The following is a 55964-nucleotide window of genomic DNA, read 5'->3' as shown; positions in this document are numbered from 1 at the left end:
ATCTCGGCGTTCATCTCGGCGTAGTTGTGGTATTTCGCGTCGGCACCGGGGAAGTCGTACAGCCGCGCTCCGGCCCGCTGCGGGGCGGTGCCCAGGGCCTGCACGTCGTAGCCCAGCCGGCGCAGCCTGCGTATCTGCTCGGCCCGGCCGGATATGACGACGGTCTCCTCGTCGGCCTCGTCGACGGTGACGCCGGTCGCCTGAAGGGCCGTACGCGTCACGGGAGTCGTGCCCCGATGGATCTCGTACTGCCGGATGTCGTCCCCGGAGGGTGCGGCCTTCCGGGTGCTGTCGGCGCTGGCGTGGCCGACGGTGGCCGAGACGGGTGCGGCGAGGGCGAGGGCCAGCAGCGTGCCGAGAGCGGCGGTACGTCTGCTGCCACGGGCGCGGGCGCCGCGGATGCGAAGTCGCATGAACGCTCCTTGGGGGTGGAGGTGGGGGTGTTCGCGTGCGACGTGCGGACGCGGACCCGCCGGGGCCTTCGGTGGGGCTCCCTGTGAGTCCGCTGTGCGGGTTGGCGCTCATGGTGCGGCGTTGGCATGATCAGGTCAAGCGAAAAGGGCGATGATGGCGTGAACCGTGCCGTGCCGCCCGAGCCGGGACGGACGCCGGGGCGGGTCGCATGCCGACCGGAAAGCGGGCTCGGCGGCGACCCGACTGCGGGCCCGATGGCGACACGAAGAGGCAGCGCGCCGCTTCGCGGGGGAAGCGGCGCGCTGCCGGGGAGGGGCGCCGTGGGCCGGGGCGGGGGTCAGCGCTCACCGGCCCACGGACGGGCGGGGGTCAGTGGTGGCGGCCGTGCCACTCGCCGTTGCGGTGGTCGCCGTGCCGTCCGCCGTCACGGTGGTCGTCACGCCATCCGCCGTCACGGTGGCCACGGTGGTCGCCGCGCCATCCGCCGTCGCGGTCGCCGCGATGGTCGGGGATGTACCCCCAGGAGGTGGCGTCGATGAAACGGCCGTTGTCGTTGCGCAGGGTCGCGGTGTCGTGGTCGCTGTCCCACACGGACCGGTTGCGGTCCTGGTAGACGTCGTTCTTCCGGTCGCGGCCCACGCCCGTGTGGACCCGCACGGTCTGGTGGGCCTCCAGCCGGTAGTGCCGGAAGATGTAGGTGTGGCCGTCCTCGTCCGAGAGCGTCCACCCGTCGAGGTTCACGACCCGGGGGCCGTCGTTGGCGACCTCCACCCACTCCCGGTTCAGGGCGGCGTTGGAATGGGTGTACCGGTCCGACGAGTGGTGCTGCACGTCGCTGATGACCACGGGCGGACGGTGCGCGTGGTGCATGCGGCCGTGGTCGTGGTCGGCGGCCGAGGCGGGCAGCGCCGCCACGCCCGCGGCGGCGGTCGCCACCACGGCGACGGCTGCTGCGCGGCGGACGGCTGCGGAAACGGAAACGGACACGAGGTCCCCCTTCGCGAGGGTCGTGCACACCCCGCCTGTCACCTGCGACGCGTGGGGGGCGGAGTGCGGTGTACGAGTGGCGACCGGTCGGCCGCACGCCCACACAGTGCGACCGCGGACAGGGCCGGCGCGGCGAGACGCGGGGGCTGTTACGGTTCACGCATATTTCTGTAACTCGCGGATGCATTGTCCATTTATGCCGCGAATGCGAAGCGCACGGGTGACGCCGGGCCCACCCCCGCCACAACACCGCGCCCGACACCCGGAAGTGAGTAACAGCCGACACCGCCCTCGGACCGCCGACGGCCCGCCACCCCGCCCGTCGTGATCCTGCCGCCCCACGAACTGCCCGGACCGGAGCGCGTATGACGCGAACTCGCCACGGCCCGGCTCGTTGATCACGCCGCGAGCGGTGCCACGGCGAAACTGGCCTCGTGGCCGAGCGGACTCGGATTTCCGGGGCGGCATTCGACGTACGGGCACGGCCCCGGGACAGTGCCGCGGTCTTCGTCCACTTCGTCGACTCATGCCTGGCCGACCCCCGGCGAAGCAGATGTGGAGGGACCTGATGACGGCGATCCAGTACTTCTGGCGACCCCCGCTCGCGGAACAGGTGCGCGAGAAGGGACGAGAACAGGGGCGGGCGCAGGCCAAGGCTGAAATGGTCCTCCGCATCCTCGATTGGCGCGGCGTACCGGTGCCGACGAGATCCGCGAGCGCGTCGAGGCACGCACGGACCTGAATCAGCTGGAGGTCTGGGCCCAGCGAGCCGTCCGTGCGGCCGAGGCGGAGGAGTTGTTCACCGAGAGGTGATCACGTGACCGTCGGGCAGCTCGTTTCTCGGTCCGTGTCGTTCTTCCGTGAGCTGCGTCTAGGGGGGCTCGGCCGAGTCAGGAAAAGTCCTCCTGAAGGATCCAGTACTCGGCTCCCTCGCTGCTCGCCGCGCATACGCTGTGGCCACTCATGCTTCGGGCGATGAACGTGAGGTCACCGCCTGGGGATTTCATGGAGAGGATGTTGGTCGTATCGGTCAGCCTCACATGCAGCCATCCGTACTCCAAGTTTCCGGCTACGAGGAACGAAGCGTCGTCGGCGATTACTCCCGCCTGTCGCGCGTGCGCAAGCCACGCTTCGTTCAACCGCTCGGTGAAGTCGGGAGAGTGCCGTGGGACCTTGCTGACGGGTGTTGCCGAGATGTGCACCACCCGCCGAAACGCCTGCCTCACAGTCGGGCCCGGCCCTGAGAATCGTCCGAGCACCTCAAAGCCAGCGACTTCGAAGCGAAGCTGGATGTTGTCGATCACTGATTCCTTTCGTTTATTCTTCGAGAAATAAGTGCTGGTCGGTGGGTGGGGCTGCAATGGCGGTGATTGGCAGATCCGTGCCACGGAGTTTATGCACCACCACTTGTCATCACCGGAACGGAATGTTGAGCCAGGGGCTGCCGGGATCGGACGTCAGGATGCGATGGGCCTCGACCATGTCCTGGTACCAGTCGCCGAACTCCTCCTCGTCGAAGTGCAGGCTGCGGCCGAGGATGTAACCGGCGGAGAAGTCCTGCCAGGACTTGTAGGACAGGGAGGCGGCCCGGCCGGCCCGGACCACGGCGGACTCGGCCTCCTTGAGCGTGCCGAGTCGGGCCCCGAGTCCCCACCGGGCCATCTTCGAGGCGCGGCCGAGGTCCCAGGCATCCACGGACGAGACGTACCGGCCCTCGTCGAGTATCCCGTCGGCCCGCATCCGGGCCTCATAGCGGGTGATGCGTCCGATGAGCCGCTGCACGCCATCGACATGGGCTTCGATCTCGGACTCGGGCCGGGGATCGGTCTTGGTGACACCGTCCGCGCTGACCGCGACCGAGCCCTCGGACCTCGCACGGATGACGTTGGCGGCGGCCTGACGCCAGTACCCGGTGTCGACGTGTCCAGCGAAATCACGGGCGATGGTGCGTCGCAGACCGAGGGCGAAGTCCCAGACGGAGCTGTGCTGCTCGCAGGCCAGGAGGTCGCGCAGGTAGTGCTGCCACTGATCGCGAGTGGTGATGCCCCACCACTCCTGGAGCCGCTTCCGCTCACCTGGGTATCCCATGCCGTGCCAGGCCATGGCGTTCCAGAACGACCCGTTGTTGACGCACAGGAGCGCGCCGCAGGCGAGGCCGTGGGCGACGGAGCCGTGCAGGGGGCCGCCGATACGGAGGGCGCGCAGCCGCATCGAATCTTTCCGGGCGGGGGCCTGCTGACCGTACTGCGCCCAGGTCGCGGACTGCGGAGGCGCCGAGGGCAGGAACGCCTCGCAGGGGCTCCCCGGATTGACGACGATCACCGGTGGATCACTCGGCTCCCACACCTTGGCGAACCACTCCAGGCGGTTCCAGTCGAACACCCGGTGGGGCTCGGGCGCGGGCAGCATCCCCTCGGTGCACACGGCCCAGACCCGCCCGCCGGCGACCCGGGGGTCGTACCCGAAGACGGGATACGTGGCACTGGGCGTGGCATCCGCGCCGTTCTTCTTTATCTCGAAGAACAGCCTGCTTTGAGCGAGCACCCCGAAGTACGCCGCCCAGTCCCCACGCCCCTTCGCCTCGAACAACGCCTGCTCGACATATGAGGGCGGGGCCCAGGCGGACGGCGGAGGAGGAGGGAAACCGGCAGGCGGTGGCCCGAATGACATGAAGAGTCCCCCTCTTGTGTTTCAGGGATCCTGGCCGCCGTCAGGCCGGCTCGTTGGTGTAAGCCGACAGCTGCGAGACGAAGGCGACTTCTGCGGTGGCGTGGAGACGGGTCTGGGGTGACGTCGCGATGATGACGATGCCGTCCTCCTGATACAGGGAGACGTCGGCAACGACGTTGGTTCCGAAGCCGTCCAGGGTGACGGATCTGAGACCGCTGAGCGAAATTTCTCTGCACGGTACTAAATTCCTGGGCTCCCCATTTCCTTGGAGGCCGGGGGGATAGTGCGGGAGGTCGAAGCGGAGTCTGAGTGTCGGCCCGTCAATGACACGTCGACTCGGGCTCCTGTCACTGTAAGGCTAGTACTCACAATGTTGCGCAGTTCCTACAACTTAATCAGACTTGCTGCATCTTTCTTTGAGTGTTAGGTCGAGTGGGTTGGGGTCCTTTAGGTGTACAGCAGCCTGTCCTGTACGGAGAATTGCGGGGCTACTTGGATTTCCATCGCGCCAACGCATTCGCCCGTGTCGAAATGGATTGTGATATGCGCTGTTGGTGGGGCGGACGAGGTGGTCAAACGAATCGCGCCCTCGCGATAGACATCCAGCAGATTGCGCTTATCGTCGCGTGTCCAGCGCACTCTGACCGACCTGGAAAGGGTGTCGTACGACAGGGTCAGCGAGTCACCATCACTACTTTGCCAGGTCAGTAGGCGTGCGCCACTCTCGTCTGTTTCTGGCCATTCGCCGATAGTGTCGAAAATTTCCTGGTCCTCCGGGGTTGCAAATTCCCTGTACATGCTTGCCTCTGATCTGGAAAATTCAGCCTGGTTCGGTGCGGGGTGGTCATTTCGACGGACTGCTATGGATGCTCACGTTCGGCCCGCTGCCGCGGAAAATCACAGTAGACAGCCTGTGCTTACCGTCAGAGAGTACTTGCCATGTGCTCTCTACCTCCAGAGCGCCTCGCGGCCCGTACAGCACCGATCTTGAGACGCCGAACTCGCCGCTTCCGCCGTCCCATTCGTTGGTGAATGTGCGCTCGAAGGGTTGGCGTGACGCGTTTTTGAGGTGGTCCGTCACGTACTGGCGCATCTCGGAGGTGTCACTGATGCCGATGCGATGGAGTTGCAGCTCATTCTGGAGCGCGCGAGGGGAGTTGTGTGAGTCCGGTTTGATGTCCTTATTGAAGAGATAGTGAAGTTTTCGTGGATCGACTTCCGCATTGCTCTGGCTCGGAGTGCATCCCGCGAGTCCTAACGGATCCATCCAAGTGCAAGGGTTGTGTACGTAGCTGGCCGGGTTTGGTGCGGGCGTGAGCCCTAGGGGGTCGGGGGAGGAATAGCGGGCCGATTCTGGGTCGTAATAGCGGAAGTAGTTGTAGTGGAGGCCGGTTTCCGGGTCGTAGTACTGGCCTGGGAAGCGTAGGGGTGTGTAGGCGGTGCTGTTGACTGACCATGCCGTTGTTCCCCACAGGGTGCTGCGGGTGCGCCAGGCGATCTCGCCCTGTTCGTCGATCAGTTCGCTCGGGGTGCCGACCAGGTCGGTGACGATGGCGAAGAAGCGGGAGTCGATCTCCTGCTGGTGGGCTTCCGCCGTCGTGATGCGTTCCGTCTGGGCGAGCGGGCGCAGGCCCTGGTGGTCCCAAGTGAGGGTGACCGGGTGGGGGAGGTCCGCGGACGTCGTCGTCTGTTCGCAGAGGGTGGTGCCGTCCCAGGTGAAGTCCACCCGCTCCACGACCGTCTCGCCGTCGTCCGCCAATCGGAGTTTCGCCGTGCGGCGGCCCAGGGGGTCGTACGTGTAGCGCCAGCGGGCGCCGTCCGGGGTCAGCACCGACGTCAGGCGGTCCTCGGCGTCCCACTCGTAACGCCAGCTGTCCGGCTTGCGGGACAGGCGGGTCTTCCGGCGCAGGGTGATGCGGCCCAGGGCGTCGTGTTCGTAGCGGACGTCGCCGGCTCGGGTGATGCGCGTGCCCGCATAGGAGCGGGGCCCCATCGCCTCGCCGCCCGGGTGGCCCGACGGCCAGGAAGCCTGCGTCTGGTTGCCGGCCTCGTCGTAGGCGTATCGCTCGGACCAGCCCGCCGCGTGGACCGCCGTCACCCTGCCCGTCGCGTCCAGGTCGAAGCGGCGGGTGCCGGACAGGTGGTCCTCGATGCCGATCAGGTTGCCGTCGGCTCGGCAGCCATGCCCGCGATCATCACACCGGCCTCTTGGCGATCGCAACGCGATACGGGTGAGAAAGGTCAGGTCCGGCCAAGTCGGGGTGAGTCCGGTACCCGAAGGGCACGCGAACGGCGCCCGGAGCCGGATGGCTCCGGGCGCCGTGTGCCGGCGGGTGTTCAGGTCACGGCATCGCGTGGACGTGGGCCCCCACCGCGTTCGACCAGGCGTTGCCCGACGCCGCGTCCCAGTTCGTGGACCAGGTCATCGCGCCCCGCAGGTCGGGGTAGGTCCTGGAGGGCTTGAAGGTGCCGCAGCCCGTGCCCTTGGCCAGGCAGTCCAGGGCGTTGTTCACGACCGTGGGGGACACGTACCCGCTGCCCGCGCCGCTGGTGGACGCCGGGAGGCCGAGGCCGACCTGGGACGGGGACAGGCCGCCCTCCAGCTGGATGCAGGCGAGGGCGGTGAGGAAGTCGACCGTGCCCTGGCTGTACACCTTGCCGTCGCAGCCCAGCATGGAACCGCTGTTGTAGTACTGCATGTTGACGACCGTGAGGATGTCCTTGATGTTCAGGGCCGTCTGGAAGTAGGACCCCGACGTCGACTGCATGTCGATCGTCTGCGGCGCCATCGTGATGATCAGGGACGAGCCCGCCTTGGAGGACAGGGAGCGCAGTGCCTGCGTCATGTAGGTGGCGTTGAGGCCGTTCTCCAGGTCGATGTCGACGCCGTCGAAGCCGTACGTCTGCATCAGGGAGTAGACGGAGTTCGCGAAGTTCGTCGCCGAGGCGGCGTCGCTCACCGACACCGTGCCCTTCTCGCCGCCGATCGAGATGATGACCTTCTTGCCGGCCGCCTGCTTGGCCTTGATGTCCGCCTTGAACTGGTCGACCGTGTAGCCGCCGAGGCCGGACGAGTCCAGGTTGAAGGAGACCGCGCCCGGCGTCGAGGTCGCGTCCGCGAAGGCCACCGCGATGATGTCGTAGGCGGAGGGGACGTCGGAGATCTTCTGGACCGTCGCCCCGTTGTTGAAGTTCTGCCAGTAGCCCGTCACCGCGTGCTTGGGCAGGGTGCCGCCGCCACCGCCGCCTCCGCCGGTCGCGGTCGTCGTGCCCGTCACGGTCGCCGACTTCGCCGACTCACCCGCCGAGTTGGTCGCGGTGACCTGGAAGGGGTACGACGTCGACGCCGACAGGCCGGTCACCGTCGCCGACGTGCCCGTCACCGCCGTCACCTTCGTGCCGTTGCGGTAGACGTTGTAGCCCGTCGCGCCGGACACCGCCGACCAGGCCAGGGAGACCGAGGAGGAGGTCGTGCCGGAGACCGAGAGGCCGGTCGGCGCGGACGGGACCGTGGGGGCCGGGTCGCCGCCTCCGCCGCCGTCGGGGCCGTAGACCGAGATGTCGTCGGCGTAGTAGGCGGCCTGGCCGTACCAGCCATGGGTGTAGACGGTGACCGACGTCGTGGACGCGCCGGTGCTGAACGTCGTCGACAGCTGCTTCCAGGACGCCGAGTCGGGCGTCCAGGTCGAGACGTCCGTGGTGCCGGTGCCGGTCACGCCCAGGTAGGAGTAGCCGCCCTGGACCCACGCGCTCAGTGTGTACGTCGAGTTGGGTTTGACCGCCACCGCCTGGGTGCACTGGGCGTTGTCCTGGCCGGCCGGGGTCGCCTTCAGGGCGGTGGTGCCGGCGTGCGCCGGGGAGGAGACCGTGGTGCCGCTGCCGGCGGAGCAGGTCCAGTTGGTCAGGCCGGACTCGAAGCCCGCGTTCTTGACGTTGTTGACGTCCGCCGCGGACGCGGGGGAGGCGGCGAGGCCCGCGACCGAGAGGGCCAGGGCGGTGGCGGCGGACCACGTCGCGAGTCGCCTTCTGCGGGGTCTGGGGGTGCCTGGTGCGCGGTCCACTGGAGCCTCCGGTGGGGAGTTGGCGGGGAGAGGGGGAGAGCACGGTGGCCACCGCTCGCTCTACAAGTTGGTCCAGACCAATCCAGGGTGTCAAGAGGTCCAGACCAAAACCGTGTCCACTCGTCGGCTCAACCTGTCCGGGTTTGGCGGGACTTGCTCCGGGAGAGTTCCACACCGGCTTCACAAACGCTGTTCTCCGGTCATACGGCCGTGGATACAGTGCTCAGGTAGTCACGCAATGAAGTCGTCCTGGCGCATTGGGGTTACACCGGTGAGCCCGGCGGGTGTGAAGAGCGGGGAGCTGCGCGTGCCAACTGCCATTGCCGTGACCAGCGCCGACATGGCGCTGCCGGCGCAGGACGAACGGACCATGCCCGCCGTCGTGCTGACCGGCCTCGACCACAAGCCGCTGGAGCAGGCCCTCACCGAACTCCACACCCTGACCGAGCAGCACGGGTACGTGGTCGTCGTGTGCTCCCAGGCCACCCCGGAACCGGTCGTCCGGCGGCTGTACACCCTGCGCTCGCTGCTGGAGAGCGACCGGGTCGCCCTGTTCCGGCCCGAACTGCCACCGCTCGGCGTCGCCGTCCTGGCCCGGCAGCTGCGCCAGCTCGCCTCCTGCGACCTCAGCCCGGGCGTGCTCGCCTCCGCCGGACGGCTGCTCACCCATTACATCCACGCCGGTGCCGTCCTCGGCTCCGTCGCCAAGCTGGACCGGGTCCCGGTCGGGCTGAAGGCGCACGCCAGGTCCTGGGTGCCGGGCAGCCAGTTCGCCGTCCTCGCCCATCCCGAGCCCCAGCTCGTCAAGGTCGCGCCCGACGTCACCCTCAAGGGGCCCGAGTTCAGCACCTGGATGCTGGTCGCCAAGGGTCAGCTGCAGAGCGACTGGGCCGCCGGCCTCGGTACCCGGTGGGGCGTGCACGGGCTGCGCGAGACCCCGCTGCCCGCCGAGTCCCCGGTGTGGTGGGGGACCGGCCGCGTGGTCGAGTTCTGCGGCTACCTCGCCGATCTGTCGGTCCTCTACCAGCTGGTCACCTCGGTGCGGCAGGCCAGCTGTCACTGGTGCGGCCTCGACGTCATCGGCGACCGGTGCGTCTTCTGCTCCGCCACCCCGCCGCCCGCCCACGAACTCGCCACGCCCCGCGCACTGGAGCAACGCGCGCCCGCCTGACCGGCCCCGACGCCCTCCTCACATCCCGCTCGACCGATTCCCCCAATGAGGTTGCACGGTTCATGAACTCCCGTCAGCGCCGCGGCGTGATACTCCTGATCCTGTCGGTCCTGTGCGCTCTGGGCGCGTTCGCCGGCGTGCTCTCCGTCGTCCACGACGCGAATTCCAAGGTCGGGCCCGAGGTCACCGCCTACCGGGTCACGACCGAGGTGAAGCCGTACACCCCGCTGGACACGGGCCAGTTCGAGAAGATCCGGATGCCCGAGCGGTGGCTGTCCGCCAACGCCGTCACCGACCTCCGGCAGATCCACGGCAAGATCGCCGTGACCACCCTGCGCGCGGGCTCCCTCCTCCAGACCGACATGATCGTGAATCAGCCCGCCCTCCAGCCCGGCCAGCAGGAGGTCGCCATCATGATCGACGCGGCGACCGGCGTCGCGGGCAAGATCACCCCCGGCTCGCGCGTCAACGTCTACGCCACCTTCGAAGGGAAGAAGGAGGGCGACCCCGACCAGTCGAAGATCATCGTCACCGGCGCCCGGGTCCTCGACGTCGGCCAGATCACCGCCCTCGACCCCGACAACGACAAGAACCAGCAGCCCACCGAGGCCGTCCCCATCACCTTCGCGCTGTCCACCATCGACGCCCAGCGCATCACCTACGCCGAGTCCTTCGCCCAGCGCGTCCGGCTCGCGCTCGTGGCCCCCGGCAGCGAGACCAGCGTCCCCGACAAGGACCGCACCTACGAACTCGCGACGGACAAGTGAGAGGCGGCCATGCCCACCAGGATCCTCCCGGCCGGCGCGGACCCGGACGCCGTCCGCTCCCTCACCACCCTGCTCAGCCAGCTCCCCGACGCCGAACCGCAGCCCCCGGTGACCGACTCCACCCAGCTGGTCGACGCCCTCGCCCGGCTCGCCGCCGAGTCCGTCGACGAACTGCCGGAAGTGGTCGTCGTCCATGAACGCATCGGCCCGGTACCGGCCCTGGAGCTGATCCGCGAGGTCGCCCTGCGCTTCCCGGCCGTCGGCGTCATCCTCGTCACCACGGACGCCGGTCCCGCCCTGTTCGCCGCCGCCATGGACTCCGGCGCCCGCGGCCTGGTCGGGCTCCCGCTGTCGTACGAGGAACTCGCCAACCGCGTCCAGGCCGTCGCCCAGTGGTCCACGGGCGTACGACGGCACCTCGGGCACGGGGCCGAGGTGCTCGCGGGGGCCGGCGGCACCGTCGTCACGGTCAGCGGCGCCAAGGGCGGCGTCGGCGCGACACTGACCGCCATCCAGCTGGCGCTCGCCGCCCAGGCCTCCGGCCGTGCCACCGCACTCGTCGACCTGGACCTCCAGACCGGCGACATCGCCTCCTACCTGGACATCCAGTTCCGGCGGTCGGTGGCCGACCTGGCCACCATCACCGACATCTCGCCCCGCGTCCTCGCCGACGCCGTCTTCCGCCACGACACCGGCCTCGCCCTGCTCCTCGCACCCGGCGAGGGCGAACGCGGCGAGGAGGTCACCGACCGGGCCGCCCGCCAGCTCGTCAGTGCCCTGCGCTCCCGCTACGAGGTCGTCGTCATCGACTGCGGCGCCCAGCTGAGCGGCGCGGGCGCCGCGGCGGTGGAGATGGCCGACACGGCCCTGCTCGTCACCACGCCGGACGTCATCGCCGTACGCGCCGCCAAGCGGACGGTACGGATGTGGGACCGGCTGCAGATCCGCAAGGCCGAGGAGACGACGGTGGCCGTCAACCGGCACACCCGGAGCGCCGAGATCCAGCCCGCCCTGGTCCAGCGCATCACCGGCACGGCACTGGCGCGGTCGGCGGTGCCCGCCAACTACAAGGAGCTCCAGGCGGTCGTCGACGCGGGGAGGGTGCACGAACTGGACGCCAAGAGCACGGTGAAGCAGGCCCTGTGGGCGCTGGCTGGAGAGCTGGGGCTGGTGCGGGCACCGGACGAGACCGGCTCCCACCGGGGCGGCGGGCGCGGACCCGTGGGCTTTCGGCGGCGGAAGGAGTGAGCGTGCGATGAGACGGCCGGGTGGCGATCGCGGACAGGTCAGCATCGAGTTGCTCGGGATGACGCCGCTGATCGTGCTGACGCTGGTGCTGATGTGGCAGGCCGTACTGGTGGGGTACGCCTTCACGCTCGCGGGGAATGCTGCGGACGAGGGCGTGCGGGCGGGGACCGCGGTGCCTCCGGGGGAGCGGTTCGCGGTGTGTCAGCAGGCCGCGCTGAAGCATCTGTCGGGCGCGTGGCGAGGGGGTGCCAGCGTGGAAAGCTGTGGGGGGACCGGCTATGTCACCGCCGACGTGGCCGTCAAGGTTCCCGTCCTCTTCCCCGGCTTCCTCGACTTTCCCGCCACCGTGCACGGTCGTGCCGGTGCCGTGGAGGAGGCGAAACGCTGAGATGTCGTACCGCCCGAGGCGCGACCGCGGCCAGGTCGCCATCGAATACCTGGGGTTCATCCCGATCCTGCTGATCGTCGGGCTGGCCGGCATCCAGATCGGTGCCGTCGCCTACGCGGCCGAGCAGGCCGGCACCGCCGCCCGGGCGGGGGCGCGGGCGCAGTCGCTGGGACAGAGCGCCCAGGAGGCGTGTGCGCGGGCGGTCAGTCTGCCGGTGGAGTGCGGGACCACCGGAGGCGACGGCGACTCGGTCACCGTCACCGCCCGCGTCACCATCCCCAAGGTCCTCTGGAGCTTCGGTGACGCCACCAAGTCCGCCACCATGCCCCGCGACCACTGAGAGGAGAGGCCGACCATGAGCCTGCGGGCACGCATCAGCACTCCGGAGGAGCACGGCAGCCGGGGCGAGGACGGGCACCTGGTCGCCTCCTACCGGGCCAAGCTGCTGGAGGAGATCGACCTCGCGGAGATGAGCGCGCTGGCCGCCGCCGAACGCCGGGCGCGGCTGGAGCGGGTGCTCGGGCACATCATCAGCCGTGAGGGACCGGTGCTGTCGACGGTCGAGCGGTCCCAGCTGATCCGCAGGGTCGTGGACGAGGCGCTCGGGCTCGGCATCCTGGAGCCCCTCCTGGAGGACGCCTCGATCACCGAGATCATGGTGAACGGCCCCGACGCGATCTTCGTGGAGCGCGGCGGCCGCGTCGAACAGCTGCCGTTGCGGTTCGCCTCGTCGGACCAGCTGATGCAGACCATCGAGCGGATCGTCTCCACGGTGAACCGCAGGGTGGACGAGTCGAACCCGATGGTGGACGCCCGGCTCCCCTCCGGCGAGCGGGTCAACGTCATCATCCCGCCGCTGTCCCTGACCGGCCCGATCCTCACCATCCGCCGCTTCCCGCGCTCCTTCACCCTCCAGGAACTGATCGGCTTCGGCTCGCTGGACGAGCACATGGTGTATCTGCTGGCGGGCCTCGTACAGGCGAAGTTCAACATCATCGTCTCGGGCGCGACCGGCACCGGCAAGACGACGCTGCTCAACGCCCTGTCCGGGCTCATCCCCGCGCACGAACGCATCATCACCATCGAGGACTCCGCCGAACTCCAGCTCCAGCAGACCCATGTGGTCCGCCTGGAGTCGCGCCCGCCGAACGTGGAGGGCAAGGGGCAGATCACCATCCGCGACCTGGTCCGCAACTCCCTGCGGATGCGCCCCGACCGCATCGTCGTCGGTGAGGTCCGCGGCGGCGAGTCCCTCGACATGCTCCAGGCGATGTCCACCGGCCACGACGGCTCCCTCGCCACCGTGCACGCCAACAGCGCCGAGGACGCGCTGACGAGGCTGCAGACCCTCGCCTCCATGTCGGACGTCGAGGTCCCGTTCGTCGCCCTGCACGACCAGATCAACAGCGCCGTCGACGTCATCGTCCAGCTCACCCGGTTCGCCGACGGCGCCCGCCGCATCACCGAGATCGCCCTGCTCGACAGCCACGGCGGGGAACCGTACCGGCTGGCGACCGTCGCCCGCTTCGACGCGCAGCCCATGACCCCCGACGGCCGGATCCACGGCACCTTCCGGTACTTCCCGCTGCCCCGCCGCACCGCCGACCGCCTCTACATGGCGAGCCAGCCCCTCCCGCAGGCCTTCGGCGTCGCCCGCACCGCCGACCAGCTCGCCACCCGAGAAGCCAGGTAGGTACGCCCCCCATGGAACTGCACACCCTCGTCCAGCTCACCACCGGAGTGGCGCTGCTGACCTGTGTCCTCGCGGTGGCCGGTGTGCACAGCTACGCCTCCGGCCGGGCCCAGCGGGCCGCCCTGGTGGACCGGCTCGCGCACACCGGCGCGCCACCGGCGGCCGGCCGCAGACGCCGCTTCCGCGACCTCGACCGGCGACTGCGCCGCACCCGCCTCGGCCGCTGGTTGGAGCTGCGCCTCGCGGCGACCGGCCTGGACGTCACCCCGGGCGAGTTCTTCGTCTGCCTGCTCGGCACGGTGGCCGCGCTCTGGCTGATCGGCCAGGCCACCCTGGCCCCCTTCTTCGGCCCGCTCGCCGGGCTCCTCGGCGTCTGGGCGGCGGTCCAGTTCCTGAACTGGCAGCGCCAGAAACGCATCGAACGCTTCATCGGCCAACTCCCCGAACTCGCCCGCATCCTGGCCAACGCCACCCAGGCCGGACTCGCGCTGCGCACCGCGATCGGCATGGCGGCGGAGGAACTGGAGGCCCCGGCCGGCGAGGAACTGGCCAAGGTGTCCGACCAGCTGGCCGTCGGGCACTCCCTGGAGGACGCGCTCGGCGAGCTGGCCGACCGGCTGCCCTCGCGCGAACTGGTCGTCCTCGTCACGACGCTGGTGCTGTCGAACCGGGCGGGCGGGCAGGTGGTCTCCGCGCTGCGCAACCTGACCGAGACCCTGGAGGAGCGCAAGGAGACCCGGCGCGAGATCCGCACCCAGCTCTCCCAGGTGACCATGACGTCGTACGCCGTGCCCGTCCTGGGGGTCGGCGCGTTGTTCCTGATGAACGGCGTCAAGGACGGCGCGCTGGACCGCATGACCGGCTCGCCCGTCGGCCAGGCCTGCGTGATCATCGCGTTCGCCATGTACGCCGTCGGCTTCGTCCTCATCCGCCGCCTGAGCCGGATCGACGTGTGAGGGAGGTGACCCGATGGCATTCCTGCTCGCCCTGCTGATGGGCCTCGGCGTCTGGGGCGTCTTCGCGGGCGTCCGCATGTACCGCGCGGACGCCAGACTCCCCGGCGACCTCGCCGTCGCCCTGGAGATCGGTGCCACCCGCACCGGCGCCGTGGGCTCGGTCATCGACCGCATGGGCATGCGGTACGCCCCCGCCGTGCTGCGCCTGATGGGCCCGCGCAGAGTGGCCAAGTACCGCCGCAAGATCGACCTCGCGGGCAACCCCGGCGGCCTGACCATCGACCGCTACGCGGCCCGCCGCGCGGTCTACGGCGCGCTCGGCGGCGTGGGCTTCCTGGTCTTCCTGCTCCGCGGCCAGTGGTTCGTGGCGCTGCTCCTGCTGGCCTTCGGGGCGTTCTGGACGGAGGTCGGCATCTGGTCGGCGATCCGGGTCCGCAAGGACGTCATCGAACGCACCCTGCCCGACTTCCTGGACGTCCTGGCCGTGGTCGTCAGCGCCGGGCTCGGCTTCCGCCAGGCCCTGGACCGCGTGGCCTCCCACTACGAGGGCCCGTGGGCCGACGAACTGCGCATCACCCTGCGCCAGATGGACCTCGGCATGAGCCGCCGCCAGGCCTTCGCGGAGCTGCGCCGCCGGAACGACTCCGAACAGGTCGCCATGTTCGTCACGGCGTTGCAGCAGGGGGAGGAGCTGGGCGCCCCGATCGTGGACACCCTGGTCTCCCTCGCCAAGGACATGCGCCGCACCGACGCCCAGAACGCCCGCCGCAAGGCCGCGCGGGCGGTGCCCAAGGCCACGCTGATGATCACCACCTTCATGGTCCCGGCGACGATGCTCCTGCTCGGCGCGGGCCTCCTGCTCGGCTCCGGGGTGGACTTCGGCACGCTCACGGGGAAGTGAGGACGGCCGTGACGGCGACGGGACTGACGGGGCGCGCACGGCGGGAGGGAGGAGCCCGTCTCGGCGCCTGGCTGAAACGACCGGGAGACTGGTTCGCACCCCGCCCGGGGCCGGCCCGGGGGAGGAACGCGGCCGAGGAGCCGCTGCGCGGGAGGCGCGGCCCGGCCGGCGAGGGGCGGGGCTGTGGCGAGGGGGCCGGCGGCGCGGCGGCGGCCGGCTCCGAGACACCACCGGACCAGCGGCCGGACCATCCCCTGGATCACCGGCTACCGGGTCACGGGCCGGACCAGCGGCCGGACCATCCGCTGGATCACCGTCCGCCGGGCCACCACCCGGATCGGCGACCGGACCGTGCGCTGGATCACCGGCTGGACCGGTCCGACCCGGCCGTGCCGGCGGCCGAGCCGTCCGAGAAACTGCAGATCAGCGCCCTGCAGGCGATGTGCCGCCAGGTCTTCGGCTTCCGCCTGGCGATGATCGTGGTGTCGGCCCCGGCGGCGCTCCTCAACGCCGCTCCCGGCCTGGGCGCCCGCCTGGTCGGCGCGGCCGTGGTCGTCACCTTCATGGTGTCCTACGTCCTCTTCCGTGACTGGGAGCGCTTCGGCCCCCTGCTCCTGCGCCACCCCAGCCTCCTGGCCGCCGACACCGTCTTCGGCTCCTTCCTGCTGATCTCGGCGGGCCCCGACACCACCCTCGCCTACGTCAGCGTATGCACCCCGCTCCTGGCCGGCCTCGTCTACAGCTGGCGCGGCGCGGCCTGCTTCGCCTCCCTCCAGGCGCTGATCCTGCTCCTGGTCAACGCCACCCTGAAGGCCGACCGGCACGCGCCCGTCGTAGAGGCCCTGCTCCTGCCCGGGCTGTGCGTCATCGCCGGCGCCATGGGCTCGACCCTGCGCAACCTGATGCTCCGCTTCGGCGCCGCCACCCAGGCACTGACGACGGTGCAGGCCCGGCTCGCGGCGGCGGAGGCGGTGAGCGCGGAACGCGCCCGGCTGGCCCGCGAGATGCACGACTCCGTGGCCAAGACCCTGTACGGCGTGGCCCTGGCGGCGGACGGCCTGGCGGCGACCGCCTCGGCCGACGCACCGGATCCCGCCCGCATCAGGCAGCAGGCGGAACTCGTCTCCCGCTCGGCCCGCAGGGCGGCGGCGGAGTCCCGGGAACTGCTGACGGACCTGCGACGGGACCCGCCGGACACCACGGAACACCCCACCCCCGTCTGGCAGGAGCTGGCGCACCGAACGACCGACTTCGCCCGGCGCACGGGGCTACGCGTCACCTGCCACTGGCCGCAGCCCGGCGACACGGCCGCTCTCCCACCCCTGCCGGCCCCCCTGGCCCGCCACATCCTCTCCATCGTCACGGAGGCGCTGGAGAACACCCACCGGCACGCGTCCGCGACCGGCGTGGACATCCGGGCGACGGTCGACGGGCCCCTCCTCAGCCTCACGATCCACGACGACGGGACCGGACTCCCGCCCGGCACCACCCTGGAAAAGCTGCGCGACTCCGGCCACTTCGGGCTGCTCGGCATGGTCGAGCGGGCCGCGCAGGCGGGCGCCCGCATCCGCGTCGGAAGGGGCACTCACGAGGGAGGCACGGAGATACGCCTGGACGTACCCCTCGCGCACCTCGACCCGTCCACCCCCGCGCCCACGAGAGCCAGTAAAGCCAGTAAAGCCAGGAAAGCCTGAAGAGTCTGAGAGGAGGCACCATGCGGCCATCGCACAGCGCTCACCGGCCGGACTTCCCCCCGCCGGAGCCGGCCGTCCCACCGCTGCGGCTGCTGGTCGCCGACGACAACCCCGTGGTCCGCGCCGGGCTCACGGCCCTGCTCTCGGGGCGCTCGGACACCACGGTGGTGGCGGAGGCGAGGGACGGGCGCGAGGCGTACGAGGCGGCGCTCCGGCACCGGCCCGACGTCATCCTGCTCGACGTCCGCATGCCCGGAGTCGACGGAATCTCCGCGTTGCCCCACCTGGTGCGGCTGGCCCCCGTCATGATGCTCACCTACAGCCACGAGACCGAGACCGTGCGGGAGGCGCTGCGGCTGGGGGCGGGGGGCTATCTGGTGCACGGCGAGTTCACGACGGAACAGCTGGTGCGGGCGGTACGGGACGTCCGGGAGGGACGGCCGCATGTGACCCCCGGGGCGGCGAGGGCGTTGCTGGCGACGTTACGAGAAGACGCACCTGCACACGCACCCCTCCAACTGCCCCCTGATTATGCCGATTCACCCCCTCCAACTCTTTCGCAAATGCAACCATCTGTGGGACAGTCGTTCCGTTCACGGTTCCGGCTGAGCACGAGGGAGGCGGAGATCATGGACCTCATCGCGTCCGGCATGACCAACCAGCAGATCGCCGCCGCCTGCTTCATCAGCGAGAAGACGGTCAAGAACCACATCAACCGCATCTTCGCCAAGCTCCACACCACGACGAGATCCCAGGCGACGGCCAAGTGGCTGGGGGTGGCGTGAGATGAGGACGAGGGAGAGCGGCGAGGATCGTGAATGGGTCCGCGGTTGGGTCCTGGGGCCCTCCGGCGGGCGCGGTGCCGCGGCCTACTTTTTCGGGATCGGAGGCGAACCCGGAGGGGACCACCATGAGCAACTGGTTCAACACCACCGTCGCGTACCTACAGGCCCGCGTCGCGCGGAGCGACAAGGGGCAGACCGCGGTGGAGTACCTCGGCATCATCGCGGTGGTCGTGGCGATCGTGCTGGCGATCACGGGTACGAGCATCGGGCAGTCGATCTACGACGCGATCACGAACAAGATCTCCGAGGTCACCGGCGGCTGATTCCCGGCCGCGACGCAGGGCAGGCCTTCCCCATCTACATCACGGTGGTGGCAGGCCTGCTCTTTCTTGCGTTGGCCTACCTTGCGGTGGGGCAGGCGGCGGTGAACCGGAGCGGCGCCCAGACGGCGGCGGACGCCGCGGCCCTGGCGGCGGCCCAGAAGACGCGTGACCAGCTCGCGCGCCTGTGGGTGAACGACGTCAGCGACCCGACCAAGTGGCAGGACATCTTCGACGGGAACGGCGCCGACGACTCCTGCTGGCGAGCCGGCCAACTCGCGGCGCAGAACGATGCGACGGCGCATTGCACGTTCGAGCCACCCCTGAGCTATGTGGTCGAGACGGAGACGAACAAGTCCGTGGGCGACTCCGTCGTGCCCGGTACGGAGAACGTGCACTCGACCGCGCACGCAACCGCCGTGATCGAACCCCTCTGCACGTTCACGTTGTCCGGTGAGGACGCCGGGGAGGACAAGCTGCCCCCGCTCACCTGCGAGGACGACAAGGTCTGGCACCTGGAGCCGGACGACACCGCGGGGCTGCCGAAGCCCCAGGACCTCTTCGATGTCCACCTGGCCGACTCACCGGCGAACGATCGATGACGAAGGAAGCGAAGCGATGAGCATTCGGTTCACTGCGAAGGCCCGCAGGGGGATGGTCGCATTGACCGTTGCGGCTGGTCTGGCCGTCGGTGTGGCCGGTTGCGGTGGAGGCGGCGGCGACGACAAGAAGCCGGACAGTTCGGCATCCGCTTCCAAGGCAGACGGCTCGGGTCCGAGCGCCCAGGAGGGGCAGTCGGAACAGCCGCTGGCCGAGTTGAAGGGGTCGGACGGCCTGCTCCTCCAGGTCACCTCCGCCCAACGCGATGCGGGCGGCTTCATCACGGTCAACGGCACGCTGAAGAACGACGGGGCCCGGACCGCTGTGATCCCCTCCGCCCTGAGCGGGAACGAAACCGAGATCATCAAGAACGGCAGGTCTCTGGGCGGGGCCACGCTGGTCGATTCGCAGGGCAAGAAGCGTTACTACGTGCTGCGGGACACCGAGGGCCGACCGCTGACGACCACCGGCTTCTCGACACTCAAGTCCGGCGCCACCCTGTCCGTGTTCATGCAGTTCCCGGCGCCCCCCGCGAACGTGACCGAGGTGGACTTCCAACTGCCGACGTTCTCCTCCGCCGCCATCAAGATCTCCGGGTGAGGCACCAGTGACCACCACACCCCGGCTCGCCCTCACGGCCGCTGTTCTCCTCCTCGTCGTGAATCTGCCCGCCGCCACGGCCGTCGCCGACGACACCGGCCCCAGCGAGCCCCCGGGCACCGAACCCTCCGCCACCGCCCCCGTGGAGGTCGACCCCACCGACCCCGATCTCAAGCTCCCCGAAGGGGCCACCCTGGCCGCGGCCAAGGTGCTGGACATCAAGTCGGTCGTGGAGGACCAGAGCGGGGACGAGCGGCGCGAGGACACCAACGCCGACGTGACGTTCGCGCTGCAGGCCGAGGTTCTGTTCGGCAAGGACAGCGCCAAGATCGGCGAGGACGCGAAGGCCCGCATCGCCACCATCGCCGAGGAGATCAGGAAGCAGAACGCGACCCGCATCCGCGTCTTCGGCTTCACCGACAACCTCGGTTCCTCCGCCCACGGCGACACCCTCTCCAAACAGCGCGCCAACGCCGTACAGGCCGTACTCGACCAGGACCTGAACTCCCCGAGCCTCATCTTCGACGTCCGCGGTTACGGCGAGCAGTACCCGATCGCCGACAACTCCTCCGAGGAGGGCCGGCGGAAGAACCGGCGCGTCGAGGTGTCCTTCCCCCGCACCCAACAGTGAGACCCCCGGCCGACACCGGCTCCCCGCCGACACCGGCCCGCCGGCCGTCCTCAGCCCCTCCCGGCCGCTCGGTTCCCCAGCCGCCCCCAGCCCCTCAGGGAGCCCTCTCAGGCCCCTGCTCCTGATCCGGTTCCACCTCCACCCGTACCCCCGCCCGCAGCCCCCACCCGGCCATCGCCCCCGCCTCCGCCTCCAGTACGTGCCGTGCCCGCAGGCGCGGCAGGCCCAGGCGGCCCGGGACCATCGTTCGGACGGCGATGACGGTCAGGCGGCGGTCGAGGTAGGCGACGTCGATCGGGATCCGCATCCCGAACGTGTGCACCCCGCTCGCCGGCGACAGCAGCATCGCCCCGTCGAGCGAGTCCCGGCCCAGCAGACCCTTCGTCCGGGCCCGGTACGAGGCCGCGATCTCCAGGGCAACGGGGGCGGTGAGCGCCTCCCCGGAGCCGGCCCGCACGATCATCCGTCCCCGCCCGTCCCGCCAGCGCCCCCTGCGCCCCATCCCTGCTCCTCCCCACCCGCCACCGGCAACTCGCCACGCCCGTAAATGCGTTGTCGTCTTCCGTCCTCCCCGCTAGGAAGAACGCTATGACAGGACTCGGTGCCGTATTCCGCCCCCAGCTTCCGCCCGAGCGGCTGCGGGCCGTCGCCCGCGTCGCGGAGGACGCGGGGCTCGAAGAACTCTGGCTGTGGGAGGATTGCTTCCTGGAGGGCGGGATCGCCACGGCCGCCGCCGCGCTCGCCTGGACCGAACGGCTGCGGGTCGGGATCGGGCTGCTGCCCGTCCCGCTCCGGAACGTGGCCGTCACCGCCATGGAGGCCGCCTCCCTGGAGCGCATGTTCCCCGGCCGGGCCGTCCTGACCGTGGGGCACGGGGTGCAGGACTGGATGGGGCAGGTGGGCGCCCGGGCCGCCTCACCGCTCGGTCTGCTGGGCGAGCACCTCGACGCCCTGCGCGCCCTGCTGCGCGGCGAGCGGCTCACCGTACGCGGACGGTACGTCCGGTTGGACGACGTCGCCCTCGACTGGCCCCCGCCGCAGCCGGTCGACGTCCTCGCGGGCGGCACCGGCCCCCGGACGCTCCGGCTCTCCGGTGAGAAGGCCGACGGCACCCTCCTCACCGCCGCCACCTCGGTGGACGGCGTACGGCGGGCCCGGAAGCTCGTCGAGGAGGGGCGGCGGGCGGCCGGACGCAGCGGCCCGCACCGGGTCGTCGTCTATCTCCTGACCGCCACGGGCGCCGGGGCCGACGCCCGGCTGCGGGCCGAACTCGTCGCGGAGGGGCTGGAGTCGGTGCCGGACGTGGGGGTCGCCGGGGACGCCGCGGCGGTGGCCGAGGCGGTGCGGCGGCTGGCCGAGGCCGGCGCGGACACCGTCGTGCTGCAGCCGACGGCGGACGAGCCCGACCCGGAGGGCTTCGTACGCTTCGCCGCCGAGGAGGTCCGGCCCCTGGTGCCCTGAGCGGGGGCGAGCGCGGATCCGCAGGCCGGGGGCATTGTCAGTGGCGGGTGCCACACTCCCTTGCATGGCCGACGACACCCACGCGACCGCTCGGACCGACGGGACCGCCTGGACCGACGGGACCGCCCGGACGGACGAGACCGCTCGGACGGACGAGACCACCCGGACCGACGCGACCGCTCGGACCGACGGGACCGCTCGGACGGACGAGACCACCCGGACCGGCGCAACCGACACCCCCGGCACCGTCGGCCCGCAGGGTGACGTGAGACTGCGGGCCGTCACGGACGAGGACCTGCACGACCTCTTCGCCTTCGAGCACGATCCCGAAGCCGTCCGGCGGTCGAGGTTCACCCCCCGGCCTCGGGACGTCTTCTTCCGGCACTGGCGGGAGCGGGTGCTCGGTGATCCCGACTGCCTGGTGCGGACGGTCACCGTCGGCGGGCAGGTCGCCGGGAGCGTCGTGTCCTGGACGGAGGACGATCGGAGGTTCGTCGGGTACTGGCTCGGCCGGCCGTACTGGGGCCGCGGCGTCGGCACGCGCGCTCTCGGCCTGTTCCTGGAGCTGGAGCCGGTCCGGCCCCTGTACGCCGATCCGTTCGCGGGCAACGCGGCGTCCGTGCGCCTGCTGGAGAGACACGGCTTCGCGCGGGCCGGGACGGTCCGGCACGGAACGGACGAGCACGTCCTGCTGGTCCTCGGTGCCGCTCCCGGGAAGGCGCTCGGGGAGGCCCCCGGAGACCGGGACCGCCGCTGACACCCACGGTAGGTGCCAAACCACCCCGCTCACCCCACCCCGCTCACCCGGCCGGACTCTCATTCCCCCCAACGCACGCCCGCGCTCACCCGACCAGGCTCCCCCGTTCACCTCCGCGCCCTCCCGCTCCGGCTCCCCCGGCCCCGCTCACTCCGCCCCGTCGGCCCGCGGCGGTCGATCCCCCGTCTTTCCGTCGATCAGCTCCCGCAGGATGTCCATGTGCCCGGCGTGCCGGGCGGTTTCCTCGGTCATGTGGACGAGGACCCAGCGCAGGGAGACGGTGACGTCCCGCCAGGCGGGACGGCCCGGTGCGTCCATGGACAGCTCGGTGATCACCCGGTCGGCGGCGGCGCGGGCGCGGCCGTAGAAGGCGATGATCCGGTCCGTCGTCTCCTCGGGGCCGACCGTCATGTCCTCGTCCGAATACGGGTCGAACCACAGGGGCTCCACCTCGCGGCCGAACGTCTCCACGAACCAGCCGTACTCGACCGAGGCCAGATGCTTGACCAGACCGAGCAGATTCGTGCCGGTCGGTGTCATCGGCCGGCGCAGCTGCTCGTCGTCGAGCCCTTCGAGCCTCCAGAGCACCGCGTCCCGGTGGCGGTCCAGGCTCGCGTGCAGGATGTCCTTCTCGCCGGCGGTGTAGTCGGCAGCAGAGATCGTCATGGGCGCGGAAACTAGCAGGACCCACTGACAGTCCCCCTGCGACCATGGCTCCATGACCGCGCACCGCTCCTTCGAAGACCTGGTGGCCGAGGGTGTCGCCGTACCCACCGAGGGGTGGGACTTCTCGTGGTTCGAGGGGCGGGCGAGCGAGGCGCGGCCGTCGTGGGGGTACGCCTGGTCGGCGGGGGAGCGGCTGGCCGGGGCCGAGGCCGTGCTGGACATCCAGACCGGCGGCGGGGAGGTGCTCGACTTCGCGCTCAGCCGGGCGGAGCCGGCCCGCCCGGTGCTGGTCGCGGCGACGGAGGGATGGCCGCCGAACGTGGCCAGGGCCACCGCCCTGCTGCGGTCCCGCGGCGTCGTGGTGGTCGCCGCCCCGGACGATGTGCCGCTGCCGTTCGCGGACGAGGCGTTCGACCTGGTGCTGAGCCGGCATCCGGTGCGCCCGCACTGGGACGAGATCGCCCGGGTGCTGCGGCCCGGCGGCACCTACTTCGCCCAGCATGTGGGGCCCGGCAGCGTCTTCGAGCTGGTCGAGTACTTCCTCGGGCCGCAGCCGGAGGAGGTGCGCCGGGCCCGTGACCCGGAGCGGGAGCGGGCCGACGCCGAGGCGGCGGGCCTGGAGGTGGCCGGGCTGCGGGCGGAGCGGCTGCGCATGGAGTTCCACGACATCGCCGCCGTCGTCCATTTCCTGCGCAAGGTCGTCTGGATGGTCCCGGGATTCACGGTCGAGGCGTACGAGCCGCGACTCCGCGCGCTGCACCAGCGGATCGAGGAACAGGGTCCGTTCGTCGCGCACAGCGCCCGGCACCTCTTCGACGTCCGCAGGCCGGACCACTGACGAAACCGGCGGAACGGGCGGAAGTGGTTCGTTTCACATCCGGATTCCCCAGGAGTTTTCCCCGGGTTTCCACATCGTTATGGATCGTGGTTCACATCCGCCTCACAGGTCACGTAAGTTCAGACCACAGGTAATTCGCGTCAGCAAAGCTGCGTGTCCGGTACCGCGCAGTGGAGGGGGCTGCGCGGTGCCGTGAAGCCGCAAGATCCACGTCCGGGGCGTGGCGGAACCGTCAAGTCGCCGTTCGCTGACGACGTCGCCCGGCGGGGGGACCCGGGCAACACGCTGATGTACCACCAAGACGGCGTAATCCTTGCGAATCAGTTCGCATCCGGCCGAATTTCCCTGGGATTCCGCCGCGAACCGGCCGGGAAACACCCCCGAATCTCGCATTGCGCGGCCACCAAGGCGTTGCCGGGTGATTTCGGAGAGTAGTTGTGGCACGCCGATGCACCCACCATCCCTTACGAAGGGTTATGGTGGAAACCCCCCCTCGGGCCGGTCCGTCTCCCCCCCACGGACCGGCCCGTTTTTTTGCCGCGGACTCCCGGGAACCGCTTCACCCCGCCCGGCGTCCCACGACAGAGGGGCGGGGGCCGGGTCCGGACATGCGGCTGCGCCGCCTGGGCGCGACCAGCCCCCACCCGCTCGCGGCGGTCCCCGCGCCGCCCACCGGCCCGCCCCGGAAAAACCCCGGGCCATGACCAAGTCCCGAGCAGCGGTAGGCTCGACGGCTCCGGCACCCCATCCCCCGCGCCAAACCCCCGGAGGGTCACGTGAACCTGCGCGACAAGCTGCGCGGCCTGCTCGTCAGGCTCTACGCACGCCGGGTGGAAGGCCACCTGGACCACGCTCAGGTGCCCAAGCACATCGGCGTCATCATGGACGGCAACCGCCGCTGGGCGAAGGCGTCCGGCTCCACCACCGTCCACGGCCACCGGGCCGGCGCCGAGAAGATCGAGGAATTCCTCGGCTGGTGCTCCGAGACCGACGTCGAGGTCGTCACCCTGTGGCTGCTGTCCACCGACAACTTCGACCGTCCGCAGGAGGAGCTCGGCCCCCTGCTCGGCATCATCGAGGACGTCGTCCGCACCCTCGCCGCCGACGGCCGCTGGCGTGTGCACCACGTCGGCACGCCGGACCTGCTCCCCTCGCAGATGCAGACGGCGCTGAAGGAGGCCGAGGAGGCCACCGCCCACATCGACGGCATACTCGTGAACGTCGCCATCGGCTACGGCGGCCGGCAGGAGATCGCCGACGCCGTGCGCTCCATGCTGCACGACGCGCAGGACAAGGGCGTGTCGATGGAGGACCTCGCCGAGTCCGTCGACGTCGAGATGATCGGCCGTCACCTCTACACCGGCGCCCAGCCCGATCCCGACCTGGTGATCCGTACCAGCGGTGAACAGCGGTTGTCCGGATTCATGCTCTGGCAGACCGCTCACTCGGAGTACTACTTCTGCGAGGTCTTCTGGCCGGCCTTCCGCAAGGTCGACTTCCTGCGCGCCCTGCGCGACTACGCCGCACGTCACCGGCGCTACGGCGGCTGAACCGCCCGCACCGCCCCGTCGCCGCCCGGTGACGGGGCGCTGTCGTCCACCCGGATTCGTGCACACGTAACAAGGTGTTCACCGGCGCGCTGTTGGCCGCATTTGCATGGCGGCGCATGTTCGAGGGCATAAACCCAACAGGTCGACACCCGAACCACGGGCGTCGGATCTCAGCGGGCGGCACGGGGCCGTCCGCCCGGGAGGCCCTTTGCACCAGCCCGACCGTGCGGTCGCAGCACGGAAGCAGCCGCGGAGGGCCGGTTCACGGCCCGCCGCGCGCGGGGGCCAGGAACCGGTCCAGCATCACTTCGTCGCTCCCCGACCTCATCCGAGGGGGTACGTTCTTCCGTGGTGACCAGCACAAAGCGCCACAAGCCCGACCGGCGCACGTATGTTCTCGACACCAGCGTCCTGCTGGCCGACCCGAACGCCCTGACCCGCTTCGACGAGCACGAGGTCGTGCTCCCCATCGTCGTGGTCACGGAGCTGGAGGCCAAGCGGCACCATCCCGAACTCGGCTACTTCGCCCGCCAGGCGCTGCGCCTGCTGGACGACTACCGGGTGAAGAACGGTCGCCTCGACGCCCCCATCCCGATCGGGGAGCTCGGCGGGACGGTCCGGGTCGAGCTCAACCACTCGGACCCCAGCGTGCTGCCCACCGGCTACCGCCTGGGAGACAACGACTCGCGCATCCTCGCGGTGGCCCGCAACCTGCAGGCCGAGGGGTTCGACGTCACCGTCGTGTCGAAGGACCTGCCGCTGAGGATCAAGGCGTCCTCGGTCGGCCTCCTCGCCGAGGAGTACCGGGCCGAGCTCGCCATCACGGAGAACTCCGGCTGGACCGGGATGTCCGAACTCACCCTGCCGGGCGAACAGGTGGACATCCTCTTCGAGGAAGGGCACGTGTACGTCCCGGAGGCGGCCGGCCTTCCCGTGCACACCGGCCTGACCATCCAGTCCGAGCGCGGCAAGGCCCTCGGCCGGATCACCGCCGAGGGCAACGTCCGGCTGGTGCGCGGCGACCGGGAGGCGTTCGGCATCAAGGGCCGCAGCGCCGAGCAGCGCATCGCGCTCGATCTGCTGCTCGACCCGGACGTCGGCATCGTCTCGATGGGGGGCCGGGCCGGCACCGGCAAGTCGGCTCTGGCGCTGTGCGCGGGCCTGGAGGCCGTCCTGGAGCGCCGCCAGCACCAGAAGGTGATGGTCTTCCGGCCGCTGTACGCCGTCGGCGGGCAGGAGCTGGGCTATCTGCCGGGCAGCGAGGCGGAGAAGATGAGCCCGTGGGCGCAGGCCGTCTTCGACACCCTCTCCGCGGTCACCAGCCGCGAAGTCATCGAGGAGGTCACCGCACGCGGGATGCTGGAGGTGCTCCCGCTCACCCACATCCGCGGCCGGTCGCTGCACGACGCGTTCGTCATCGTGGACGAGGCCCAGTCGCTGGAACGGAACGTCCTGCTGACCGTTCTGTCCCGGATCGGCGCCAACTCGCGGGTGGTTCTCACCCACGACGTGGCACAGCGGGACAATCTGCGCGTAGGCCGCTATGACGGAGTCGTCGCCGTCGTGGAGAAGCTGAAGGGGCATCCCCTCTTCGCGCACGTCACGCTGACTCGTTCCGAGAGGTCCCAGATTGCGGCGCTTGTGACCGAAATGCTGGAGGACGGCCACATCTGACGCCGAAGCGACGGCCGTTGGCGCCGTCCGGCAAAGGCCACGAGCCTAGCCGGGCGGCGTCTTCGTGCGTGGAGCTTTCCTGAAATCCCCGGGGCCAAACGGGATGTGAGCTTTCACACGCAACACAGAATTGCCACTCGGCGTCCGGTTACGGCAGAGTCTCAGTCCTGTCAGGCCCCGCATACGACACACCTGTACCCCCAGCGGTACGGCACCACAGAGACAACACCAACTCCATACAGCTCGTCGTATGCCGCCCGTGCACCACGCGGCACTCCCCTCGGGGGAGTTGCCCACCGGGCCCGCGCCTCCCGTGACCCCGCAGTTGGGAGGCCAGTGTCACAGGGGCACGATTGCGTCCGCCAGGGTCACCGAAGCGGGCGATGCTGGAAGGAAACCGTGTGAGCCGGATTTCGGTCCGGGGACTCGCAGTGGCCTCGGCCACCGCGGTCACCGCCGTCGGAAGCGTCGTCGGCGTTGCCTCGGGCAGCGTGGCGCAGAACAACAACGACGCTGAGGCGACGGCAGCCGACACCACGCTCCTCGCGGACATACCCGCGGGTCAGCAGGCTGATGTCCAGGTCGCGTCCCTGACGCAGCAGGCCGACGCACAGGCCATCGCCGCGGACGCGAGCGCCAAGAAGGACGCCGAGGCGGCGGCCCGCAAGGCGGCTGCCGAAACCGCGATCGCGAAGAAGGACGCCGCCGAGAAGGCGGCCAAGCTGGCCAAGGAGCGCGCCGAGGCGAAGTCGGCGGCGGCCAGCCGCGGCACCGACGTCCGCGACTCCTCCAGCTTCCCCACCCAGAGCAGCTACAGCGTGGCGCAGATCCAGGCGATGGCGCGTCAGATGGTGGCCGGCGACCAGTTCCAGTGCTTCAGCAACATCGTGGACCACGAGTCCAGCTGGAACTACAAGGCGGTCAACGCCTCCTCCGGTGCCTACGGTCTCTTCCAGGCCCTGCCCGCCGGCAAGTACGCCTCGGCCGGTGCCGACTGGCAGACCAACCCGGCGACCCAGATCAAGTGGGGCCTCAACTACATGAACGAGCGGTACGGCAGCCCCTGCCAGGCCTGGTCGTTCTGGTCGGCCAACCACTGGTACTAGACGCTCCGCCGGGTTCGGCCGACCGACGGCCCCGCGCCCCCTTCGGGGACACGCCGTCCAACAGGCCCTCTCGACCTCGAACAGCCCCTCCCCGTCCCCAGGGGAGGGGCTTTCGCACTGTACGGTCGTAACCGGACGACTCCCCGGGGGGAGTGGTGGCGAGCACCCGAGGACGCGGGGGGAAGAGGACGGATCATGTCGCGAGTGCCAGGGTGGCTCGGCCGGCTCGGCGCCGGCCTCACCGAGATGAGCGAGCGCCTGGACGAGCGCCGCGCCGAGGTGGAGAAGGAACAGACCGAGCCCGCGGAGCCCGCCGTCGCCGTCGGAGACGAGACGGCCGGCGCGCCCGCCGCCGAGGCGGCACCGCCGGCCCGGCGGCCCAAGCCGCCGTCCGGTCCCCGCCCCGACCCCGCGGAGGCCGTGCCCTGGGGCGTCCGGGTCGCGGCCGAGGCCGGCTGGCGGCTGCTGGTGCTCGCCGGCACCGTCTGGGTGCTGATGCGCGTCATCAGCGCCGTCCAGCTGGTGGTGTTCGCCTTCGTCATCGCCCTGCTGGTCACCGCGCTGCTCCAGCCGACGGTCGCCCGGCTCACCCGGCGCGGGGTGCCGCGCGGCCCGGCCACCGCGCTCACCGCCATCAGCGGCTTCGTCGTCATCGGCCTGATGGGCTGGTTCGTGACCTGGCAGGTCATGGAGAACATCGACACGCTCTCCACCCAGATCCAGTCCGGCATCGACGACCTGCGCGACTGGCTGCTGAAGAGCCCGTTCCACGTCACCGACAAGCAGATCAACCAGATCGCCAAGAACCTCCGCGAGGCGATCGGCGCCAACGCCGACCAGATAACGTCGGCGGGCCTGGAGGGCGTGCAGGTCATCATCGAGGCCCTCACCGGGCTCCTGCTGGTGTTCTTCTCGACCCTGTTCCTGCTCTACGACGGCAAGCGCATCTGGGAGTGGTTCCTGAAGCTGGTGCCCGCCGCCGCCCGCCCGGGCGTGGCCGGTGCCGGTCCGCGCGCCTGGAGCACCCTGACCGCCTACGTCCGCGGCACGGTCCTGGTCGCCCTCATCGACGCCATCTTCATCGGCATCGGCATCTACTTCCTGGATGTGCCGATGGCCGTCCCGCTGGCCGTCTTCATCTTCCTGTTCTCGTTCATCCCGCTGGTCGGCGCCGTCGCCTCGGGCGCGCTCGCGGTGATCGTCGCCCTGGTCACCCAGGGCGTGTTCGCGGCGCTGATGACGCTGGTGGTGGTCCTCGCGGTCCAGCAGATCGAGGGGCACGTACTGCAGCCGTTCATCCTCGGCCGCGCGGTCCGCGTCCACCCGCTGGCGGTGGTCCTGACCGTGGCCGCCGGCGGCATGGTGGCCGGCATCGGCGGCGCGGTGGTGGCCGTGCCGCTGGTGGCGGTGACGAACACCGTCGTGGGGTATCTGCGGCAGTACTCGCTGGAGATGCAGCGGCAGGAGGCCGCGGAGCCCGCGGAGGAGCCCGTGGCACAGGACGCGGAAGACCCCGCCCACCTGGGGTGAGCGGGGTCCTCGTGACGCGCCCTACTCGGCGAGGACGGCCTCGGCCTCCAGCGTGACGCCGACCGCCTGGACGACGGAAGCGATCTTGAACGCCTCCTGGACGGTCTCGCGCTCCACGCCGGCCTTGCGCAGCACCTGCTCGTGCGAGTCCAGGCACATGCCACAGCCGTTGATCGCGGAGACCGCGAACGACCACAGCTCGAAGTCGACCTTCTCCACGCCCGGGTTGCCGATGACGTTCATCCGCAGGCCCGCGCGCAGGGTGCCGTACTCGTGGTCGGACAGCAGGTGCCGGGTCCGGTAGAAGACGTTGTTCATCGCCATGACGGCGGCGGCCGACTTGGCGGCCTGGTACGCCTCCGGCGAGAGGTTCGCCTTCGCCTCCGGCTCCAGCTCACGCAGCACGATCGGGGAGCGGGAGGCGATGGCGGTCGCCAGCACCGTGCCCCACAACTGCTGTGCCGGCAGGTCGGAGTTGCCGATGACCGAGCCCAGGTTGAGCTTCAGGTCCTTGGCGTAGTCCGGGACGCGGGACTTCAGCGAGTCGAGCGACATGGGTCACTCACCAGCCAGCAGCGCGACCGGGTCCAGGGTGTCCTCGCCCTTGCTCCAGTTGCACGGGCACAGCTCGTCGGTCTGCAGGGCGTCCAGGACCCGCAGGACCTCCTTGGGGTTACGGCCCACGGAACCGGCGGTGACCATGGTGAACTGGATCTCGCGGTTCGGGTCGACGACGAAGACGGCGCGCTGCGCGAAGCCGTCCTCACCCTCGATGCCCAGGTCGCGCATCAGCTCGTGCTTGGAGTCGGCCATCATCGGGAACGGCAGGTCGGTCAGGTCCGGGTGGTCCTTGCGCCAGGCGTGGTGGACGAACTCGGAGTCACCGGAGAAGCCGAGGATCTGGGCGTCGCGGTCGGCGAACTCGTCGTTCAGCTTCCCGAACGCGGCGATCTCGGTCGGGCACACGAACGTGAAGTCCTTGGGCCAGGCGAAGACCACGAGCCACTTGCCCTCGTAGGACTTGTGGTGGATCTGCTCGAACTCCTTGCCCTTCTCCAGCGAGACGCAGGCGGTCAGTTCGAACTCGGGGAACTTGTCACCGACAGTGAGCACACGCTCTCCTTGCAGCGAAGAAGGACCCCTTTTGGGGGTCTTTCTCATGGGTTGGACGCTATCGATGTTGGCACAGGGTGCATTGATTAGGGAAATAGCTACACTTGGTCATGTTGATCGGAGGTGGCTATCAGTGACCATCAGTAGCGGCAAACGGAGGCAGCCGAGCCTCGCGCAGCTGCGCGCCTTCGCCGCCGTGGCCGAACACCTGCACTTCCGGGACGCCGCGGCGGCCATCGGAATGAGCCAGCCCGCCCTGTCCGGCGCGGTCTCGGCGCTGGAGGAGACCCTCGGCGTGACCCTCCTCGAGCGTACGACGCGCAAGGTGCTGCTCTCGCCCGCGGGGGAGCGGCTGGCCGTACGGGCCAAGGCGGTGCTGGACGCGGTCGGGGCGCTGCTGGAGGAGGCCGAGGCGGTCCGGGCGCCCTTCACCGGCGCGCTGCGCCTGGGGGTGATCCCCACCGTCGCGCCGTATCTGCTGCCCGCCGTGCTGCGGCTCGTCCACGAGCGCTACCCGCACCTCGACCTCCAGGTGCACGAGGAGCAGACCGCCAGCCTCATCGACGGCCTGCACTCCGGCCGGCTCGACCTGCTGTTGCTGGCCGTGCCGCTCGGTGTGCCCGGCGTCGTGGAACTCCCGCTCTTCGACGAGGACTTCGTGCTCGTCACCCCGCTCGACCACTGGCTCGGCGGCCGGGAGGGCATCCCGCGCGAGGCGCTGAAGGAACTCAACCTGCTGCTCCTGGACGAGGGTCACTGCCTGCGCGACCAGGCCCTCGACATCTGCCGGGAGGCGGGGCGCGAGGACGCGCCGGTCACCACGACCGCCGCCGGCCTGTCGACCCTGGTCCAGCTGGTGGCCGGGGGGCTCGGCTGCACGCTGCTGCCGCGCACGGCGCTGAAGCTGGAGACGACCCGCAGCAGCCAGCTCCTCACCGGGTACTTCACCGAACCGGCCCCGAGCCGTCGCGTGGCCTTCGCCATGCGGGCGGGGGCGGCCCGGGCCGCGGAGTACGAGGAGCTGGCCACCGCGTTGCGCGAGGCGCTCGGCGCGCTGCCGGTACGGGTCCTGGGCTAGGGCCTCTCGTTGGGATCAGGGTGGACCCGGGCTGATCCGGACGGAAACCCCCCGGCGCCCGGCGGACCGGGCGCCGGGCGCCGGGGGCCGGCCGTGCCGCCTACTCCGTCCGCAGCCCTTCCGGCCGCATCAGCCGGATCAGCGGCGGCAGGCTCAGCAGGGTGACCGCGAGGACCACCACCGCGCCGGCGCCGGTCAGCGACAGCACGCTCGACCAGTCGACGGTGACCGGGGTCGCCGTCATCTTCAGCAGCACCGCGCCGAGGGTCAGACCCACCGTCGAGGCCAGCAGCAGACCCAGTGCGATCGGCAACGCCGTCTGCCACAGCACCGACAGGCCCAGCGTGCGGCGCCGGGTGCCGAAGGCGACCAGCGACGACAGCAGCTTGCGCCGCTCCCGCAACTGCTCCAGCTGGGAGACCAGCAGGCTGGCCCCGATCAGCGCCAGCACGCAGACCGCGCCGATGAACAGTCCGGTGCGCAGGGAGGTGAACCGCGTGGACTGCCGGGTAGCCGTCCAGTTCCAGGTGTTGGCGAGCCGGTCCACCCGCGCGGCCGTGTTGCGTACGTGTTCGTCCGCGTCCCGCACCGACGGATCGAGTCGGACGTAGACCTGGTGGTACAGCGTCGAGGAGGCCTTGGCGGGCAGCGCGGAGGGGGTGAGCAGCAGGCCGCCGACGCCGGACTGCAGGGCGTCCTTGCGTGCGGTCGCCTGCCGCACGCCGGCGGGCACCGTCCAGGGGATCTCGCGCCCGCGCTCTCCGCCCTCGTAGCTGGGGTCGATGAACCCGTGCCGGCCCGGCCGCTGGAAGGCCCGCAGCGCGGCGTCCTCGTCCCCCGGCACGTGGAACACGTCACCGTCCCGGCAGGACGGCAGGTGCGCCAGCTCGCGCAGCGCGGTGCAGTCGCCGACGGTGATGCCCGCCGTGGAGACGGGGTCGAGGCGCCGGTCGCCGAACCCGCCGCTGGAGATCGCCACCGACGCCTGGACGCCCTCGGTGCGGGCGAACTCACGGGCCCCCACCGCCAGCCGGGACCGGTCGGACAGGTCGATCTCCATCGACGCCCGCAGCGGATCCTGGCCGGTTTCCTTCGTGTACTGGCTCTCCACGCCCGCGAACAGCATCTGCAGCGCGACCGCCCCGGCCACCGCCACCGCGATGCCGTTGACCATGCGGGCCGCCGTACCGCTGCTCAACTGGAGCCGTCGGACGGCCAGTTGCCAGGAGACCGCGCCCGCGCCGAGCCGGGCGACGACCGCCTCGACCAGCCAGGGCAGCAGCGCGGTGACGCCGACCAGCAGGAGCAGCACGCCGCCGACGACCAGGTACTGGTTGAAGTCGCCGTGGCTGCGGCCGTTGCCGACCATCGGGTAGAGCATCCCGAGTCCCGCGAGCGGCAGCAGCAGCCGCCACCACAGGCGCCGCCGGGCCTGCTTGGCCGTACGCACCACGCCGAGCGGTTCCACGACCACTCCGCGCATCGCGAGCAGCGTCACCAGCACCGCGGCGGCCGGCACCGCCACCGCGACCAGCAGGACCAGGGCGGGGGAGGGGTTCAGGTAGCTCGGGAAGAAGCTTTCGTCCATCACCTCGACCGAGCCCGCCACCTGCCGTCCGATCAGGAAGAAGACCGTGCCGACGACCAGCCCGAGCAGCGCCCCGGCCAGGGCCTCGCCGGCCGCGATCCGGCGGGTCATCCGGCTGTCGGAGCCCACCAGCCGCAGCGCGGCCAGCCGCCGGTCGCGCCGCTCGCCGCCGAACCGTACGGCCGCGGCGATGAACACGGCGACCGGTGTCAGGAGGACGACGAAGACCACCAGCGTCATCATGATGAGCACCGGGTCGGCCCGCTCGACCGTCGGGTGCGGGTCCCCGAACGCGGTCAGCCGCACCACGCGTGTGCTGTTCTTGGCCGCCACCATGTGGTCGGCGCCCGCGTAGTAGGCCAGTTCCTGCGAGCCGAGCAGGCCGGGCTCGTCGATCGTGTCGACGATCCGGTCCGGCAGCCGCTCGCGCAGCAGCCGGCCGGCGTCCGAGGCGAGCAGCTCCTTCAGCGCGGGCGAGACCACCATCTCGCCCTTCGCCGGGAAGCGGTCCACGCCGGGCGGCAGCGGCGCCCGCGGCCCCTCTGGCTGCAGCAGCCGGCCCCGGATGTCCTTCTCGTGCCACGTGGTGTCGCTCATGCCGACCAGCACGGTGTTCTCGCCCTTGGGCGGCACGGGCGCGCCGTAGGTGAGGTCCTGCCGCGCCGACTCCCGCTCGTGCCGCGCCGTCAGCACGTTCGGCAGCGCCGTCGTCAGCAGCAGCAGGGCCACGCCCAGGCCGACGCCGACGGCCGTCAGCAGCATCCGGACCCAGCCCTCGCGCCCGCCGGAGACGGCGAACCGGGCCCCCATGCCCAGGTCTCTGGACCACTGCCCCAGCTTCATATGGCGCGCTCCATGTCACGGGACTTCCCGTCGCGCACGACGATCTCCCGGTCGGAGTAGGCGGCCACCCGGGCCTCGTGCGTGACCAGCACCACGGCGGCGTTGGTGGAGCGGGCCGCGTCGGTCAGCAGCTCCATCACCCGCTCGCCGTTGAGGGAGTCGAGCGCGCCGGTCGGCTCGTCGGCGAACACCACCCGGGGTCCGGTGACCAGCGCACGCGCCACCGCGACCCGCTGGCCCTGGCCGCCGGAGACCTCGCCGGGCCGCTTGCCCTTGAGGTCGTCCACCTCCAGGCGCTCCATCCAGCCGAGCGCGGCCCGCTCGGCCTCCTTGCGGGAGGTGCCGTTCAGCCGGAGCGGCAGCGCCACGTTCTCCACGCAGGTCAGCTCCGGGACCAGCTGGCCGAACTGGAAGACGAACCCGAACTCGCTGCGGCGCAGCGCACTGCGGGCCGCGTCGGTCATCCCGGCCAGTTCGCGGCCGTCGTAGGTGATGGAGCCGGAGTCGGGCGGCACGATGCCGGCGAGACAGTGCAGCAGGGTCGACTTGCCGGAGCCGGAGGGGCCCATCACGGCGACGACCTCGCCGGGGTGGATGGAGAACGCGGCGCCGTCGAGCGCGACCGTGGGGCCGTAGGCCTTGCGCAGGTCCTCGGCGGCGAGCAGGGAACCGGGAGGAGGGGTCATCGGGCCACCGCCTCACGGAGCTTGTCCAGGCGCGCGGCGGTCAGTTCCAGCCAGCGCAGGTCGGCCTCCAGGTGGAACAGGGCGTGGTCGCAGATCAGCTGGTCCGCGAGGTCGCCCTTGCGCTTGCGGTCGGTCAGGATCCGCATGCTGCGCAGATGCTCGGACCGCTGGGTGTCGAGGATGTCGGCCGCGTCCCGGTGGGTGAGGAGCGCGAGCACGACCTTGGTGTAGAGGGTCGACTGGAGGTATTCCTCCGGCTTCTCCGGGGTGGCGAGCCAGCGCTCGACGTCGGTGATGCCGGCGTCGGTGATGGCGTAGCGCTTGCGTTCGGGGCCGCCGCCCGCCTCGATCCCGTCGACTTCCACGAGGCCGTTCTTCAGCAGCCGGGACATCGTGGAGTAGACCTGGCCGTAGTGCAGCGGCCGGTCGTGACCGAACTTCTCGTCGAAGGCCCGCTTGAGGTCGTAGCCGTGGCGCGGGCCGGACTCCAGGAGCCCTAGGAGGGTGTGACCGATGGACATGCCTCGCACTGTACACAGTGTGTATACGCGGGATGTATACGCCGCGTGTGCAGTGGATGGCTGCCGGTACGGCCGCGCAGGTGAGGGCCGATTGTCACGGTTCTGACACAGGCGGCCGGCCCCGGCGGGGCAGCGGTCCGGCGTCCCTCGGCAGCCGTCCCGCCTCCGCCAGCGCCTTCCGCAGCAGGAACTCGATCTGCGCGTTCGTCGACCGCAGCTCGTCCCCGGCCCACCGGGCCAGCGCCTCGTACACCGACGGGTCCAGCCGCAGCAGCACCTGCTTGCGCTGCTGCGGCCGGCGCTTCGGGGTCTCCGAGGAGTCCGTCACTGGTAGAGCGTTCCGGTGTTGAGGACCGGCTGCGGGGCGCGGTCCCCGCACAGCACCACCATCAGGTTCGACACCATCGCCGCCTTCCGTTCTTCGTCCAGGTCCACGATGTCCGCCTCCGCGATCCGGGCCAGCGCCGCCTCGACCATCCCCACGGCGCCGTCGACGATCTGCCGCCGGGCCGCGACGACCGCCCCCGCCTGCTGCCGCTGGAGCATCGCCGAGGCGATCTCGGGAGCGTACGCGAGATGCGTGAAGCGCGACTCGATGATCCGCACCCCGGCCGCCTCCACCCGCACCTGCAGCTCGACGGCGAGCTTCTCGGTGATCTCCTCGGCGTTGCCGCGCAGCGACAGGCCGTCCTCGTCATGGGCGTCGTAGGGGTACTCGATGGCGATGTGCCGCACGGCCGTCTCGGTCTGCGTGGCGACGAACTCGGCGAAGTCGTCCACCTCGAAGGTGGCCTGCGCGGTGTCCTGGACCTTCCACACCACGACGGCGGCCAGCTCGATGGGGTTGCCGTAGGCGTCGTTGACCTTCAGGACGGCGGTCTCGTGGTTGCGCACCCGGGTGGAGATACGGGTCCGGGAGGTGAAGGGGTTCACCCAGCGCAGGCCGTCCTGGCGGATCGTGCCCCGGTAGCGCCCGAAGAGCTGGACGACCCGGGCCTCGCCCGGCGCGACGGTGTTCAGTCCGCGCATCGCCGTGAGGGACGCCAGCAGGACGACGACACCGGCGGCGATCAGGCCGCCCTCGGCCCCGGAGGAGGGGGCCGACCCGGAGAGTGCGAACAGCGCGACCGCGGCGCCGAGTCCGACCAGGCCCAGCAGCAGGGCGAGGCCGCCGCCGATGCTGTGGGCGGCGAACTCCCGCACCCGCGGGGCGGGCATCTCGGGGACGTCGGCGGTGGCGGCCGGTTCGGAAGTGGACACAGGGGACCCCCGTTTGTCGTAGCTCTTAGCTCGGTTCTAGCTAAGTGATATCACTTTAAGCGGACAGGCAACCCTGCGCCAGTGACAAACGTCGGTTCCGGTGGGGCGGGTGCTGATTGTCACGTCCGTAAAAGAACGGATCGGACGCCCTTTGTCATATAGGGGGGTGTTAGCTTTCGAAGCTGACCCCGAGACGGAAGCGAGCGTAGGGACCCATGGGACGAGCGGAAGAGAGACGAGCGCGACAGCGCGGTGGCCGCCGCGCGGCGCCCAAGCGCCGCTCCGCACCCACGGCGGGTACCGCACCCACGGGCGGTGCCGGGGGCAAACCGCCGAAGAGCCTCATACGCCGGATGTTCACCTGGAAGAAGATCCTCGGGACCTTCTTCGGGGTGTGCCTGCTGGGCATCCTGGGCTTCATCGGCCTCTACCTGTACGTCGACGTCCCCGAGGGCAACGCCGCCGCCCAGCGGCAGAGCAACGTCTACAAGTTCAGCGACGGAACGGTCCTGGCCCGCGACGGCAAGGTCAACCGCGAGATCGTGGACCTGGACAAGGTGCCCCGCAAGGTCCAGCTGACCTTCGTCGCCGCGGAGAACAAGAGCTTCTACCACGACGCCGGCATCGACCTCAAAGGCACGGCCCGGGGCCTGATCAACACGCTGTCCGGCAAGGGCAAGCAGGGCGGTTCGACGATCACCCAGCAGTACGTCAAGAACTACTACCTCAACCAGGACCAGACCGTCACGCGCAAGCTGAAGGAACTGGTCATCTCGCTGAAGGTGGAGCGCGAGACGTCCAAGGACGACATCCTCGCGGGCTACATCAACACCAGCTACTACGGCCGCGGCGCCTACGGCATCCAGGCCGCCGCGCAGGCCTACTTCCACGTCGACGCCGAGGACCTCAAGGTCCAGCAGGGCGCCTACCTCGCCGCGCTGCTCCAGGCGCCGAGCCAGTACGACTGGGCGGTCGCGAGCCCCACCGGCAAGAAGCTGGTCACGGAGCGCTGGAACTACGTCCTCGACAACATGGTCGAGGAGGGCTGGCTGTCCAAGGCCGAGCGCACGACCCTGCACTTCCCCAAGATCAAGGAGCCCAAGGGCGCCCCGGGTCTCGACGGGCAGAAGGGCTACCTGGTCGAACTCGCCAACCATCAGCTGGAACAGCAGCTCATGGCGCAGCAGGGACTGACCCAGTCGCAGGCCGAGAGCGCGGTCATCGAGAACGGCTGGACCATCACCCTCAACATCGACCGGAAGAAGCAGACCGCGCTGGAGGAGGCCGTCAAGGCCGAGCTGACCAGCAAGCTCGAGAAGAAGGCCCGCAAGGTCGACAACGACGTCCAGGCGGGCGCCGTCTCCGTCGACCCCAAGACGGGCAAGATCCTCGCGCTGTACGGCGGCGAGAACTACTACAAGCACTTCTACAACAACGCCACGCGCACGGACTACCAGCCGGCCTCGACGTTCAAGCCGGTCATCCTCGCCGCGGCGCTGGAGCAGAACGCCACCACGCAGGACGGCAAGCCGATCACCGCCGACACCGTCTACGACGGCACCAGCCGGCGTCAGGTCCTGGACCACGGCTCGAGGGTCGGATTCGCTCCGCCGAACGAGGACAACCACAACTACGACAAGATCACCGTGCAGAACGCCATGAACGCGTCCGTCAACTCGGTCTTCGCGCAGATGGGCGTCGACGTGGGCATGGACAAGGTCATGAGCACGGCGGGCAAGCTCGGCATGGACACCAAGGGCATGCAGGCCGTGCCCGCGCAGACGCTCGGCTCCATGGGCGCCAGCCCGCTGGAGATGGCCGGGATCTACGCCACCTTCGACAACCACGGCCACAAGGTCACCCCGACGATCATCAAGTCGGCGGAGAACACGGGCCGTTCGGTCGACATCCCGGACGCGGTCGGCGGCTCCGTGATCAGCCGCACGGCCGCCGACACGGTGACCTCCGTCCTCACCGGCGTGGTCGACGACGGCACGGCCCAGGAGTCGGTGGCGGGCAACCCGTTGCGCGACGGCCAGCAGGTGGCGGGGAAGACCGGCACCTCCGACTGCAACCGCTCGGCCTGGTTCACCGGGTACACGCCCGACCTGGTCACCTCGGTCGGTCTGTTCGGCGAGGCCGCCAAGTCCGGCGGCACCGGCTGCGAGGGCGAGCCGGTCAAGAAGGGCGCCCATGTCTCCCTGAAGGGCGCGATGGGCGGCGGCCGGGTCAACGGTGGCGGTCCGCCCGCGAAGATCTGGGCCGCCTACACCTTCGGCGTCACCGACCAGGCCGAGTTCGACCTGAACACCACGCAGGGCGCCGCCGTCGAACCGACCGAGACGCCGACGTGGACGCACACCCCGACCGAGACGCCCTCGCAGACGCCGAGCAGCGCCCCGCCGACGTCCGAGTCGCCCACCGAGACGCCCTCGCAGACCCCGTCCCAGACGCCCTCGCAGACGCCGTCGCAGACCCCGTCCCAGACGCCGACGAGCAAGCCGCCGACGTCCCCCAGCACGGAGGATCCGCTCGACCCGGACGGCGGCTTCGACCCGCTGGAACGGTAGACGGCACGGCAGACGCGCACGAAGGGGCGCCCGGAGAACTCCGGGCGCCCCTTCGGCATCCTCCCGCCCGCGGGACTCAGCCCCGGTTCAGCTCGAACCACACCACCTTGCCGGTGCTCAGCCGGGTCGCGCCCCAGCGTCGGGCCAGCCTGTTGACCAGGTACAGGCCGCGCCCGCCCTCGTCGGTGGCCCGGGCCTGCCGCAGCCGCGGCAGCTGCGGCACATCGTCGCCGACCTCGCAGCGCAGCACGTCCGTGCGCAGCAGCCGCAGCGTCACCGGCCGCGACGCGTACCGCACGGCGTTCGTCACGACCTCGCTGACCAGCAGCTCCACCGAGTCCGACAGGTCCTCCAGGTTCCACCGGGCGAGCGCGCGCCGGGCCAGCCTGCGGGCCTGGCCGGGAGCCGTCTCCTCCGGATCCAGCGTCCAGTAGGCGACATCGCTCGGCGCGATCCCGTCGAACCGGGCCGCGAGCAGCGCGATGTCGTCGTCCCGGTCGCCCGGACCGAGCATGTCCAGCACCTCGTCGCACAGCGCTTCCAGCGGCGGCGGATGGTCCGGGCCGGTCAGCTGCGCGGTCGCGGCCAGCTTCTCCCGCAGCTGCTCTATGCCGGTCCACACGTCCCGCAGCCGGGACTCCACCAGACCGTCGGTGTACAGCAGCAGGGTCGCCCCGGCGGGCGCGTCCAGCTCCACCGCCTCGAAGTCGACGCCGCCGACCCCGATCGGCGCGCCCGGCGGCACCCGCAGCACCTCGGCCCGCCCGCCCAGGTGCAGCAGCACGGGCGGCGGATGGCCGGCGTTGGCGATCGTGATGCGGTGCGTGACCGGGTCGTAGACGGCGTACAAACAGGTCGCCATGCGGTCGGTGCCCAGGCGCTGCGCCTGCTCGTCCAGGTGGTGCAGCACCTCCTGCGGCGGCAGATCGAGCCCGGCCAGGGTCTGCGCGGTGGTGCGCAGCTGGCCCATGATCGCCGCCGAGGTCATCGAGTGGCCCATCACATCGCCGACCACCAGCGCGACCCGGCTGCCGGGCAGCGGGATCGCGTCGTACCAGTCGCCGCCGACCCGCGCGGTCTCCGCCGCCGGCAGATACCGGGAGGCCAGCCGGACCCCGGTCGGCCGGGGCAGCGTCTCGGGCAGCATGGTGCGCTGCAACTCGTCGGCGATGTACGCCTCCCGGCCGTACAGCACCGCCTTGTCTATGCCGAGCGCGCTGTGCGTGGCCAGCTGGGCGGCCACCAGCAGATCGTCCGCCTCGAACGCGAGCCGCTCCGGGCGGCGCAGGAACAGGGCGGCGCCGATCACCCGGCGCCGGCCGCGCAGCGGTGCGAGGATCGCCCGCTGCCCGCCCGGCACGACCGCCTCGCCGCCCTCGCCGAGCAGCTCCGGCAGCGCGTCCCGGGCGGCCGGCGCGTCCGCGAACACCGGACGCACCCCGCGCAGCACCTCGTTCAGCGCGCCGCCCGGCCGCACCTCGCACAGCTCGGTGGTGAGCGTCGACAGATCCGCCAGCGCGGACGAGTCCGGCTCCGGTTCGAACGCCGGCGGCAGCAGCACGCCGTCGGTGTCCCGCTCCTCCGGTATCCGGTCGGTGCGGCGCAGCCGCAGCACCACCGGTCCGGTGGGCCGCTCGTCACCGACCGGCAGGGGGTCGCGCAGATAGACCAGGATCGCGTCGGAGAACGTCGGGACGGTGGCCCGGCACAGCCCCATCACGATCTCGTCGAGGTCGAGTCCGCGGGCGATCCGCCGGGTGGCCGCGCCCACGAATCTGAGCCGGTCCCCGTCACGCCGCATGGGCATCGGCCGTCCGGGCGGCAGTCCCCGTCCGGTACGGCGCTCCTGGCCACCCTGCGCACGCTCCTGTTCCGCGCCGGGCTGCGCGGGAATGGCCTCCGGCGCGGGGCGCGGGCGGTGGGCGCCGGGTTCGGCGGTGGCGGGCTGGGAGTGCTCGGGGCCGTTGACTGGGGGCTCCTTCCCCGGGCCGTCCTTGCCCGTGCCGCAGGGCGCGGCCGTGCCCGGACCTGCGGGCGTTCCGTCGGTCCGGGCCTGGGCGGTTAAGGCCGGGTCGCCGAGCTGCTTCGGGGCACGCAGGAGTGCCCCGCGGGCCTCCGCGGGGTCGACGCCCGGCTGGGGGCGTTCGAAGGAGGTGGGCTGCTCCGTCACTCGTGTCGCATCCGTCCGTCCGGGGCTGTGCGCCGGGTGCGCCCGGCGCGCAGTCGGTCCCGTCGAAGACCCGATACCCGCAATACGTGCCCCAGGAACGGAATTCCCGAGTGGTCGAAGGTTGTTTCCGTGCCGTTCGCTGAGCCGCCGCGGTCCGCGGTGGTGCCGCCCTGGTACCCCTCGCTCACGTCCTGCCGCCCCTCGGTGACGATCGGTCAAGCTCGGCCCCTGTGCCGAAAGTTGCTGCTAAGCGCCCACCCGCCACCCGGCCACCACCCCTCAACGGCGGTGCTGTGCACCGGCACTGATTATGTGTTTGCGGAGGACGATCCTACGTTTCTTGCCTGGGGGTGCATCAAGAGTCTCATGAGGACACGTGCTCCGGTGTACGGTCCCAGTCCTCGGGGAGAGAAGGTACCCCCCAGGAGGGGTCCGGGCGCCAGTGCTGCCAGCCGTCCGAGAACGGCACCCCCCAGGCGCGGATCTCCTCCACGGCCTCCCGCCCCGCCTCCCGCACCCGCTCGGCCGTCTCCGCGTCCATCAGCCCGTCCCGCTGGGCCTGCGCGAACTCGTCCTCGTCCCGCCAGTGCCAGCTGCGGTCGGGGTGCACGGAGATGTCGAGGAAGTGGTCCTCGGAGTCCACACCGCCCGACCAGCGGGCCAGCGGCCGTTCCAGGTTGACGTACCAGTTCTTGAACTGCCAGCCCGGATCCCAGAACAGCCACACCGACCAGGGCCGGCCGGGCTGGGCCAGTTTCAGCACGCCCGTGCCGAACCAGTGGTCCCGCTGGACCGTGCGCGCCTTGGTGTAGCGGGACTCCAGCGGCTCCAGGTGCACGGGTGTGCCGTCGGCCAGCACCGGCTTCACGCACTCCGTGCCGGGGGCCAGCCACACCGCCAGCAGCTCACTGTCGTCGCGGACGACGGTGACGGGCCGGGCGATGTGGAAGTGCTCGCCCCCGTTCTCCCGGTAGCGCCACAGGATGTGTGTCCCGGGGGTCCAGCGCGTCGCAGGTCCCGCCGCCACTCGTGTCACCGCTCCGTCGTCCGTCATGCACAGATATTAGGTGCCACGGGCATACGACTGCTGCGGTGCACATCACGGCGGTCCGCGGTGGCCGGAAAGGTTCGCTCGCGGTTACGGGCGTGTCATCCGCAGGACATCCAGCGCCTCGTCGAGCTGCTCCAGCGTGAGGTCGCCGCGCTCCACGTACCCGCCCTCCAGGACGACTTCGCGGATCGTCCTGCGTTCGGCGAGGGACTTCTTGGCGACCTTCGCGGCCTCCTCGTAGCCGATGTACTTGTTCAGCGGCGTCACCACGGACGGCGACGACTCGGCGTACTCCCGGGTGCGTTCGCGGTCGGCGGTGATGCCGTCGACGGTCCGGTCGGCCAGCAGCCGCGAGACGTTGGCGAGCAGCCGCACGGACTCCAGGACGTTCTTGGCGATGACCGGGAGCATCACGTTCAGCTCGAAGTTCCCGGCGGCACCGGCGGTGGTGATGGTGGTGTCGTTGCCGATGACCTGGGCGGCGACCATCAGCACGGCCTCGGGGACGACCGGGTTGACCTTGCCCGGCATGATCGAGGAACCGGGCTGGAGGTCGGGCAGCCGGATCTCGGCGAGACCGGTGCGCGGACCGGAGGACATCCAGCGCAGATCGTTGGCGATCTTCGTCAGGCCGACCGCGATGGTGCGCAGCTGCCCGCTGGTCTCCACGATGCCGTCCCGGGCGCCCTGCGCCTCGAAGTGGTCGCGGGCCTCGGTGAGCGGCAGCCCGGTGGCCCGGGCGACCTCCTCGATGACGGCCGCGGAGAACCCGGGCGGGGTGTTGATGCCGGTGCCGACCGCCGTGCCGCCCAGCGGCAGCTCGGCCAGCCGGGGCAGGGAGGCCCCGAGGCGCTCGATGCCGTACCGCACCTGGGCCGCGTACCCGCCGAACTCCTGCCCGAGTGTCACCGGCGTGGCGTCCATCAGGTGCGTCCGCCCCGACTTGACCACGTCGGCGAACTCCTCGGACTTGCGCTGCAGGGAGGCGGCGAGGTGCTCCAGGGCCGGGATCAGGTCGTGGGTGACGGCGGCGGTGGCCGCGATGTGGATGGAGGACGGGAACACGTCGTTGGACGACTGCGAGGCGTTCACATGGTCGTTGGGATGCACGTCCCGGCCGAGCCGCTCGGTCGCCAGCGTCGCGATGACCTCGTTGGTGTTCATGTTGGACGAGGTCCCGGAACCCGTCTGGAACACGTCCACCGGGAAGTGCTCGTCCCAGTCGCCCGCGGCGACCTCGCCGGCCGCCTCCTGGATCGCCTGTGCGACCTCCTTGTCCAGCACCCCCAGCTCGGCGTTCACCTTCGCCGCCGCCGCCTTGATGCGGGCGAGCGCCTCGATGTGCGCCCGCTCGATGTGCTGCCCGGAGATCGGGAAGTTCTCGACGGCACGCTGCGTCTGCGCCCGCCACTTGGCATGGGCCGGGACCCGGACCTCACCCATGGAGTCGTGCTCGATGCGGTATTCGCTCATGCCGGGTACAGCGATTCCGGGGACGCGGATGTTCCGCCGATTGGGCCGGTCGGGTGCCCTTGCCGTCTTTCGGCGCCCGGGTCCGTCGGGGCGGCGGAGAGGTGTCGCTTCGTCGTGGAGCGCCTCGCTCGGACACAAGCGGCCGTGCGCACCGGCGTGCTGATCGTGTGTCACGGCCGCCTGCGCGTCCCTGGCCCGTCGCCCCCGGGCCGAGGGCGGCTCCTGGGGGGGCGACGGGCGGGAGCGGGGTTACGCCAGGCCGGGGCCCCGCACCGGAATGCTCGTGAACGTGGGCTGCGGGGCCGGGTCCTGGAAGAAGTCGTTGCCCTTGTCGTCCACCACGATGAACGCGGGGAAGTCCTCGACCTCGATCTTCCAGACGGCTTCCATGCCCAGCTCCTCGTACTCCAGGACCTCCACCTTCTTGATGCAGTCCTGGGCGAGGCGGGCGGCCGGGCCGCCGATGGAGCCGAGGTAGAAGCCGCCGTGCGCGTCGCACGCCGCCGTGACCTGCTGCGACCGGTTGCCCTTCGCCAGCATCACCTTGGAGCCGCCCGCCGCCTGGAACTGCTCCACGTAGGAGTCCATGCGGCCGGCCGTGGTCGGGCCGAAGGAACCGGAGGCGTAGCCCTCGGGGGTCTTCGCCGGGCCGGCGTAGTACACCGGGTGGTCCTTCAGGTACTGCGGCATCTCCTCGCCCGCGTCCAGCCGCTCCTTGATCTTGGCGTGCGCGATGTCACGGGCCACGACCAGCGGGCCGGTCAGCGACAGACGGGTCTTGACCGGGTACTTCGTCAGCTCGGCGAGGATCGTGTCCATCGGCTGGTTGAGGTCGATCTTGACGACGTCGCCCTCTTCCAGGTGCTCGTCGGTGGTCTCCGGCAGGAAGCGCGCCGGGTCGGTCTCCAGCTGCTCCAGGAAGACGCCCTCGGCGGTGATCTTCGCGACGGCCTGGCGGTCGGCGGAGCAGGAGACGGCGATCGCGACCGGGCAGGAGGCGCCGTGGCGGGGGAGGCGGACCACCCGGACGTCGTGGCAGAAGTACTTGCCGCCGAACTGGGCACCGATGCCGATCTTCTGGGTCAGCTCGAAGACCTTCTTCTCCAGCTCCTCGTCCCGGAAGCCGTGGCCGAGCGGCGAGCCCTCGGCCGGGATGTTGTCCAGGTAGTGCGCCGAGGCGTACTTCGCGGTCTTCAGCGCGTACTCGGCGCTCGTGCCGCCGACGACGATCGCCAGGTGGTACGGCGGGCAGGCGGCCGTACCGAGCGAGCGGATCTTCTCCTCCAGGAACTTCATCATGGAGGCCTCGTTCAGGACGGCCTTCGTCTCCTGGTAGAGGAAGGACTTGTTGGCCGAGCCGCCGCCCTTCGCCATGAACAGGAACTTGTAGGCACCGCCGTCGGTGGCGTACAGCTCGATCTGCGCCGGCAGGTTGGAGCCGGTGTTCTTCTCCTCCCACATGGTGAGCGGAGCCATCTGCGAGTAGCGCAGGTTCAGCCTGGTGTAGGCGTCGTAGATGCCGTGCGAGAGGGCCTTCTCGTCCCCGCCCTCGGTGAGGACGTTCTGGCCGCGCTTGCCCATGACGATCGCCGTGCCGGTGTCCTGGCACATGGGGAGCACGCCGGCCGCCGCGATGTTCGCGTTCTTCAGCAGGTCGAGCGCGACGAACTTGTCGTTGCTCGACGCCTCCGGGTCGTCGATGATCCGGCGCAGCTGGGCGAGGTGGGCGGGGCGCAGGTAGTGCTGGATGTCGTGGATGGCCTCCTCGGCCAGCTTGCGCAGCGCCTCCGGCTCCACCTTGAGGAACGTCCGCCCGTCCGGGCCCTCGACGGTGGAGACGCCCTCGGACGTCACCAGCCGGTAGGGGGTGGTGTCCTCTCCCTGGGGGAGCAGATCGGTGTACGCGAACTCAGGCATCTCAGCCCATTCCTCACTCTGACGGACGGCGCCCGCCGACGCTGGCGGGCCCCACCAGCGTAGAACCTGCCGTCGGCGCCGAACCTGTGAGGTAAGGCTCAGTCGGGGGTGTCGCGATCTATCGTGTTTGGGTACGCTGCTGCCGTGGACCTTCAGAAGCAGACCGCACCCACACCCGCGACCGAGATGCGCGCCTCCGACGCCGACCGCGACCGGATCGCCGACATCCTGCGCGAGGCCCTGGCCGAGGGGCGGCTGACCGCCGACGAGCACGCCGAACGCGTGGACGGGGTGCTGGGCGCCAAGACGGTGGGGGAACTGGAGTTCTTCATCCGGGACCTGCCCGCCGCCCACCAGCGCCACGCCGCCCCCGCCTACACACCCGTCCCGCCCCGCCCCACCCCGGGCGCGATCCCGGCGGAGGCCGACGCCAACGTGGTCGCGGTGTTCAGCAGCGCGATGCGCCGGGGCCGCTGGCGGGCCGGTCGCCGGCTGCACGCGTACGCGATCTTCGGCAGCGTCGAGATCGACCTCAGCGAGGCGATCTTCGAGTACCAGCAGGTGGTGATCAAGGCGGTCTCCGTCTTCGGTGACGTCCAGATCCGCGTCCCGGAGAACATCTCGCTGCGCGGCACCGGAGGCGGGGTGCTCGGCAGCTTCGAGGTGAGCCCGCTGGACTCGGTGGACTCCGAGGCGCCCGTCGTCTACGTCGACGGCTGGGCCGTCCTGGGCAACGTGGAGGCACGGCCGAAGCGGGGCAAGCTGGTGGCGGACATCCTGGAGCGCGTCCAGGACAAGGTCGACCGGAAGCTGCGCAAACACCTGGGTCGTTGACGGTCGCGAATCCGCCGGTGGCCGGAGCGCCCCGGTCCGGGGGCGGCCCCCTCGCGGGGGCGTGAACGAGTCGCCGCGCGCCTGCGAATGGGAACGCTGTGCATAGGCGCGCGCACAGCGGGTAGGGCTTGCTGCATCGTCTCTCGCTCGCGAAGCCGTCGTCAGGAGTAGACCGTGCTGCAACCGCCGCATTCGTCCCTGCAGGTAGCTGCCGTGCCAGCCCAGCGGGTGCCAGCGCGAGACAGGGACCAAGACGCTCCCTGGCACACCGAGGCGGTGTGCCGGCGCGACGAGGCCGGCCTGTTCTTCGCCCCGTCGAAGGAGCCGACCGCCGCCCGGCTGTCCCGCGAGGAGGCGGCCAAGCGGGTCTGCGCCCGCTGCCCGGTCATGGTCGAGTGCCGCGAGCACGCCCTGCTCCAGCCCGAGCCCTACGGCGTCTGGGGCGGTCTGACGGCGGCCGAGCGCAGGGTGGTCCTGGCGAGGCGCCGCCGCAGGGAAGTGGAACTGAAGAAGGCGGCACGGGCGGCGGCGAACCGCATGGCGGGTTAGGGCGGAGGCGGGACGCCCCCTCCGCACCGGGGGCGCCTGCCGGCCCGAGGAACACGGGGGACCGCGCGACACGCCACGGCGGACGCGCGGTCCCCTCCCCGACGGGTGTTACTTGGCCCGGTCGAAGTCGATCGCGCTGTAGGCCCGCAGCTTGCGGAGCCGGTGCTCGGAATCGATCCTCCGCACGGTCCCGGACTTCGACCGCATCACGATCGACTCGGTCAGCGCGGTCTCCGACCGGTAGCGCACACCGCGCAGCAACTCGCCGTCGGTGATGCCGGTGGCGACGAAGAACACGTTCTCGCCCGACACCAGGTCGTCCGTCGTCAGCACGCGGTCCAGGTCGTGCCCGGCGTCGATCGCCCGCTGCCGCTCCTCGTCGTCCTTGGGCCACAGCTTGCCCTGGATGGTGCCGCCCAGGCACTTCACCGCGCAGGCCGAGATGATGCCCTCGGGGGTGCCGCCGATGCCGAGCAGCAGGTCGACGCCGGTGCCCTCGCGCAGTGCGTACACCGAGCCGGCGACGTCGCCGTCGGAGATCAGTTTGATGCGCGCGCCGGCGTCCCGGACCTCCCGGATCAGGCCCTCGTGCCGCGGCCGGTCGAGGATGACGACGGTGACGTCCTCCGGCGTGACCTTCTTCGCCTTGGCGATCCGCTTGATGTTCACGGCCACGGGCGCGTCGATGTCGACGAAGTCGGCGGCCTCCGGGCCGGTGACCAGCTTGTCCATGTAGAACACGGCGGAGGGGTCGAACATGGCGCCGCGTTCGGCGGCGGCGAGGACGGCGATGGCGTTCGGCATGCCCTTGGCCGTCAGCGTGGTGCCGTCGATCGGGTCGACGGCGATGTCGACCTCGGGACCGGTGCCGTCGCCCACCTGCTCTCCGTTGAAGAGCATCGGGGCCTCGTCCTTCTCGCCCTCGCCGATGACGACCACGCCGTTCATCGACACGGTGGAGACGAGGGTCCGCATGGCGCGCACCGCGGCGCCGTCGGCGCCGTTCTTGTCACCGCGCCCCACCCAGCGGCCCGCCGCCATCGCGGCGGCTTCGGTCACCCGGACGAGTTCCAGGGCGAGGTTGCGGTCGGGAGCCTCGGAGGGAACATCGAGCTCGGACGGCAGGTGATGATTTTCGGTCATCGGAGCGCACCTTTCTGATACGACGACGGCCGGATGAGGGTATTGGACCCCGACTCTATCGCCGGACAGACAAAATGAGCAGGGGACCCCACGGATGAGCGCTTGGGGCACCTGCGACGATAGGGGGCGTGGCAGGTTCGAACGGTAAGCAGAAGTCGGCCCGGAGCATGATCCTCTCCCTGGGCGTGATCGGCATCGCGGCGTTGGTCGTGTACTTCCTCGCCATCCCCCACGACGATCACGCTCCCGACGTCAAACGGGTCGACTACCGGGTCGAACTGCTCACGGCCCGCCGGGCGGCGAGCTACCCGGTGGCCGCGCCCGAGGGCCTGCCGAGTACCTGGAAGGCGACCTCCGTACGCTTCCAGGGCGAGAAATCCGACCGGTGGCACCTCGGCTTCCAGACCCCCGACAGCCAGTACGTGCAGGTCGAGCAGTCCACGCGGAAGCGCGCCCGGTTCATCGACCAGGCCAGCCAGGGCTGCTCGCCGACGAAGCGGACCGAGGAGATCGACGGCCGCACCTGGACCCGCTGCACCGGCGGCCGGTACGACGCCCTCGTCCTCCAGGACACGCCCGGCTCCACGACGGTGGTGGCCGGAACCGCCTCCTTCGACGACCTGAAGACGATGGCGGCGGCGCTGGAGATGAAGTGATCCGTTCGTGACCTCCGTGCATGTGAAGAGGCCCCCGGCATCGCCGGGGGCCTCTTCACATGCACGGGTGGCTCAGACGGTCGTGACGACCTCGTCGTACGCCAGGCGCGGCGAGCGCGGGAACCAGGCGTCCGGGCCCGGCCTGCCGATGTTGACGACCATCAGCGGGGTGTGGTCGTCGTCCAGGAACTCCTTGCGGACACCCTCGAAGTCGAGGCCGGTCATCGGGCCGGCGGCCAGGCCCGCGGCGCGGACGCCGATGAGGAAGTAGGCGGCCTGGAGGGCGGCGTTCAGACCGGCGGCACCCTCACGGGCCGGACGCTCGCTGAAGAAGACGTCCTTGGCCTGCGGGAAGTGCGGGAACAGCGCCGGCAGCTCCTCGTGGAACTCGTTGTCCGCGGAGAGGATGGCGACCAGCGGGGCGGCGGCGGTCTTGGCCTGGTTGCCCTCGGCCATGAGCTGCACCAGACGCTCGCGGGCCTCGGGCGAGCGGACCAGCGTGATGCGCAGCGGGCTCTGGTTGAAGGCGGTCGGACCGTACTTGACCAGGTCGTAGATCGCCTGGACCTGCTCCTCGGTCACCGGCTCGTCGGTGAAGGTGTTCGCGGTGCGGGCCTCGCGGAACAGCAGGTCCTGAGCGGCGGGGTCAAGAACGAGAGACATGCGTGACTTCCTCGGATACGCGTTCGGCCCGAGTGCCGGACCGGCTTACGTCGGTGACCCTACGCCAGTGAGGTTTAAGCTTCAACTAATGCGAGGGTGTGGTGACCCGCCTCACAACCGGCGCCCGGACCCGCCTACTCGCCGCCCTCCCCGGCCCCTTCCTCTCCCTCTTCCTCGGCCAGCGCCGCGTCCAGCCGCGCCCGGGCCCCCTCCAGCCAGCGCCGGCACACCTTGGCCAGCTCCTCGCCGCGCTCCCACAGCGCCAGGGACTCCTCCAGCGTCGTACCGCCCGCCTCCAGCCGCCGTACGACCTCGATCAGCTCGTCGCGCGCCGCCTCGTACGAGAGCGTCTCGTCCACCTTGCTCGTCATTCGCTCACCTTCACTGTGAATTCACCCTCGGCGACACGGGCCCGCAGCGCCTCGCCCGCCGTCACCTCGGCCGGATCGCGCACCGCGTGCCCGTCCGCCCGCTGGAGCACCGCGTAACCCCGCCGGAGCGTCGCCGCGGGGGACAGGGCCACCACGCGCGCGTGCGTGTGCGTCAGCTCCGAGTCCGCGCGGTCCAGCAGATGCCCCAGGGTCCGCCGGCCGCGGTCGAGCAGCGAGACCACGTGATCGGCACGCTCGTCGACCATCCGGTGCGGATCCTCCATCGACGGCCGGGCCAGCGCGTGCGCCAGCCCCCGCTCCTCCCGCTCCACGAACGCCGCCGCGCAGCGCCGCGCCCGGTCGCGCAGCATCCGCACCCGCTCCAGCTCCTCGCCGACGTCCGGCACGACCTTCTTCGCCGCGTCGGTCGGCGTGGAGGCACGCAGGTCGGCGACATGGTCGAGCAGCGGGTTGTCCGGCTCGTGCCCGATGGCCGACACGACGGGCGTACGGCACGCGGCCACGGCACGCACCAGCTGCTCGTCGGAGAACGGCAGCAGATCCTCGACGCTGCCGCCGCCACGCGCGACGATGATCACGTCCACGTCGTCGATCGCGTCCAGCTCCTTGACGGCCTGCACGACCTGGGGAACGGCGTGCACGCCCTGCACGGGGACGTTGCGCACCTCGAAGCGGACGGCGGGCCAGCGGTGCCGGGCGTTCTCCAGCACGTCCCGCTCCGCCGCCGAGGCCCGGCCGCACACCAGCCCGATCAGCTGCGGCAGGAACGGCAGCGGCTTCTTCCGCTCCGGCGCGAACAGCCCCTCGGCCGCGAGCGCCTTCTTCAACTGCTCCAGCCGGGCCAGCAGCTCGCCGACGCCGACGGGCCTGATCTCGGCGGCGCGCAGGGAGAGCTGGCCCCGGGGGGCGTACCACTCGGGCTTCGCCAGCACGACGACCCGGGCGCCCTCGCCGACGACGTCCGCGACCGCGTCGAACACCTGGCGGTAGCAGGTCACGCTGACGGAGATGTCGTACGACGGGTCGCGCAGCGTCAGGAACACGACGCCGGCACCGGGGCGGCGGGAGAGCTGGGTGATCTGCCCCTCGACCCACACGGCTCCGAGGCGGTCGATCCAGCCGCCGATCAGCCGGGAGACCTCGCCGACGGGGAGCGGGGCTTCGGGGGACGTGTGCGCAGCCATGCGGCGAGCCTAACGGCCGGTACCGACAACGCGGCTGCGCGCGGTAAGGGCGCGGACCGTTTCCGGCTGCGCGCCCACCACGGCCGTTCGCGCAGGCCCCGCGCCCCGGGCAGCCGCGGTGCCCGCGCCCCCGCCGCCCCCTGGCCGAGGCCGGCGTCCCGGTGCCGGACAGGCGCACGAGCCGTCCCCGCCGGACCGCGGGCACGCGACCTCGGCGCCCCCGAACGCGGCCTTACGATGGGACGCATGACCGCTTCCTCTGGCCGCCGTGTCCTGCTCGCCGCCCCCCGGGGCTACTGCGCCGGTGTGGACCGCGCCGTGATCGCCGTCGAGAAAGCCCTGGAACAGTACGGGGCCCCGATCTACGTCCGGCACGAGATCGTCCACAACAAGTACGTCGTGCAGACCCTGGAGAAGAAGGGTGCCGTCTTCGTCGAGCGCACGGAGGAGGTGCCGCCCGGCAACATCGTCATGTTCTCGGCGCACGGCGTCGCCCCCGTCGTGCACGAGGAGGCCCGGCAGGGCCGGCTCGCCACCATCGACGCCACCTGCCCCCTGGTCACCAAGGTCCACAAGGAAGCCGTCCGGTACGCGGGCGAGGACTACGACATCCTCCTGATCGGCCACGAGGGCCACGAGGAGGTCATCGGCACCTCCGGCGAGGCCCCCGACCACATCCAGCTGGTCGACGGCCCCGCCGACGTCGCGAAGGTCGAGGTCCGCGACCCGTCGAAGGTCGTCTGGCTCTCCCAGACCACCCTCTCCGTCGACGAGACCATGGAGACCGTCGACGCCCTGAAGACCAAGTTCCCCGGGCTCGTCTCCCCGCCCAGCGACGACATCTGCTACGCCACGCAGAACCGTCAGCTCGCCGTGAAGCAGATGGGCTCCGAGGCCGAGCTGGTCATCGTCGTCGGCTCGCGCAACTCCTCCAACTCCAAGCGGCTGGTCGAGGTCGCCAAGCTCGCCGGCGCCCGCGAGGCCTACCTGGTGGACTTCGCCAGCGAGATCGACGAGGCCTGGCTGGAGGGCGTCACGACCGTCGGCGTCACCTCCGGCGCCTCCGTGCCCGAGGTGCTGGTCGAGCAGGTCCTGGAATGGCTCGCCGAGCGCGGCTACGCGGACGTGGAGCTGGTCCGGGCGGCCGAGGAGTCGATCACCTTCTCGCTGCCCAAGGAACTCCGCCGTGACCTGCGCGAGGAGGCGGCGTCCCTGGTCGCCCGGCGCGGCGGGAGCGGTACGCCCGAGGCGTGACCGTCAGTCGTCCGTCGTAACGTGGTGCCATGCAGATCTTCGGTGTGGACATCGGCGGGTCCGGGATCAAGGGCGCCCCAGTGGATCTGGACCGGGGCGACCTGGCCCAGGAGCGCTGCAAGGTGCTCACCCCGCATCCGGCGACGCCCGACGGCGTGGCCGACGGGGTCAAGCAGGTCGTGGACCACTTCGGCTGGACCGGCCCGGTCGGCCTGACCTTCCCAGGAGTGATCACCGGCGGCGCCATGGTGCGCACGGCGGCGAACGTCGACAAGAGCTGGATCGACACGGACGCGCGCGCGTTGTTCAGCGGCCGGCTCGGCGGACTCCCGGTGACCGTGGTCAACGACGCGGACGCGGCGGGCGTCGCCGAGATGGAGTTCGGCGCCGGCCGGGACCGCAAGGGCACGGTCGTCCTGCTCACCTTCGGCACGGGCATCGGCAGCGCCGTCTTCGTGGACGGCGCCCTCCTGCCCAACACCGAGCTGGGCCACCTGGAGCTGAACGGCCACGACGCCGAGAAGCGCGCCTCCAGCAAGGCCAAGGAGGACCACGACCTCAGCTGGGAACAGTGGGCGCGCCGCGTCCAGAAGTACCTGGCGCACGTGGAGATGCTGTTCTCGCCGGAACTGTTCATCGTCGGCGGCGGGGTCAGCCGCAAGGCGGACAAGTTCCTGCACCTCATCGAGGGCATCAAGGCCGAGATCGTCCCCGCGCAGCTGCAGAACAACGCGGGCATCGTCGGGGCGGCGATGCGCGCGGCCCACCACGCCGCCTAGCCGTTCGGGCCCCGCCCCGCCGACCCGGGGTCACCGGGTCGGTCCTGTCAGCTCGTCCGCCGGTGTCGTCGTACCCACCGCACCCGGCGGACCAGCGCGATCACTCCGGCGGCGAGCGTCCCCCCGTACAGCCACCCCGCCTGGGTGGCGAGCCCGGTGACCAGCCCCATCACCCGGCCGAGCAGCCCCCCGCCGCCCTCGGCGACCGGCACCAGCCCCACGGCGAACGCGATCGGTACGACGACGGGCGCGGTCAGCAGGTCCCCCGCCCGCACCCACAGCGCGGTCAGCACGCACGCCGGCAGGAACAGCACGCCGTAGACCGTCAGGGACGCACCGAACAGCAGCTGGTCCAGGCAGCCGAGCAGAAACATCACGGCGACGCAGAACAGCCCGCTGCCGAGCCCGGTCAGCCGGAGGTTCGGCAGCGGCCGCCCCGCCGTCCCCGGCCGCGCCCCCCGCGTCTGCCGCCCGCCCCGCCCGGCCCCGGCCGCGGGCCCGCGCCCACCGCCGGGACCGCGTACCTCGCCGGGGCCGCGCTCGGCGCCCGGCCGGAGCCGTGCCTGCGGCGGCAGCGGGGTCCGCGGCGGCGTGCCGCGTCGCGGTCCGTCGTTCGGGGGGTGCGTTCTGTGTTGCTCCACAGGGACCAACTTAGGTCTGTTTATGTGCCGAATCGCCCGCGAGACACGCCGGTGGGAGGAGCTTGGCCGGGCGTTCGCCGCTCTCGTGAGGCGGGCGCGCGGGACGCCGTAGACTGGTGGATCGGCCCAGTGTCGGTCTCTGGCCCCTGGCAGCCCCCTGGCCCTCTCATCTACGGGAAGTCGCAACGTGTCGCTCACGATCGGAATCGTCGGCCTGCCGAACGTCGGCAAGTCGACCCTGTTCAACGCCCTGACCAAGAACGACGTGCTGGCGGCCAACTACCCGTTCGCCACGATCGAGCCGAACGTCGGCGTCGTCGGCGTGCCCGACGCCCGCCTGGCCAAGCTCGCCTCGATCTTCGGCTCGCAGCGCATCCTTCCGGCCACGGTCGACTTCGTCGACATCGCCGGCATCGTGCGCGGCGCCTCCGAGGGCGAGGGCCTGGGCAACAAGTTCCTCGCGAACATCCGCGAGTCCGACGCGATCTGCCAGGTCATCCGCGCCTTCAAGGACGAGAACGTCGTCCACGTCGACGGCAAGGTCTCGCCGAAGGACGACATCGAGACGATCAACACCGAGCTGATCCTCGCCGACCTCCAGACCATCGAGAAGGTCCTGCCCCGCCTCCAGAAGGAATCGCGGATCAAGAAGGACATCGCGCCCAAGGTCAAGGCCGTCGAGGAGGCCAAGGAGATCCTGGAGAAGGGCGACACGCTCTTCGGGCAGGGCATCGTCCAGGGCAGCGAGCGCGCCGAGCTGCTGCACGACCTGCACCTGCTCACCACGAAGCCCTTCCTCTACGTCTTCAACGTGGACGAGGACGAGCTGACCGACGAGGACTTCAAGAACGAGCAGCGCGCCCTGGTCGCCCCCGCCGAGGCGATCTTCCTCAACGCCAAGCTGGAGGCCGACCTCGCCGAGCTGGACGAGGAGGACGCGATGGAGCTGCTGGAGTCGGTGGGCGCGGAGGAGCCCGGCCTGGCGACCCTGGCCCGCGTCGGCTTCAACACCCTCGGCCTCCAGACCTACCTGACGGCCGGCCCCAAGGAATCCCGCGCCTGGACCATCAAGAAGGGCGCCACGGCCCCCGAGGCGGCCGGTGTCATCCACACCGACTTCCAGAAGGGCTTCATCAAGGCCGAGGTCATCTCCTTCGGCGACCTGGTCGAAACGGGTTCGGTCGCCGAGGCCCGCGCCAAGGGCAAGGCCCGCATGGAGGGCAAGGAGTACGTGATGCAGGACGGCGACGTGGTGGAGTTCAGGTTCAACGTCTGAGCGGATGAAATAACACCACGTTGCTGACGTGGCACATATGCAGGTCAGAAGGGGTCGGACGCTATCGAGTCCGACCCCTTCGTCGTCACCGTGCTGGATGGGCCGCGTGCCAGCGTCTCCCTCATGACGTCCTCGATCGGGATACCGGGCGCGGGGTTGGCCATGCGCTCGTCGATGATCCGGTTGATCTCGCGCTCTTCCCACTCCTGGTACTTGCGCAGCACCTCGATGGAGACGACCGCGGCGACCTCCTTGCCCCGGCGCGTGATCACCGTGGGTACGTCGTCGCGGTCCGCCCGCTCGACGACCTCCGCCAGGTGGGCGCGCACTCGGGAGCCGGCCCCTCGTCGGTGCCGGGCCGCGTGCGTGCCGACGGACGAGCCCAGGCCGAATTGACACGGGGTTCCCGGGTCCGTACTGTTCTCCGGGCTGTCCGACACGGGTGCCGATTCCAGTCGGTCCCGTACAGCCAATCCGCACGATCCACAGAAGCTGACGGTGCTTTGCCATGCCGTTCTGCCTGCTGTGCGCTTTTGCGGAATGCGGATTCCGTCTCCGGGGGGTCGAGCGCGAGTCGCTCGATTAGCTTCCGGGCGGCGAATCCACTAAAGTCTCACTCGTCGGAACGGCCCAACAGCCGCGAAGACAAACCCCGCTGACCGGGGATCAGACGCCGAAAGGATCTGATAGAGTCGGAACCGCCGGAAAGGGAAACGCGGAAGCGAGAACCTGGAAAGCACCGAGGAAATCGGATCGAGAAAAGATCTGATAGAGTCGGAAACACGAAGGGAAGCCCGGAGGAAAGCCCGAGAGGGTGAGTACAAAGGAAGCGACCGTTCCTTGAGAACTCAACAG

At 70.6% G+C, this 55964-nt stretch carries 56 protein-coding genes and 1 pseudogene (1 of these 57 running past the window's edge); 30 read left to right on the top strand and 27 right to left on the bottom strand.

Annotated elements, in window-relative coordinates; all coding sequences use genetic code 11:
* Together ACZ7KF_RS36000 and ACZ7KF_RS35995 are read right to left on the bottom strand one after the other, a co-directional pair.
* Positions 1–413: the 5' end (the start) of a M14 family metallopeptidase gene (locus ACZ7KF_RS36000; RefSeq protein ID WP_471084940.1), read on the bottom strand. 931 nt of this gene lie to the left of the window's left edge; 413 of the gene's 1344 nt are visible here — the first part of the coding sequence; it begins with the start codon at positions 411–413; its stop codon lies beyond the left edge, outside the window.
* Positions 414–783: 370 nt separating this feature from the next.
* Positions 784–1401 carry a lamin tail domain-containing protein gene (locus ACZ7KF_RS35995; RefSeq protein WP_471084937.1) on the bottom strand — a complete coding sequence of 206 codons (618 nt, stop codon included), beginning with the start codon at positions 1399–1401 and terminating at the stop codon, positions 784–786.
* 681 nt (positions 1402–2082) lie between these two features.
* On the opposite strand from ACZ7KF_RS35995, the gene ACZ7KF_RS35990 reads away from it, so the two are divergent.
* Positions 2083–2214, top strand: a complete 132-nt coding sequence (locus ACZ7KF_RS35990) for a hypothetical protein (protein WP_471084934.1) — start codon at positions 2083–2085, stop codon at positions 2212–2214.
* A gap of 77 nt (positions 2215–2291) precedes the next feature.
* Here ACZ7KF_RS35990 and ACZ7KF_RS35985 read toward each other — a convergent pair whose 3' ends face one another.
* The 5 genes and pseudogenes from ACZ7KF_RS35985 to ACZ7KF_RS35965 all read right to left on the bottom strand — a co-directional run bounded on the left by ACZ7KF_RS35985 (position 2292) and on the right by ACZ7KF_RS35965 (position 8132).
* Positions 2292–2705: a hypothetical protein gene (locus tag ACZ7KF_RS35985; protein ID WP_471084931.1), complete on the bottom strand. Its 414-nt coding sequence runs from the start codon at positions 2703–2705 to the stop codon at positions 2292–2294.
* A 109-nt stretch (positions 2706–2814) separates the two neighbouring features.
* Positions 2815–4071: a DUF1266 domain-containing protein gene (locus ACZ7KF_RS35980; protein ID WP_471084928.1), complete on the bottom strand. Its 1257-nt coding sequence runs from the start codon at positions 4069–4071 to the stop codon at positions 2815–2817.
* Positions 4072–4518: 447 nt separating this feature from the next.
* Positions 4519–4869 (bottom strand): hypothetical protein, encoded by a 351-nt coding sequence (locus tag ACZ7KF_RS35975; RefSeq protein WP_471084926.1) that lies wholly within the window; start codon positions 4867–4869, stop codon positions 4519–4521.
* A gap of 46 nt (positions 4870–4915) precedes the next feature.
* Positions 4916–6253 (bottom strand): annotated as a pseudogene (locus ACZ7KF_RS35970) (RHS repeat-associated core domain-containing protein); the annotation flags it as partial.
* 160 nt (positions 6254–6413) lie between these two features.
* On the bottom strand, positions 6414–8132 hold the full coding sequence (locus tag ACZ7KF_RS35965) for a chitinase (protein WP_471084923.1): 1719 nt from the start codon (positions 8130–8132) through the stop codon (positions 6414–6416).
* Between the two features lie 238 nt (positions 8133–8370).
* Between ACZ7KF_RS35965 and ACZ7KF_RS35960 the strand changes: the two genes are divergently transcribed.
* The 14 genes from ACZ7KF_RS35960 to ACZ7KF_RS35895 all read left to right on the top strand — a co-directional run bounded on the left by ACZ7KF_RS35960 (position 8371) and on the right by ACZ7KF_RS35895 (position 19886).
* Positions 8371–9303: a hypothetical protein gene (locus ACZ7KF_RS35960; protein ID WP_471084920.1), complete on the top strand. Its 933-nt coding sequence runs from the start codon at positions 8371–8373 to the stop codon at positions 9301–9303.
* 62 nt (positions 9304–9365) lie between these two features.
* Entirely contained in the window at positions 9366–10070 is a 705-nt protein-coding gene (gene cpaB / locus ACZ7KF_RS35955) for a Flp pilus assembly protein CpaB (RefSeq protein ID WP_471084917.1), read from the top strand.
* 9 nt (positions 10071–10079) lie between these two features.
* Positions 10080–11318, top strand: a complete 1239-nt coding sequence (locus ACZ7KF_RS35950; RefSeq protein WP_471084914.1) for an AAA family ATPase — start codon at positions 10080–10082, stop codon at positions 11316–11318.
* 7 nt (positions 11319–11325) lie between these two features.
* Positions 11326–11706 carry a pilus assembly protein gene (locus ACZ7KF_RS35945; protein WP_471084911.1) on the top strand — a complete coding sequence of 127 codons (381 nt, stop codon included), beginning with the start codon at positions 11326–11328 and terminating at the stop codon, positions 11704–11706.
* 1 nt (position 11707) lies between these two features.
* A complete protein-coding gene (locus ACZ7KF_RS35940; protein WP_471084908.1) occupies positions 11708–12046 on the top strand; it encodes a TadE/TadG family type IV pilus assembly protein in 339 nt (112 codons plus the stop codon).
* A gap of 15 nt (positions 12047–12061) precedes the next feature.
* Positions 12062–13399, top strand: coding sequence for a CpaF family protein (locus ACZ7KF_RS35935; RefSeq protein ID WP_471084905.1), 1338 nt, complete (start codon positions 12062–12064; stop codon positions 13397–13399).
* Between the two features lie 11 nt (positions 13400–13410).
* On the top strand, positions 13411–14355 hold the full coding sequence (locus tag ACZ7KF_RS35930) for a type II secretion system F family protein (protein WP_471084902.1): 945 nt from the start codon (positions 13411–13413) through the stop codon (positions 14353–14355).
* A gap of 13 nt (positions 14356–14368) precedes the next feature.
* Positions 14369–15256: a DUF5936 domain-containing protein gene (locus ACZ7KF_RS35925; RefSeq protein ID WP_471084899.1), complete on the top strand. Its 888-nt coding sequence runs from the start codon at positions 14369–14371 to the stop codon at positions 15254–15256.
* Positions 15257–15645: 389 nt separating this feature from the next.
* Positions 15646–16950, top strand: coding sequence for a sensor histidine kinase (locus ACZ7KF_RS35920; protein WP_471084896.1), 1305 nt, complete (start codon positions 15646–15648; stop codon positions 16948–16950).
* A gap of 20 nt (positions 16951–16970) precedes the next feature.
* Positions 16971–17735 carry a response regulator gene (locus ACZ7KF_RS35915; protein ID WP_471084893.1) on the top strand — a complete coding sequence of 255 codons (765 nt, stop codon included), beginning with the start codon at positions 16971–16973 and terminating at the stop codon, positions 17733–17735.
* A 125-nt stretch (positions 17736–17860) separates the two neighbouring features.
* A complete protein-coding gene (locus tag ACZ7KF_RS35910) occupies positions 17861–18058 on the top strand; it encodes a Flp family type IVb pilin (RefSeq protein ID WP_225826874.1) in 198 nt (65 codons plus the stop codon).
* On the top strand, positions 18055–18657 hold the full coding sequence (locus ACZ7KF_RS35905; RefSeq protein ID WP_471085112.1) for a pilus assembly protein TadG-related protein: 603 nt from the start codon (positions 18055–18057) through the stop codon (positions 18655–18657). The genes ACZ7KF_RS35910 and ACZ7KF_RS35905 overlap by 4 nt, the downstream gene beginning before the upstream one ends.
* A gap of 16 nt (positions 18658–18673) precedes the next feature.
* Positions 18674–19255, top strand: a complete 582-nt coding sequence (locus ACZ7KF_RS35900; RefSeq protein ID WP_471085109.1) for a hypothetical protein — start codon at positions 18674–18676, stop codon at positions 19253–19255.
* Positions 19256–19262: 7 nt separating this feature from the next.
* Entirely contained in the window at positions 19263–19886 is a 624-nt protein-coding gene (locus ACZ7KF_RS35895; protein WP_471084889.1) for an OmpA family protein, read from the top strand.
* A gap of 94 nt (positions 19887–19980) precedes the next feature.
* Here the strand turns inward: ACZ7KF_RS35895 and ACZ7KF_RS35890 are convergent, their stop codons facing one another.
* The gene (locus tag ACZ7KF_RS35890; RefSeq protein ID WP_471084886.1) at positions 19981–20388 is read right to left on the bottom strand and encodes a DUF192 domain-containing protein; all 408 of its coding nucleotides are present in this window, start codon (positions 20386–20388) and stop codon (positions 19981–19983) included.
* A 50-nt stretch (positions 20389–20438) separates the two neighbouring features.
* Between ACZ7KF_RS35890 and ACZ7KF_RS35885 the strand changes: the two genes are divergently transcribed.
* Together ACZ7KF_RS35885 and ACZ7KF_RS35880 are read left to right on the top strand one after the other, a co-directional pair.
* Positions 20439–21347 carry an LLM class flavin-dependent oxidoreductase gene (locus ACZ7KF_RS35885; protein ID WP_471084883.1) on the top strand — a complete coding sequence of 303 codons (909 nt, stop codon included), beginning with the start codon at positions 20439–20441 and terminating at the stop codon, positions 21345–21347.
* Positions 21348–21612: 265 nt separating this feature from the next.
* Complete coding sequence (locus ACZ7KF_RS35880) at positions 21613–22104, top strand: GNAT family N-acetyltransferase (RefSeq protein WP_471085106.1); 492 nt, start codon at positions 21613–21615, stop codon at positions 22102–22104.
* A 147-nt stretch (positions 22105–22251) separates the two neighbouring features.
* Here the strand turns inward: ACZ7KF_RS35880 and ACZ7KF_RS35875 are convergent, their stop codons facing one another.
* Complete coding sequence (locus ACZ7KF_RS35875) at positions 22252–22770, bottom strand: DinB family protein (RefSeq protein ID WP_471084880.1); 519 nt, start codon at positions 22768–22770, stop codon at positions 22252–22254.
* A 52-nt stretch (positions 22771–22822) separates the two neighbouring features.
* Here ACZ7KF_RS35875 and ACZ7KF_RS35870 point away from each other — a divergent pair, with 52 nt between their 5' ends.
* The 5 genes from ACZ7KF_RS35870 (at position 22823) to ACZ7KF_RS35850 (ending at position 29468) form a co-directional block, all read left to right on the top strand.
* A complete protein-coding gene (locus ACZ7KF_RS35870; RefSeq protein ID WP_471084877.1) occupies positions 22823–23608 on the top strand; it encodes a methyltransferase domain-containing protein in 786 nt (261 codons plus the stop codon).
* A gap of 776 nt (positions 23609–24384) precedes the next feature.
* A complete protein-coding gene (locus ACZ7KF_RS35865; RefSeq protein WP_225826867.1) occupies positions 24385–25158 on the top strand; it encodes an isoprenyl transferase in 774 nt (257 codons plus the stop codon).
* Between the two features lie 348 nt (positions 25159–25506).
* A complete protein-coding gene (locus ACZ7KF_RS35860; protein WP_225826866.1) occupies positions 25507–26832 on the top strand; it encodes a PhoH family protein in 1326 nt (441 codons plus the stop codon).
* Positions 26833–27233: 401 nt separating this feature from the next.
* Positions 27234–27938: an aggregation-promoting factor C-terminal-like domain-containing protein gene (locus tag ACZ7KF_RS35855; RefSeq protein ID WP_471084871.1), complete on the top strand. Its 705-nt coding sequence runs from the start codon at positions 27234–27236 to the stop codon at positions 27936–27938.
* Positions 27939–28133: 195 nt separating this feature from the next.
* On the top strand, positions 28134–29468 hold the full coding sequence (locus tag ACZ7KF_RS35850; protein WP_471084868.1) for an AI-2E family transporter: 1335 nt from the start codon (positions 28134–28136) through the stop codon (positions 29466–29468).
* Positions 29469–29489: 21 nt separating this feature from the next.
* Here the strand turns inward: ACZ7KF_RS35850 and ACZ7KF_RS35845 are convergent, their stop codons facing one another.
* Entirely contained in the window at positions 29490–30023 is a 534-nt protein-coding gene (locus ACZ7KF_RS35845; RefSeq protein ID WP_471084865.1) for an alkyl hydroperoxide reductase, read from the bottom strand.
* 3 nt (positions 30024–30026) lie between these two features.
* Entirely contained in the window at positions 30027–30581 is a 555-nt protein-coding gene (locus tag ACZ7KF_RS35840; RefSeq protein WP_023547062.1) for a peroxiredoxin, read from the bottom strand.
* Positions 30582–30720: 139 nt separating this feature from the next.
* On the opposite strand from ACZ7KF_RS35840, the gene ACZ7KF_RS35835 reads away from it, so the two are divergent.
* Complete coding sequence (locus ACZ7KF_RS35835) at positions 30721–31659, top strand: LysR substrate-binding domain-containing protein (RefSeq protein ID WP_471085104.1); 939 nt, start codon at positions 30721–30723, stop codon at positions 31657–31659.
* A 100-nt stretch (positions 31660–31759) separates the two neighbouring features.
* On the opposite strand, the gene ACZ7KF_RS35830 is transcribed toward ACZ7KF_RS35835, so the two are convergent.
* The 5 genes from ACZ7KF_RS35830 to ACZ7KF_RS35810 form a co-directional block, all read right to left on the bottom strand.
* The gene (locus tag ACZ7KF_RS35830; RefSeq protein ID WP_471084862.1) at positions 31760–34090 is read right to left on the bottom strand and encodes an ABC transporter permease; all 2331 of its coding nucleotides are present in this window, start codon (positions 34088–34090) and stop codon (positions 31760–31762) included.
* Positions 34087–34776 (bottom strand): ABC transporter ATP-binding protein, encoded by a 690-nt coding sequence (locus ACZ7KF_RS35825; RefSeq protein WP_471084859.1) that lies wholly within the window; start codon positions 34774–34776, stop codon positions 34087–34089. The genes ACZ7KF_RS35830 and ACZ7KF_RS35825 overlap by 4 nt, the downstream gene beginning before the upstream one ends.
* On the bottom strand, positions 34773–35297 hold the full coding sequence (locus tag ACZ7KF_RS35820; protein ID WP_471084857.1) for a PadR family transcriptional regulator: 525 nt from the start codon (positions 35295–35297) through the stop codon (positions 34773–34775). Before ACZ7KF_RS35820 ends, ACZ7KF_RS35825 begins: the two co-directional genes overlap by 4 nt.
* 94 nt (positions 35298–35391) lie before the next feature.
* Positions 35392–35625 carry a type II toxin-antitoxin system antitoxin gene (locus ACZ7KF_RS35815; protein WP_471084854.1) on the bottom strand — a complete coding sequence of 78 codons (234 nt, stop codon included), beginning with the start codon at positions 35623–35625 and terminating at the stop codon, positions 35392–35394.
* Positions 35622–36515, bottom strand: coding sequence for an SPFH domain-containing protein (locus tag ACZ7KF_RS35810; RefSeq protein ID WP_471085102.1), 894 nt, complete (start codon positions 36513–36515; stop codon positions 35622–35624). Before ACZ7KF_RS35810 ends, ACZ7KF_RS35815 begins: the two co-directional genes overlap by 4 nt.
* Positions 36516–36772: 257 nt before the next feature.
* Here ACZ7KF_RS35810 and ACZ7KF_RS35805 point away from each other — a divergent pair, with 257 nt between their 5' ends.
* Positions 36773–39127 carry a transglycosylase domain-containing protein gene (locus ACZ7KF_RS35805; RefSeq protein ID WP_471084851.1) on the top strand — a complete coding sequence of 785 codons (2355 nt, stop codon included), beginning with the start codon at positions 36773–36775 and terminating at the stop codon, positions 39125–39127.
* 76 nt (positions 39128–39203) lie between these two features.
* Here ACZ7KF_RS35805 and ACZ7KF_RS35800 read toward each other — a convergent pair whose 3' ends face one another.
* The 4 genes from ACZ7KF_RS35800 to ACZ7KF_RS35785 form a co-directional block, all read right to left on the bottom strand.
* Complete coding sequence (locus ACZ7KF_RS35800; protein WP_471084848.1) at positions 39204–41297, bottom strand: SpoIIE family protein phosphatase; 2094 nt, start codon at positions 41295–41297, stop codon at positions 39204–39206.
* Between the two features lie 364 nt (positions 41298–41661).
* On the bottom strand, positions 41662–42351 hold the full coding sequence (fomD, locus tag ACZ7KF_RS35795) for a cytidylyl-2-hydroxypropylphosphonate hydrolase (protein ID WP_471084845.1): 690 nt from the start codon (positions 42349–42351) through the stop codon (positions 41662–41664).
* 84 nt (positions 42352–42435) lie between these two features.
* Positions 42436–43821 (bottom strand): class II fumarate hydratase, encoded by a 1386-nt coding sequence (locus tag ACZ7KF_RS35790; protein ID WP_471084842.1) that lies wholly within the window; start codon positions 43819–43821, stop codon positions 42436–42438.
* A 249-nt stretch (positions 43822–44070) separates the two neighbouring features.
* Positions 44071–45738 (bottom strand): fumarate hydratase, encoded by a 1668-nt coding sequence (locus ACZ7KF_RS35785; RefSeq protein WP_471084839.1) that lies wholly within the window; start codon positions 45736–45738, stop codon positions 44071–44073.
* 144 nt (positions 45739–45882) lie between these two features.
* Here ACZ7KF_RS35785 and ACZ7KF_RS35780 point away from each other — a divergent pair, with 144 nt between their 5' ends.
* Together ACZ7KF_RS35780 and ACZ7KF_RS35775 are read left to right on the top strand one after the other, a co-directional pair.
* Positions 45883–46572 carry a DUF1707 SHOCT-like domain-containing protein gene (locus ACZ7KF_RS35780; RefSeq protein ID WP_471084837.1) on the top strand — a complete coding sequence of 230 codons (690 nt, stop codon included), beginning with the start codon at positions 45883–45885 and terminating at the stop codon, positions 46570–46572.
* 174 nt (positions 46573–46746) lie between these two features.
* Positions 46747–47121, top strand: coding sequence for a WhiB family transcriptional regulator (locus ACZ7KF_RS35775; protein ID WP_471084834.1), 375 nt, complete (start codon positions 46747–46749; stop codon positions 47119–47121).
* A gap of 108 nt (positions 47122–47229) precedes the next feature.
* On the opposite strand, the gene glpX is transcribed toward ACZ7KF_RS35775, so the two are convergent.
* Positions 47230–48264, bottom strand: a complete 1035-nt coding sequence (gene glpX / locus ACZ7KF_RS35770; RefSeq protein ID WP_471084831.1) for a class II fructose-bisphosphatase — start codon at positions 48262–48264, stop codon at positions 47230–47232.
* A 128-nt stretch (positions 48265–48392) separates the two neighbouring features.
* Here glpX and ACZ7KF_RS35765 point away from each other — a divergent pair, with 128 nt between their 5' ends.
* Complete coding sequence (locus tag ACZ7KF_RS35765; protein ID WP_471084828.1) at positions 48393–48920, top strand: DUF4245 domain-containing protein; 528 nt, start codon at positions 48393–48395, stop codon at positions 48918–48920.
* 72 nt (positions 48921–48992) lie between these two features.
* On the opposite strand, the gene ACZ7KF_RS35760 is transcribed toward ACZ7KF_RS35765, so the two are convergent.
* The 3 genes from ACZ7KF_RS35760 to xseA all read right to left on the bottom strand — a co-directional run bounded on the left by ACZ7KF_RS35760 (position 48993) and on the right by xseA (position 51159).
* Positions 48993–49583, bottom strand: coding sequence for a malonic semialdehyde reductase (locus ACZ7KF_RS35760; protein WP_471084825.1), 591 nt, complete (start codon positions 49581–49583; stop codon positions 48993–48995).
* 134 nt (positions 49584–49717) lie between these two features.
* The gene (locus tag ACZ7KF_RS35755) at positions 49718–49954 is read right to left on the bottom strand and encodes an exodeoxyribonuclease VII small subunit (protein ID WP_471084822.1); all 237 of its coding nucleotides are present in this window, start codon (positions 49952–49954) and stop codon (positions 49718–49720) included.
* Positions 49951–51159: an exodeoxyribonuclease VII large subunit gene (gene xseA, locus ACZ7KF_RS35750; protein WP_471084819.1), complete on the bottom strand. Its 1209-nt coding sequence runs from the start codon at positions 51157–51159 to the stop codon at positions 49951–49953. Before xseA ends, ACZ7KF_RS35755 begins: the two co-directional genes overlap by 4 nt.
* 246 nt (positions 51160–51405) lie before the next feature.
* Between xseA and ACZ7KF_RS35745 the strand changes: the two genes are divergently transcribed.
* Together ACZ7KF_RS35745 and ppgK are read left to right on the top strand one after the other, a co-directional pair.
* Positions 51406–52413, top strand: coding sequence for a 4-hydroxy-3-methylbut-2-enyl diphosphate reductase (locus ACZ7KF_RS35745; RefSeq protein WP_471084816.1), 1008 nt, complete (start codon positions 51406–51408; stop codon positions 52411–52413).
* Between the two features lie 29 nt (positions 52414–52442).
* Positions 52443–53192, top strand: coding sequence for a polyphosphate--glucose phosphotransferase (ppgK, locus tag ACZ7KF_RS35740; protein ID WP_471084813.1), 750 nt, complete (start codon positions 52443–52445; stop codon positions 53190–53192).
* A 47-nt stretch (positions 53193–53239) separates the two neighbouring features.
* Here ppgK and ACZ7KF_RS35735 read toward each other — a convergent pair whose 3' ends face one another.
* Positions 53240–53833 (bottom strand): DUF6542 domain-containing protein, encoded by a 594-nt coding sequence (locus ACZ7KF_RS35735; RefSeq protein ID WP_471084810.1) that lies wholly within the window; start codon positions 53831–53833, stop codon positions 53240–53242.
* A 187-nt stretch (positions 53834–54020) separates the two neighbouring features.
* Between ACZ7KF_RS35735 and ychF the strand changes: the two genes are divergently transcribed.
* A complete protein-coding gene (gene ychF / locus ACZ7KF_RS35730; protein WP_471084807.1) occupies positions 54021–55109 on the top strand; it encodes a redox-regulated ATPase YchF in 1089 nt (362 codons plus the stop codon).
* 44 nt (positions 55110–55153) lie between these two features.
* Here the strand turns inward: ychF and ACZ7KF_RS35725 are convergent, their stop codons facing one another.
* Both ACZ7KF_RS35725 and ACZ7KF_RS35720 read right to left on the bottom strand, forming a co-directional pair.
* Positions 55154–55438 (bottom strand): type II toxin-antitoxin system Phd/YefM family antitoxin, encoded by a 285-nt coding sequence (locus tag ACZ7KF_RS35725; protein WP_471084804.1) that lies wholly within the window; start codon positions 55436–55438, stop codon positions 55154–55156.
* A gap of 337 nt (positions 55439–55775) precedes the next feature.
* A partial coding sequence (locus ACZ7KF_RS35720) for a hypothetical protein (protein WP_471084801.1) occupies positions 55776–55964 on the bottom strand: 189 nt, incomplete at its 5' end.

Source organism: Streptomyces sp. NPDC038200 (assembly GCF_055600785.1).
The sequence above is the reverse complement of the archived record's forward strand: the minus strand, read 5'-3'. Positions and strand labels throughout refer to the sequence as shown.

What these genes read in the sequence shown, in the direction of transcription:
- ACZ7KF_RS35825 (WP_471084859.1), bottom strand. Translation starts at nt 34,776, where the DNA reads ATGACCCCTCCTCCCGGTTCCCTGCTCGCCGCCGAGGACCTGCGCAAG.
- ACZ7KF_RS35830 (WP_471084862.1), bottom strand. Translation starts at nt 34,090, where the DNA reads ATGAAGCTGGGGCAGTGGTCCAGAGACCTGGGCATGGGGGCCCGGTTC.
- ACZ7KF_RS35875 (WP_471084880.1), bottom strand. Translation starts at nt 22,770, where the DNA reads ATGACGATCTCTGCTGCCGACTACACCGCCGGCGAGAAGGACATCCTG.
- ACZ7KF_RS35915 (WP_471084893.1), top strand. Translation starts at nt 16,971, where the DNA reads ATGCGGCCATCGCACAGCGCTCACCGGCCGGACTTCCCCCCGCCGGAG.
- ACZ7KF_RS35925 (WP_471084899.1), top strand. Translation starts at nt 14,369, where the DNA reads ATGGCATTCCTGCTCGCCCTGCTGATGGGCCTCGGCGTCTGGGGCGTC.
- glpX (WP_471084831.1), bottom strand. Translation starts at nt 48,264, where the DNA reads ATGACCGAAAATCATCACCTGCCGTCCGAGCTCGATGTTCCCTCCGAG.
- cpaB (WP_471084917.1), top strand. Translation starts at nt 9,366, where the DNA reads ATGAACTCCCGTCAGCGCCGCGGCGTGATACTCCTGATCCTGTCGGTC.
- xseA (WP_471084819.1), bottom strand. Translation starts at nt 51,159, where the DNA reads ATGGCTGCGCACACGTCCCCCGAAGCCCCGCTCCCCGTCGGCGAGGTC.
- ACZ7KF_RS35940 (WP_471084908.1), top strand. Translation starts at nt 11,708, where the DNA reads ATGTCGTACCGCCCGAGGCGCGACCGCGGCCAGGTCGCCATCGAATAC.
- ACZ7KF_RS35870 (WP_471084877.1), top strand. Translation starts at nt 22,823, where the DNA reads ATGACCGCGCACCGCTCCTTCGAAGACCTGGTGGCCGAGGGTGTCGCC.
- ACZ7KF_RS35755 (WP_471084822.1), bottom strand. Translation starts at nt 49,954, where the DNA reads ATGACGAGCAAGGTGGACGAGACGCTCTCGTACGAGGCGGCGCGCGAC.
- ACZ7KF_RS35975 (WP_471084926.1), bottom strand. Translation starts at nt 4,869, where the DNA reads ATGTACAGGGAATTTGCAACCCCGGAGGACCAGGAAATTTTCGACACT.
- ACZ7KF_RS35745 (WP_471084816.1), top strand. Translation starts at nt 51,406, where the DNA reads ATGACCGCTTCCTCTGGCCGCCGTGTCCTGCTCGCCGCCCCCCGGGGC.
- ACZ7KF_RS35930 (WP_471084902.1), top strand. Translation starts at nt 13,411, where the DNA reads ATGGAACTGCACACCCTCGTCCAGCTCACCACCGGAGTGGCGCTGCTG.
- ACZ7KF_RS35910 (WP_225826874.1), top strand. Translation starts at nt 17,861, where the DNA reads ATGAGCAACTGGTTCAACACCACCGTCGCGTACCTACAGGCCCGCGTC.
- ACZ7KF_RS35945 (WP_471084911.1), top strand. Translation starts at nt 11,326, where the DNA reads ATGAGACGGCCGGGTGGCGATCGCGGACAGGTCAGCATCGAGTTGCTC.
- fomD (WP_471084845.1), bottom strand. Translation starts at nt 42,351, where the DNA reads ATGACGGACGACGGAGCGGTGACACGAGTGGCGGCGGGACCTGCGACG.
- ACZ7KF_RS35950 (WP_471084914.1), top strand. Translation starts at nt 10,080, where the DNA reads ATGCCCACCAGGATCCTCCCGGCCGGCGCGGACCCGGACGCCGTCCGC.
- ACZ7KF_RS35820 (WP_471084857.1), bottom strand. Translation starts at nt 35,297, where the DNA reads ATGTCCATCGGTCACACCCTCCTAGGGCTCCTGGAGTCCGGCCCGCGC.
- ACZ7KF_RS35785 (WP_471084839.1), bottom strand. Translation starts at nt 45,738, where the DNA reads ATGCCTGAGTTCGCGTACACCGATCTGCTCCCCCAGGGAGAGGACACC.
- ACZ7KF_RS35890 (WP_471084886.1), bottom strand. Translation starts at nt 20,388, where the DNA reads ATGGGGCGCAGGGGGCGCTGGCGGGACGGGCGGGGACGGATGATCGTG.
- ACZ7KF_RS35845 (WP_471084865.1), bottom strand. Translation starts at nt 30,023, where the DNA reads ATGTCGCTCGACTCGCTGAAGTCCCGCGTCCCGGACTACGCCAAGGAC.
- ppgK (WP_471084813.1), top strand. Translation starts at nt 52,443, where the DNA reads ATGCAGATCTTCGGTGTGGACATCGGCGGGTCCGGGATCAAGGGCGCC.
- ACZ7KF_RS35760 (WP_471084825.1), bottom strand. Translation starts at nt 49,583, where the DNA reads ATGTCTCTCGTTCTTGACCCCGCCGCTCAGGACCTGCTGTTCCGCGAG.
- ACZ7KF_RS35805 (WP_471084851.1), top strand. Translation starts at nt 36,773, where the DNA reads ATGGGACGAGCGGAAGAGAGACGAGCGCGACAGCGCGGTGGCCGCCGC.
- ACZ7KF_RS35935 (WP_471084905.1), top strand. Translation starts at nt 12,062, where the DNA reads ATGAGCCTGCGGGCACGCATCAGCACTCCGGAGGAGCACGGCAGCCGG.
- ACZ7KF_RS35850 (WP_471084868.1), top strand. Translation starts at nt 28,134, where the DNA reads ATGTCGCGAGTGCCAGGGTGGCTCGGCCGGCTCGGCGCCGGCCTCACC.
- ACZ7KF_RS35960 (WP_471084920.1), top strand. Translation starts at nt 8,371, where the DNA reads ATGAAGTCGTCCTGGCGCATTGGGGTTACACCGGTGAGCCCGGCGGGT.
- ACZ7KF_RS35980 (WP_471084928.1), bottom strand. Translation starts at nt 4,071, where the DNA reads ATGTCATTCGGGCCACCGCCTGCCGGTTTCCCTCCTCCTCCGCCGTCC.
- ACZ7KF_RS35900 (WP_471085109.1), top strand. Translation starts at nt 18,674, where the DNA reads ATGAGCATTCGGTTCACTGCGAAGGCCCGCAGGGGGATGGTCGCATTG.
- ACZ7KF_RS35790 (WP_471084842.1), bottom strand. Translation starts at nt 43,821, where the DNA reads ATGAGCGAATACCGCATCGAGCACGACTCCATGGGTGAGGTCCGGGTC.
- ACZ7KF_RS35810 (WP_471085102.1), bottom strand. Translation starts at nt 36,515, where the DNA reads ATGCCCGCCCCGCGGGTGCGGGAGTTCGCCGCCCACAGCATCGGCGGC.